This is a genomic window from Bacteroidales bacterium, assembly GCA_023228145.1.
Taxonomy (GTDB): domain Bacteria; phylum Bacteroidota; class Bacteroidia; order Bacteroidales; family CAIWKO01; genus CAIWKO01.
Genome location: JALOBU010000010.1, coordinates 57,672 through 115,342, shown reverse-complemented (window position 1 = coordinate 115,342; position 57,671 = coordinate 57,672). Strand labels below are relative to the sequence as shown.

Here is a 57,671-nt window from a genome sequence, read left to right as displayed (position 1 = left end):
CATAACCCCCAAGGAACATATGGGTGTCGAGATGACACCAGTTCCCGACCACAGAATTATGGCCTACCATGGTAAATGGCTGAACGGTAACAAAGTCGCCTATAGTAACATCTGCAGAAATAAATGCATTAAAACTAATCAAACACCCTTTTCCATAGACTGAATTAGAACTTACATTTGCCGTGGGATGAATCAGGCTGATAAACTCCCCGCCTTTATTCAGGATTATTTCGGAGTATTTCTTTTTTTCCGCAACATCGCCCAGCGCACAAACAAAAACATCATCCTGCTGTATCTGGTAATCCTCAACAGAAGCAATGACCGGGGGATAACCGGCAAATCCATCCAGTGCATCCCGTTTATCATCCAAAAAACCTTTGATTATATATTCGGTATTATATCCTTTGCAAGATATTGCCAGATTATAAATGACCCGTCCATAACCCCGGGCGCCGATAAGTATTAAATTTTTCATTTTTTTGCATAATTATTCCTGAATTACCGCAAAAATAAGCAATTTTTTTACAGCAAGCCTTTTTCAATCAATTCAATATGTCTTTTTGAAATACTTTTTAATAGGGTTAATTTACAACGATTTTTTTATACAGCGTATGGAAAATCCATATCCCTTGGGGCCATCAAAACGGTTGATATTGTCAGTATTAAAACCCAATCGGTAACGCCATGCTTTTTCGTGGGATGCTTCTGAAGATGACCACCAGCGCCCAAACCCCCCATTGCCAAACCATCCTTCAGGGTCCCTGTATCCGCCTGGTAAAGCGTTAAATCCACTGATGTTTGAGCCATCCCCCTGGTTTTTCCATCCTATACGGCTTTTCAGTTTTTTACCGGCAATTTCTTCTCCGCCCAGAAAAGATATCATGACAATCCATTCATCATCGGAAGGTATTTGCCAGCCTTCAGGTGCCAGGTCGCGCCTATCATTAACCGCATGCCAGTTATAAAGTTTCCCGAATTTTTTTTCTGAAGCAGGGTCGTCTTTATAAAAACTCCATGCGGGTACACCTTGTTGGCCAGCAAGCTGCCAGTCATCATCATTGTCAATGAATTTTATTAAATCGCCGTTGCTGAAATGGCTCACACAAAGGTTTTCGGCCATCCACTCCTGTTTGCCAATAATGATTGTTGTATAGGTTCTGTTTTCATTATCCTGAACTGTGCCCTTTTTATGTATAAGATACAAATAAGCACTTCTGAAATTAAACGCAATATGTTTCCAGTTTCGTTTGATTTTGTTGATGATTCTTTTTATCAGTAACAATATCTGTGTCATTTTTATTTATGCGTTTCTAAGAAGGTAAAATGGTTTTTATAAATATTTCGATACTTCTCGCCTGTTATCAATTATTTTTTTTAATATTCGTTCCCATTATCCTTCTGTATGGAAACCATTAATTATTTCACAGATAAACTTTACCTTTTCCGTATCAAGGTCTTGGAAAATGGGTAAACATATCACTTGTTCTGCTATTTTTTCAGCCACGGGCATTATCCCTTGTTGTGCTGACTCAAGCTCTTTATATGGGGGGCAATGGCTTATCAGAGGATAAAAATACCGTCTTCCATAAATATTGTGCTTTATTAATTCCTCAAAAAGAGCATCCCTGCTTTTTCCATATTTTTCTTCGTCAATAAAAACAGGGAAATACGAATAATTATATCGCACATCATCTAAAGGTGTTAACAGGCGCAAGCCATTTATATTGCTCAGGTGTTCGAAATAACATGAGCTCAGGGATTTTCTTTTTTCGATGGAAGCCTCAACATATTTAAGCTGCAGTAATCCCATGGCCGCTTGTACTTCGTTCATTTTGGCATTTATCCCCAACGATATGACTTCATAGTTGCGGAATCCGAAATTTTTCAGGTTGTCGATATGTTGTTTCATTTCGGGGGTATGGCAAACAATAGCGCCTCCCTCTAAAGTAGTAAAAACCTTGGTGGCATGAAAACTCAAAACAGACAGGTCGCCATAGTTCAGAATGCTGCTGCCGTTTTGCCTCACCCCAAAAGCATGGGCGGCATCATATATCAGTTTCAGTCCGTGTTTTTTTGCTATCCTTTCGATTTCAGAATGATTGCAGGGATGCCCATAAACATGCACAGGTAGAATAGCACTGGTTTTTTCAGTTATTGCTTCTTCAATTTTTTTTGTGTCTAAATTTCCATAAACCGGGTCAATATCAGTAAAAACAGGCATAATACCGTTCCAAACCAGGGCGTGTGCCGTTGCCACAAAGCTATACGGCGTGGTGATCACTTCGCCTTTGATATCCAGCGCCTGCAGTGCTGTTATCAATGCCAGTGTGCCGTTGGCAAAAAGGGAAATATATTTTACGCCCAGGTAGGCGCATAACTCATTTTCGAGCTGCTGGTGAAATGGCCCGTTATTGGTCAGCTGGCCGCTCGCCCAGATTTCTTTCAGGTACTCATTGAATTCTTCCAGAGGAGGAAGAAAAGGCCGTGTTACATAAATTTTATCGTTGTTCATTATGCTGATTAATAATTTCGTTAAGTTTCAGAGATAATTTTTTTGCACCAACATCATTCAGATGATCGGCGCTGTGAAAATCTTCTTTTATAAAATCAGGATCATCTAAAAGATTTAGATAAATGCAATTTTTGTAAGTCGCTGACATTTTTTCAGCATTGTTTTCCATTGCTTTGAGTTGCTGTGGATCTAACAGCGCCCTGTAGGTTTTCCATGCCGGTAGCGTCAATAAAATCACCTGTACGCCTCGCTGCTGACAATCCTCAATGATAGATTGTACATAAAAACAATTATCTTTTACGAAGGCCTGATCTTTTACCGTGTGTCTTTCCGCTGCTTCTTTACCTGTTCTTTCCAGGTCGGTATTTTTTGTAACATCAAGGCGGCCATATCCAGCGCTGTCTGAAGATATGTTTGATTTCCCACCGATGTAATAAGATGTCAGCCTTGTTATATTGATTTTAAAACTATTGCTTAAAAGCTCAGAATAATATTTGCAAGAAGCCGTATTCTGAAATCCGTAATAAATTACATAATTCTTGGTACGCCAAGCTTCTAAACTGTGTTCCAGGTCATAAACAAAACTAAAATAGGATATCGGGATGACAACCGTTTTGAGGGCTGTCAACTGTTGCTTATATCTTTCAAAAATTTTATAATCATATTTCAGTGACTGGGAGGGATAGCCTGCATTAAAGGTTTTGTCTGAAAAATACTGAGGGTTTATTCCCCTGAATGCATGTGAACTGCCAAATACCAACGTCTGAATTTGTTCAGGATAAGCATCCAGATAATTTTTTTTCAGCAGGTAATCGTTGGGTGTCATCCTCAACAAGGCCTCCATCATGACAAACAGCAATAACAGCGGCAACACAAACAGGATAAATCTGATGATAAAGTTTTTCATTTTCTAAAACTGAAAATAAATGAATTGTTGTTCTTTTCCGCTAAAATAAAGAATTGCAAAAACCATTACATAATATATTGCCCATCTAAAAAATCTTTTCCATTTCATTCCCAGGTTTTCAATGGCGTACTGCTGTTTCCTTCCGAGCCACTCCAATAAAAAAAACAGCAATGTAAAAACCGGAATTATTAATCCAATCTCCCAACGCAAAAGATTTAACGTCTCAATATAAGACGATTTAATTAACAATCCCGAAAACATATTTTTAATAAAGTCAGCTGCTTCCCGGATAGTATCAGCACGGAAAATAATCCAGGTAAATACAATAAATGTAAATGTAATAAGCCAACTTAAAAAATTATACAAGTTGAGTTTTTTCAGATTTTTTTTAATTTTTTTTCTGTATTTAAAAGAAATTACGTCCCATGCCAGTGCAAGTCCATGTAATACTCCCCATACGATAAATGTATAATTCGCTCCGTGCCATAACCCACATAACAGAAATGTAATAAAAAAAGAAAAAACAATACCTTTCATCCCCCATCTTCTGATTTTTACCGAAAGCGGATTATAGAGATAATCTCTGAGCCAGAAAGACAGAGCAATATGCCATCGCCTCCAGAAATCGGCAACGCTGACAGAAAAATAGGGAAAGTTGAAGTTTCTCAGAACATCAAATCCCAGCAATCTTGATACCCCGATAGCAATATCAGAATATCCTGAGAAATCGGCATAAATCTGTACGGTATATAAAAGGGCGCCAAAAACCAGTGTACTGCCTCCGTAATCGACAGAATTATTAAAAATTAAATTGGCATATTCTGCACAATTATCTGCAATGACGATTTTTTTGAACAGTCCCCATAATATTTGCCTCAGCCCGTCGGTTGCCTTTGAATAATCAAAAGTCCGCTTTTGGCTGAACTGTGGAAGCAGGTGTGTTGCCCGTTCGATGGGACCTGCCAGTATGAGCGGAAAAAAACTGACATAAGCAGAAAAACTGATAAAATTTCGTTCCATCTCCACATTCCTGCGGTACACATCTAAAACATAGCCCAGCGCCTGAAAAGTGAAAAAACTAATACCCACCGGCAAAATAATGTTCAGGGAACCTCCGGTTATGTTAAGACCAAAAAATGTAAATGCAGAAACAAAACTGCCGATAAAAAAGTTCAGGTATTTAAATACCACGAGCAGCCCGATGTTATAAACGACCGCTGTCCATAACAGCAGTCTTCGCACCGGTTTCTCGTTCCGGGCTGAAAGCAGCCGGCCGGCAACATAATTAACCACACAACTCGAAAACAGCAGCGCCAGAAAACGCCAGTCCCACCAACCATAAAATACAAAACTTGCAAGTACTATAAATAAATTCTGAAGCTGTAATTTACGGTTTACAACAAACCAATAGACTATAAAAACTATAGGAAAAAATACGGCAAAGTCTAAGGAATTAAAAAGCATGCATTAACTTTTTCATTTTAATATTTACACATAATTTGTATGATATGATAGTTTAATTATAAAATGGGTTGTTTTTTTCTTTGTTTTCATACCAAACTAATAAGGGGTCCGTTAGTTTTTGTTGGTCCCTAGTTAAATATTTTTCATAATATCCTATATTTTTAATAGATCTTGCCGGTTGTAAAAAAAGCCCTTTTCTTATGTGATTCTGCTCGTTAATACCTAAAAAAGAAATTATTTTTTTTGTCATTAATTCGTTTTCTTTTATAAATCGTTCAAAGCTCAGCATAATTACGTTTTCACTATCAATCTTTTCAATTATTTTTTCCGCACCATGAATCATCTCATTTATATAATTTATGTTTGATTGAATTGCAGCATTAATATTATTGTCGTCGGTAATATGTTTCATAAAAATTTGATTACTTTTAACCAAGTCTGCAATCTGATCTCTGGGGTCCCGATATACAATTATCAGTTTGAAAGGACTGAACACTTCTGGCCAGATATCCTGATGCCGGCCTAGAACTATTGGCTGATCAAAAAGAACAAAAATCTGTTTTTTATTAATCGCATATATTTTCCCAATATTTTGTATCCAATTATTTGAAAACTCGATTTTTTCTGATCTTGTGATGTTGTTTTTTAAAATATCGCATAATAATTTATCAATAAGATAATTTCTTTTTACCAAGTTTTCTATATTTTGTCTATGATTATAATCCGTTTGTAAACTGTTAATTTTATCTACTATATTTTGAGGCATTAAGTGCATAATAAAAGATCCGTTTGCTTTTGCGTGGAGCAATCTTTTTTTTAAGGCATATTTTATTTTACCATCAGCAATAACCCAACCTCTTGGTCCGTACCTTCTGATTATTTCGTGGGTATATTCCTGTGTGGGAATATTCAGCAAACTGTCATCCTCTATGCAATCACCAACCATTTGGGGATAACAAAAATCATTAAATTCGTAAGGAACTATTGCAATATTATCATATTCTTTTAAGAGATCGTGAACAGCGCTTGCACCAGAACCAAATGTTCCTTTTATAAGGATATTTACCTTTTTATTTTTTTCTTTCATTATGCGTTTTTCAAATTCACAAAATTAAATCCTATAAATCTCGATTTGCCTTAAAACAAAAAAAATTTACCTTTCTGCGACCAGTGCATAAAAATGTGTATTATCCCATCTGCTGCATTCTGGCGGATATATGTCAACAATATTTAGATGATTAAATCCGGCTTTTTTTAGCATATCCGATTCCTTTTGCAGTGTTCTATAATGGGAAAAATAATCTTTTTTTAGCTCATTTGAATATCCGCTTATGATTACGTCTTCTTTAACCCCAAATTGGTTTTTGACTATAATTTTCCCATTATGTTTAAGATTATTGATATATTTTTTATAGAGATTAAATGTTTCTTCTTCGTCAAAATATTGTACAACACCAAATAATGTAATCAAATCAAACTTGTCTTTGGTTGTATATTTTGAAATATCTTCATTAACAACAATAACATTACTAGCCTTAATAATATATTTTGAAAACTGTTCAAAATATTCGACAGCTACAATTTTTGCAACCCTGTCATATATCTTATTAATAATAAGTCCCGAACCACTAGCCAAATCAAGTATAGTTGTTTTTTTATCTGCAAAAGACAGAATGAACGCTGAATCAAGTTTGGTAAAATCACTTTGTTTTGTAATTTTCACTGCTTTTTCATCAGGATTATCTTTTGCCATATTATAAAAGAAATCAAGGGAGTTTTTATTTTTCATTATTTTAAAAAATTAATTTAATACAGTTTACTTACCATGTTTTTATGATGGTTATAATTCGTTTATAATCATCGTAAGTATCAATATCATAAGCTCGTACCATCAGGCCTTTCATTGGCAAATAGGGCTCAAGCTGTTCAAAAACATTGCCCCGGGTGAATTGAAGTTTTGATTTTCTTATACATGCAGGGCCTGTCCATTCGTAATCTCCATGCTCTCTGGAGAAAGATAAAACATCTCCTTTATTATTGGTTTTAACAAATACGGCTTCGTCTGATACAATGTCTGAATATCCAATAAACTCATCTTGGGTGTCCATAATTTTTGAAACATCGTCGGGATGAACCAGAAGATCACCGTCCCATTCAATTACGAAATCGTTGGCGTCTTTAGCTCCCAAATAAAAACTCGCCCCTGTTTTAGTATTAAAATAATCATGATTATATACAAATATTACGTCTTTCCGGAATTTTAAAACTTCTTTGATCACGTCATTTGCCTGATATCCGACAACAATTCTAATATCTTCAAAATCTTTAAGTAACTCCAGCTGCCACCTGATTAGAGATCTTCCGTTAAGAGTGATCAACGCTTTTGTTTGTCCAAGACCCAGACGTGAGCCTATACCGGCACAACTTATAACAACTGATTTAACTGACGACATAAGGCCTCCTCATTAAAAATTAAATAATCTGCAACGGTTAAAATACTATTGGCAGGATAATGAATTAATCCAGCAGCAATAGAGATATCGGAAATACGCATGGCTTCCATATCATTATTTCCGTCTCCAATATAAACTACTTTTTCTCCCAATTCTTTATATTTTTTAACCACTTCGTCCTTGTTTAATATGTATTCAATTGAAACTACTTTGTTTTTCTCAACTTTTGCAACAGAATTATAACAGACACAATCAATTTTTGATGAAAGTTTATCTATCCAGCAATCCAGATTGCCAGTTGCTATTACACAATTATCTTTATTTTCATTAATGAATTTCAAAACCTTTTTATGCAATCTAACGCGTGAAAGTAAATCTGAAATTTCAGAAACCGACAATTTGCCCAATACATGTACCCTCCGTATAAAACTTTCAACAAAAGGAATATTACCTTTTATAGTTTCATTGGTGAGATTTAAAATTTCTTTCTCCAAATGAAATTTCTTGGCTATGACAGGTAATGTTTCCTGTGCAGTTATAGTGCCATCCAGGTCAAAAATAAACTTCATTTAACTATATGTTTTTTTTATTACATTTAAGACAAAAAGTCTGGGTTTTTATAACTATTATAAACCACGTTTCTGTTTTTATGACATAAAGGTTCCAACAACAATACAACAATATCTATAAAACAATTTTTAACATGGTTTCAAAACTCTCTATTTATAAGGGCATTTTCCTTTTACCTTTCTTAATAATAATTTCATTATTTCCCTGAAACTGATTTCATTATCTATCGTCCTGTTCTTAACACTCTCATATAACTTAATCATTCTTCCAACATGCCTCATATTAAACCCGTTAAGTGCCCTTCTGTATGCATCTTTGTGAGGTTGTTCAATAATGTGCCCGAAAAAATCACATAAAACTTCTTCATAGTTTACATATTGTCCGGGTTTTAGCCATGGTTGCGATAAAAGTTTTATGTATTCATCATCGTGGGTATCCAGAAAAATTATTTTTTCTATAGCTTCCTGTATTGCCTTATCGCTATCGTCTTTTATAACAATAAATGAAGCGGTATTAAAGTCCGCATCAATACTTTTACTCCCCCAGTAAATCGGTACTGAATTAACCGACATGGGGTCAATAATTTTTTCGGTAACATACCCGTTCACGCTTGAGTTTTCTATGGCAATGGTAAATTTATAATCGGCAATAAATGCCAGTTTGTCCTTCACAGGGGCGCCAATATTATTTAACACACGGCCCCCGGAGTCTATATGTTTGTATTTTAAAAGCTCATGAAAGAATCTGTTTCTTATGGAATTGAAATTTCCCTGATTTGAATACACAAAATTACAGAACTTGCGGTTTAAGGCTTTTTCTTTATCAATCTTTTTATCGGGAAGACTTGCATAAGGCTTTCTTATCACAGCCAAAGGTAATCGCAGATACCTGTCTTCAAAATCAATAAAATGAAATCCAATAGCATAGTCGCAAAAATTAAAATCGGGCACCAGGTTCTCTCCTGTAAAAAATATTTTTATACAATCATACTTTAAATGCTCGTTTCCGTAACATGAATAAATAATATAATCAGGAGAAGAACTTATCTGCAGATTAAATTTTTTAGATAATGCATTATAGAGTTCATTATTGTTTTTTACAAAATTGGGATAGAAATCCACAAAGTCAATTTTTATCGTTTCCATATCAGTGATCGGCCTGTTTTATTAAATGTCTTCCCCTGTACCAGTCGTACATCATGATAACACCCTGCTCAATTTCTATTTTGTGTTTCCAGCCCAAGGCATTGAGTTTTTTTGTATCGGTAAGTTTCCGCACGGTGCCGTCAGGTTTTTCTTTATTAAAAAATAATTCGCCGGTAAAACCTATGGTTTCTTTTACCAGATATGCCAGGTTTTTAATGGAAATTTCCCTGCCGGTACCAATGTTAATGTGGGTATTCCGTATCTCGCCGCTGCTGCCTGCCACATCAGAGAAATTAACCTTTTCCATGATAAATACACAGGCGTCTGCCATTTCTTCACTCCACAAAAATTCGCGCAGAGGTTCACCGCTACCCCATATTTCAACGCTTATAACATTATTATTTTTTTTTATTCCATATTTCTCCAATATAAAAATAATTTCTTCTATTGCTGAATTGCCATCTACATTTTCTATGGGTTCTAAGACAAGATCCTTTCTTATTTCATCAAAATTATCCGCTTCCATGCATTTTGCCAGATATATCTTGCGTAACATAGCGGGCAGAACATGACTTTTTTCAAGGTCAAAATTATCATTGGGCCCGTACAAATTCGTGGGCATTACGCTTAAAAAATTTGTTCCATATTGTATGTTATAGCTTTCGCACATTTTTATTCCGCCAATTTTTGCTATAGCATAAGGTTCGTTGGTATATTCAAGTTCACCGGTAAGTAAATATTCTTCCTTCATGGGCTGAGGACATTGCCCGGGATAAATACATGTACTGCCCAGAAACAGTAATTTTTTTACTCCGTGCAGGTAGGAGTTGTGTATCACATTGTTCTGTATCATTAAATTATCAAAGATGAACTCAGCACGATATGTATTATTTGCCATAATTCCTCCGACTTTGGCTGCGGCCAGAAAAACATATTCCGGATTTTCTTTCTGAAAGTAAGCGTTTACAGCATCAGAATCACGCAGATCAAGCTCCCGTATATCTTTTCCGATGATATTATTATATCCCTTTTGCTTCAGGTTTTGAGCAATAGCCGAGCCCACCAGCCCGTTATGCCCTGCAATATATATTTTGCTGCTTTTTTCCATACTATAATCTTTTTTTTGCTTTTTCAAAATCAGCCCTTACCATAATCCTCACCAGGTCTTTGAACTTAGTCTTTGGTTTCCATCCTAAAAGTTTTTTGGCTTTTGAATAATCGCCTATCAAAAGATCTACTTCTGTTGGCCTGAAATACCTGGGGTTTATACCCACCACCATCTTTCCGTTTGATTTTAAATACCCTTTTTCATCAACACCGCTTCCTGCCCACTCTATTTCTTCGCCCAGCACTTTAAAGGCCTCTTCCACAAATTCACGGACGGTATGCGTTTCGTTGGTTGCCAGCACAAAGTCTTCGGGTTTTTCATGCTGCAATATCCTCCACATACCTTCGATGTATTCCGGGGCATAACCCCAGTCACGCCGGGAGTCAAGATTTCCCAACAGCAGGATTTCATCCTTTCCCGTCATGATATTGGCAACGGCAACACTGATTTTTCTTGATACAAATGTTTTTCCTCTCCTTTCACTTTCATGATTGAAAAGAATACCATTGCATGCAAATAGATTATAAGCTTCCCGATAATTAACCACAATCCAGTATGCATAAAGCTTAGCTACGGCGTAAGGGCTTCGCGGATAAAAAGGTGTTTTTTCGTTCTGCGGTACCGATTGCGCCAGACCATAAAGCTCAGATGTTGATGCCTGATAAAATTTGGTTTTTATCCCAACATCTTTAATGGCGTCTAAAAACCTGAGAGCCCCAATTCCGTCAGCTTCTGCTGTATATTCAGGCATTTCAAAAGAAACCTGGACATGGCTTTGTGCTGCCAGATTATATATCTCGTCGGGTTGTGTTTTTTCAATAATACGGTTAAGATTTGAAGAATCGTTCATATCCCCGTAGTATAAAAATAAACGTTTGTTTAATATTTCGGGATTGTTATACAAATGGTCAATTCTGAAAGTATTGAAAGAACTTGAACGCCTGATAATACCATGCACAATATAATTTTTCTCTAATAACAACTCAGCCAGGTAACTTCCGTCCTGACCTGTAATACCAGATATAAGTGCATTTTTCATAACTTATTATAAAGTTTTATGTCAATAATTGTATTTTAGCTTTTTCTTTCCAAAATAATAAATCCCCTGTTTTTATATTCCAGTTCAAAACCGGTGGTTGTTTTTACTCCCCTTGAAATCAATTTTACATGCTTGTGTGATACAACATAAGATTCGACATTCGGATGAGAAACTAAAAAACTGATAAAATACTCTCCTTTTGAAATATTCGCGGGCATTTTGATTTTCTCAATTATTTCAAATCTTCCGGCTTCATAGGTTTTTAGTTCGCCGTATAAATGCCCGGGAGAAAAAAATGCCAGCAGGTTTTCTCTGAAATCAAAAATTCTGATTTCAAGCGCCATGCGTTTTTTTACACTTAAATTGCCTGTCAAGTTAAAATCAATGCTATCAGAGTTCTCGTCAATATAAACCATATTAGAGTTGCTTCCATTGATTTGCACGTCAAAAATTCTCAGGTCGTTGTGTAAATAACTTATACCATCTTTTATTAAATAATTTTTGCCGGATCCATCGTTTTCAAGATATTTAAAAATTCCCTCTTCTGCTTTACCTGAAAAATTAATGTTTCCATTTTTTAACACTATAACTTTTTGACAAAGGGTCTCAATGGCAGTCATATTATGACTGACAAATAAAACGGTTCTTCCCTGCCCTTTTGAAATATTCTGCATTTTTCCCAATGCTTTTTTCTGAAATTCAGCATCTCCTACTGCCAGCACTTCGTCCACCACAAGAATCTCCGGTTCGAGATGTGCTGCCACAGCAAAAGCCAGACGCACATACATGCCGCTGCTGTATCTCTTTACCGGAGTGTCAATATATTTTGCTACGCCTGCAAAATCAACTATTTCGTCAAGTTTAGCGCGTATTTCAGCTTTGGTCATCCCAAGTATAGCGCCATTAAGGAAGATGTTTTCACGTCCGGATAATTCAGGGTGAAAACCGGTACCGACTTCGAGCAGGCTGGCAATGCGCCCTTTTACCCGGACACTACCTGTGGTTGGAGAGGTAACTTTTGATAAAATTTTTAATAAGGTTGATTTCCCCGCACCATTTTTGCCTATGATACCAAGCACATTGCCTTTCTCAACTTCAAAATTAATGTCTTTTAGTGCCCAGATATATTCAGAGAGAAGTTCTTTGTTATCAGAGTTTTTATTTTTTAAGATATTTGCCTGCCCGATTTTAAGGGTTGGGTCTTCCTTCCCTCTGATTTTTGCCCAAAAACGATTTAAATCATCACGCAAAGTTCCTGTGCCAATCTGCCCGAGACGGTATTGTTTGCTGAGGTTTTCTATTTTTATTACTATGTCGGGCATGATAATTTAACAGTTTAGAAGTTTATTGAGCAAATATAGTTTTTTAATTGTAATTTTTTAATCGTCTTCCCATGAAATATTGTGGCAAGCGGTAAAGCAACCAAAAAAAATGTTTCAATTCGTATATAATTTCTATTTTTAGAGCATCTCTAATAACCTTGATTGGGCGTCTTAAAACAAAAAAGTTCGAGGCAGTTGAAGTTCTGAAAACCTCAGTATGCTGAACGTACATCAGGATTTGAAAAACGAAGGCGAACGAAGAAATTTGAAGTTTTTAGAGGCGCCCGATATTTATTTTTCGCTTTAAGCAGTTAGAAGGAAAGTCCCTATAAACAGGACTTTTGCGGCTTATTAACAATTGTTTATAAAAAATGTTTATATTAAGTTAATAACTATGAATAAAATAACTTGACTTCGGGTTGATAATTTGCTATATTTGTTTCATCAGATGAGGGATAAAAACGTTGGCTTGAAAAAGTAAGTTCTTTTACATACTGTCATGTTGATTGCGGGAATTGAGCAGACGAGTTTCTGGTTTGTATTCCGTATGGGACGTAAACAAGTGAAGCCACCTTAGTTGGTGAGGATGTTCAGCCGGCATCAAAATGGCATGATTGACAAAAGCAACCGGTTCCGCAAGGGACAAACGTAATAACCGTAGTTTGACGTTTTGCGGCAGTTACGACGGCCGAAAAAATGAATGGGGAATAAACCGCAAGGATTATTCCCCATTGTGTTTTTTGTAGCTGTATTTTCAATAAAACAAGTAAAAATTATACCATTACTTGATATAGTTTAACCCATTTTTTTTATTGTAGAATGCCGATAAAGTAACTGTTATAGTATAATTTATTGGACTATTACAGATACCGTATCGGTATTACTCCCCTCTATTGTTATAACAAATAATATCTTGTATAACAACCCAGGCGCAATAACACCCAAAAACAACCGGTATATAAGAAATGGTTCCTGCTACAGATTTTTTGTTTTGACTTGTATTTGAAAAAATCACGGCATCTTTGTTTGGAGGTTCTGTTGAAAATACAGTTTTAAAACCATTGTTAACACCCAGACGCCGGAGGCGTTTCCGAATATCAAATGCAAATGTACAGGTGTTTGTTTCCGAAATATCAGCTACAAACACTTTAGTGGGGTCAAATTTTGCCCCCGCACCCATTGAACTTACTACCCTATGCCCAAGCCTGACAGCATGTAACAACATATAAACTTTAGCTGAAAGGGAATCAATAGCGTCTACAATATAATCATAAGGATGTTCAAGAAGCTCTGTCATGGCATCTTCTTTGAGATGTTTTTCAACCAGAATAAGCTTGATTTCAGGGTTGATATCTTTCAGGCGTGAAGCCAAGGCTACAGTTTTTTTTATCCCTTCGGTGCTTTGCAAAGCCGTCAGATGACGGTTACGATTTGAGGGCTGAATGAGATCCCCGTCAGCCAAAGTCATTTTGCCAATGCCTGCACGACAAAGCATTTCTGCAGCAGCCGAACCAACACCTCCCAGGCCGATTACCAGCACATGTGAATTTTTCAGTTTCCGGAGATTTGTTTTCCCAATAAGGAGTTCGGTACGGTTAAGCCAGTTCTCAGGGACAATCATTTTATTGTGTGCTTAATTGCAACACACCCTTTACAATTCTTGAAATGGCGTCTTCTTTTCCTATTAACTCCATGATAACAAACAAATCCGGGCCCATAGATGCGCCAACTAAAAGCAAACGCAATGCATTCAAAACCTGCCCCAGATTATATTGTTTTTGGGTAATATGCTCCATTATGGTTTTTTTAAGATTTTCGGCATGAAAGATTTCAATAGCCGCAACAACATCACATAGCTCTTTCATGATATCAGCCGAATCCTTTTTCCATCGGTCTTTTACCGATTTGGCATCATAATCTGTTGGAGCAATAAAAAAATAATAAGATTGTTCCCAGAGTTCCTGAGGAAAAACAATTCTTTCTTTAACAAGAGAACAAACCTTTTTAATATAACTCTCCGGTTTTTCAATGTTTTTTTCCAACAACACAAGTTTCAACAACCCGGCAAATTCTTCATCGGATTTCATTTGCATATATTGGTGATTAAACCATTTTGCTTTTTCGGGGCTGAACTTTGAACCCGATTTTCCAACACGTTCTAATGAAAAAACTTCTATCAGTTCTTCAATAGAAAAAATTTCTTTTTCTGTGCCCGGGTTCCATCCGAGTAAAGCAAGCATATTGATAAAAGCTTCCGGTGTATAACCGGATTCACGGTAACCGGAAGAAACTTCACTGGTTACGGGATCTGTCCATTGTAGCGGAAATACCGGAAACCCCATTTTATCGCCGTCCCTTTTACTAAGTTTGCCGTTGCCATCGGGCTTTAAAATTAAAGGCAAATGTGCAAACAGCGGCATATCTTGCTCCCAGCCAAGATATCTGTATAACAAGACATGAAGCGGGGTTGAGGGGAGCCATTCTTCTCCGCGTATCACATGAGAAATTTCCATCAAAAAATCATCAACTACGTTTGCCAGATGATAAGTGGGCAAGCCATCCGATTTAAAAATAACCTTATCATCCAGTAAGGAAGAATCAAAAGCCACTTCTCCTCTAATGAGGTCTCTTATGATAATTTTTTCATTTTCAGGAATTTTTATTCGTACTACAAAAGGAGTATTGCGCTCAAATAATTCTTTTATGTCAGCTTCAGAAATAGTTAATGAATTTTTTAATTGTAAGCGGTTTTTCTGGTCATATTGAAATTTCTTTTTTTCAAGCTCATAACTTTTTCTAAGTGTTTCAAGTTCCTGAGCAGTATCAAATGCATAATAGGCAAAACCTTTTTCAATTAGATTTAATGCATATTGTTTATAAATTTCACGTCTTTCTGATTGACGGTAGGGGCTATGCTGCCCGCCAACTCCAACACCTTCATTATGCTTTATTCCACACCATTGCAAGGATTCAATAATATATTCTTCCGCCCCGGGAACTAAGCGTTGTTGGTCGGTGTCTTCTATCCGAAGTATCATATCTCCGCCGTGTTTTTTGGCAAACAGATAGTTATATAATGCTGTTCGAACACCCCCAATGTGTAAAGGTCCTGTAGGACTGGGAGCAAAGCGTACTCTTACGGCTTTTTTCATCTTTTTTGTTTTTTGCAAAATTATTGCATTTTAAATTAAAAGTGTGCCTATAGTCAAAATGATACTGTTTTTTTATTTTATTTACGAACATCTCATTTTGTGTTTAAGGCGTTTGTCTACATTTTGTAAATTTATATGCCACAAAAACAACTATACGCCGGCATTAAGATAAATAGTTATTAGGGGAGGCCGTTTATTTTATTTTTATCCCTTTAACTTATGCAAACCTACCGGAAACTGATTTGTGTAAAATAAACATGAATTCCTGGATTAATTTTATATCAACAAAAAACACAATGAAAACCACTTAAAACTTAACCGTCATGAACACAACAAAAGAATATGTATTTTGGGTTATTTACGCTGCTTTTATGTTGATGTTTCTTGCAGCGGTAATCTTGTTCGGATAGTTTCCGGCCAAATACAAAAGAAAAACACAACAATATTATTAATTCTGCGTAGCCACCCCTTAGGGGGTGGTTTTTTTATTGTATTTTTGTTAGAACATGTTTATTAAAGAATTTGAAACGGCACTGGAAAAGGCAGATATTGCTTTATTGGCAAAAATCCCAAAAAGTGATTTACATAACCATGCCGAATTGGGAAGCCGTTTAGAATTATTTGAAGAATGGTGCGGAAAAAAAATTTCTACCCCTCCCGAAAAGATGCCTTGTTTTTCTGACTTTGAAAAATATCTTTCTGAAACATTTAATAAGTTTTTGAGCAGAAGAAAATTTTTTAGATACACAAAAAAAGCTTCATTTACACAGGCCGTTAACGATGGAATCTGCGTTCTACAAATGAGCATAGATTCAAGAGCCGTATTAATTTATGGATTTTCGGGGAAAAAAATTACAGAAATTACTAAAAGAAACCATCAGCAAATTGCCCCCGAGATATGTTTCATTCCACAGCTTGGTCTGGACCGCAGGCATCATAAGAAATTATTATTATATGAAGCAGAAATACTGCTTAATACAGGGTATTTTAAATCCATAGACCTTTATGGTGACGAAACTTATGGTGATATTAAAGATTTTATTCCGTTATACCGCAAAGCAAAAAAAATGGGATTAAAATTAACTGCTCATGCCGGAGAATATGGAACAGCCGACTCTGTTAAAAAAGCTGTTGAGTTGCTTGAATTACAACAGGTTCAGCATGGTATTTCCGCAGCAGCATCGCCGGAAGTGATGAAATGGCTTGCCGATAATAATATAATTCTGAATGTTTGCCCAACAAGCAATGTGGTGCTATGCAGAGTCAAATCCATTAAAGAGCATCCCATTCGCAAGCTTTTTGATTATGGCGTCCGTGTTACGATAAATACGGACGACCTTATGATTTTTAATCAGTCTGTCAGCCAGGAATACTTAAATCTTTTTAATGCCAAAGTGTTTAATGCCAGAGAACTTGATATTATCAGGCAAACCGGGCTTAAAGCATTTAACGATTAATATGTGAGAGTTTTTTCAACAAGTTTGGTGCAATTAATGAAAGAATATATCTTTGTTCGTTTAAAGATATTTATATGAAATTTGGCGTTGTAATTTTCCCCGGTTCAAATTGTGACCACGACCTTCTATATGTTCTGAAAAAAATATTGAAACAGGACGTTGTTGCTCTATGGCATAAAGATACTAACCTTCAAAACTGTGATTTCATTTTTCTTCCCGGTGGTTTTTCATATGGCGATTATCTTCGTTCCGGAGCCATTGCGAGATTTTCACCTATTATGGAAAAGGTTATCGAATATGCCAACAAAGGTGGTTACCTGATGGGAATTTGTAATGGGTTTCAGATTCTCTGTGAAGCACGATTGTTACCCGGCACTCTTCTGCATAACGACAACCAGAAATTCATTTGTAAGAACGTCTATATTAAACCTATGTCAAAAAAAGCCGCTCCGGTGAAACACCTTGACCCGAAAGAAATACTGAAAATCCCTGTGGCGCATGCTGAAGGGCGATATTATGCAGATAAAAACACCATTAAAGAACTTTACGATAACGACCAGATACTTTTTAAATATTGTAATGAAACTGGTATTATCGGAGAAGAATCAAACCCTAACGGAGCGGTTGATAGTATTGCAGGCATTTGTAACCTTCGCCGGAATGTATTTGGCATGATGCCACATCCTGAACGTGCCAGCGATCCCGAACTTTCAAATATTGACGGAAAAAAGATAATGGATTCTATCCTTAAAACTTTGTCAAAAAGATAATCTGTTTTGAAACGCGTATTGTTCATTGTTGCACATCGGCCAAACCGTTCACCGGGACAACGTTTTCGCTTTGAACAATATCTCGGATACTTGTCTCAAAAAGGCTTTACCTGCGAAATCTCTTTTTTACTCAGTGAAAAAGACGATAAATTTTTTTATCGTAATGGAAATTATCTTAGAAAATTTTTCATTCTTATAAAAAGCATTCTGATACGATTTAAAGACCTGAGGCGTATTAAAGATTTTGATATCGTTTTTATTTATCGCGAGGCGGTTATGTATGGCAGCACTTTTTTTGAAAGGCAATTTAAAAGGAAGGGTGCCCAAATAATACTTGACTTTGACGATTCCATTTGGCTGATGGATGTTTCGGAAGCAAATAAAGACCTGAAATGGCTAAAAAGGCCTTCTAAAACATCTGAGTTAATTCAAATATCCAACATGGTGTTTGTTGGGAATAATTACCTTGCAGATTATACCCGGCAATTTAATCATAATGTGCGGATTATACCAACCACATTAGATACGAACAACATTCCGCTGAAGGAATATATACCATCAGAAAAAATATGTATAGGCTGGACAGGTTCCAGAACTACTATAAAACATTTTGAGCTGGCTGTTCCCATACTGAAAAAAATAAAAGAAAAATACAATAACAAAATTAAGTTCAAACTCATATCCGATGCCCCCGGAAATATTGACAACTTGCTTTTAGAATTTTGCAAATGGAATAAAGACACTGAAATCGGAGATTTACAAGAATTTGATATTGGCATAATGCCCTTGCCTGATGACGAATGGTCGCGTGGAAAATGTGGATTTAAAGGCCTTCAGTATATGGCGTTGGGTATTCCGGCGGTCCTGTCGCCAGTAGGTGTTAATACCGAAATTGTTCAGGACGGGGTAAATGGATTTCTTGCGGCAAATGATGAGGAATGGATTGAAAAATTATCCCTACTGATAGAATCTCCCGATTTGAGAAAAAAAATCGGACTTAACGGCCGAAAAACAATAGTAGAAAAGTATTCGTTTAATGCATGGAAAGAAAAATACATCAGTTATTTTGAAGAACTGGTAAACTGAAAATATTATTAATAACCCGTTTTCCTCTTCCCGATAAGAAAGTTAGAAATTCAAGAGGATTGGTGTGGAGTATTATGGATATGTTTTATTGTTACCTGTATTGCAATGTTCCAAAAATTTAATCAGATTTGACTAACTCTTCGATATGTTTATCTATCAATATACGGCCACAATATTCGCAAACAATAATTTTTTTTAAAATTTTGATGTCAAGCTGCCGCTGAGGGGGAATTTTATTAAAGCAACCACCGCAGGCATCACGTTCAACCACAACAACAGCCAATCCGTTTCGGGCATTTTTTTTGATGCGCTGGTAGGCTGTAAATAAACGTTCGTCTATTAGTTTTTGACACTGCTCAAGTTTTGTAAGTAATTTTTTTTCCTCTTTTTCCGTTTCTGAAACAATTTCTTCCAATTCTATTTTTTTCTGTTTAAGGTCTTCCTTGCGTTCCTTAAGTGTTTGTTTGGTTTTTTCAATTACATCTTTTTTGAGGTCAAGGGCAATGTTATATTCCTTAATTCTTTTTTCGCAAAGTTGTATTTCAAGAGACTGGAATTCAATTTCTTTAGTAATAGAATCATATTCCCTGTTATTGCGAACATTCATATGTTGCGACTCGTATTTTTTAATTTGTTCTAAATGTTGCTTAATCGCAAGCTTTTTTTCTTTTATTTCGGAGTCAATCTCCTTAAGTTCTGTGTTTAAATTTTCCAGACGGGTCTCTAAGCCTGCAATTTCGTCTTCAAGGTCTTGAACTTCCAGGGGCAATTCCCCCCTGACACTTCTGATTTTGTTTATCTCTGTATCAACAACCTGCAGACTATATAAAGTGTACAATTTTTTCTCAATCGACTGGTCGTCTTTGTCCATCAAAAAAGCCTTTTTTGCAACTTTCTGAACTGCAGGTGGTGTTTCAATGATAGCATCAGCTTTTGTTTTTACCTTTGGTATTTCCTTGTTAGGTTTAATTGATTTTTTAATATCAATATCTTTTTTTTGTTTGAGTTTATCTGGAGTTTTTATTTCTTTTTTTGAAACAGTTTTTGTTTTTTCAATGTTTTTAAAGTTTTGTGCAGTGATTTTTTTTATTTCTTTCTTGGCGGACATAATTGTTTTTTTTACAAAGTTTTTTTCTTTATTAGCTTTTAATGGTTTCTTGACAAGGTTTTTTGATTTCGGAGGATTAACAACTTTTTTATTTTCTTTTTTTGCGGTCAAAGTTTTTGATTTTACTGTTTTAACTTGTTTTGTTTTAAGGGGCTGAGCAGTTTTGGGTTTGTTTGTTTTTTGAGATGGCTTTGCAGGACTCTTTTTTATTACAGTCCTCAAAACTGTTTTTTTTGTTTTTGGCTGAACCTGCTTTGATTTTGATATTGTTTTTGCCATACTGTTTTATATTATTAAATGTAAGATACGGGATTTGAGATGTTTTCTGAAAATAAAAATGCAAAAGTAGGAAATTTTTTAATAATCAGTGAAGTAATCAATTCAAGTGCAAATATTTCGGTTTCATAATGCCCTGAATCTGCAAGAAGTATTTCGTCTGTCTGAAAATCATGGTATTTAAGGTCTGCGGTAATAAAAATATCTGCTTTTTGTTCAATAGCTTTATTAATAAGAAAACTTCCGCTACCTCCGCAAAATGCAATTGTTTTAATTTTTGAAATTTTCGTCTTGTTGTGTTTTAAACAATTTGTTTTAAAAAAATCTTTAAGAAATAAGAGAAATTCTTCTGTGTTGTGCTCTTTTTCAAGTTCTCCAATGATGCCTGAACCAATAGAATAATAGAAATTGTCAAGAGGGTAAATATCATACGCAACTTCTTCATAGGGATGAGCTTTCAACATAGCTTGAATAAGTTGATGCTGGATAATTCCGGGAAAGATTGTTTCGATGCGGATTTCGTTTTCAAAGTGGAGCATATTGGTTTCCCCGACAAAAGGGTTTGCTCCTTCGCCAGCCCTAAAACTCCCAGTTCCGGCAACATTAAAACTGCATGAATCGTAATTGCCAATGTGTCCTGCTCCGGCTTCAAAAAGAGTTTTGCGTAGTTTTTCAGCATAATCAATGGGACAAAAAACAACCAGCTTTTTCAGAGTGTTTTGTGAAGGAGAAAGAATTTTAATGTTTTTTATTCCCATTTTTTGAGCTACAAATGAATTTAATCCATTGATATTATTATCCAGGCATGTGTGTGCAGCATATATGCTTATGTCCGATTTTATAGCTTTTTCAATGATTCTTTCAATAGGAGTAGCCCCTGAAATTTTTTTAAGCCCGTGAAAAATTAATGGATGGTGTGAAATTATCAGGTTGCATTTTTTTTTGTGAGCTTCCTCAATTGTTTTCTCAGTAACATCAAGTGTAAGAAGTGCACATCGAAGTTCTTTTTCCGGATTGCCCGTTTGTAAGCCGCTGTTATCGTAACTTTCCTGAAATTCAAGCGGTATAACCCGCTCAAAATAATCTAAAACTTCTCTGATTTTCATAAATACAATATTATTCTACCGTAACAGATTTTGCAAGGTTTCTGGGCTGGTCAATATTACATCCACGCATCACGGCAATGTGGTATGAAAGTAACTGTAAGGGTATAGTAGCCAGTAACGGAACTAAAATTTCATCAGTTTCCGGGACTTCAATAATATAGTCAGCTATTTTTTGAACCGTTTTGTCGCCTTCGGTAACAATTGCAATAATTATTCCTTTTCTGGCCTTGACTTCTTCAATATTAGAGATTATTTTTTCATAAACACTCTGTTGTGTTGCAATTACAACAACAGGCATTTTTTCATCAATTAAAGCGATAGGGCCATGTTTCATTTCGGCGGCAGGGTATCCTTCAGCATGAATATAGGATATTTCTTTAAGTTTTAATGCCCCTTCCAAGGCAACTGGGAAATTATACCCTCTGCCCAAATAAAGAAAATTTCTGGCATCTTTAAATATTTTAGACAAGCTGACGATATCCTCATTAACTTTTAGTGTTTTTTCAATTTTTTCAGGTATCTGTTCCAGTTGGTTAATAATCTGATAAAAACGCGATTTTGAGATACTCCCCTTTCTGTCAGCTATCATTAGCGCCATTAATGTGAGTATAGTTACTTGTGCAGTAAATGCTTTTGTAGAGGCGACACCAATTTCCGGCCCGGCATGTGTATAAGAGCCTGCATGAGTAGCCCTCGGGATGGAAGAACCAACGACATTGCAAATGCCAATAATAGTTGCTCCTTTGGATTTTGCAAGTTCAATTGCAGCAAGGGTGTCTGCAGTTTCGCCTGATTGTGAAATAGCAATAACTACGTCATTTTCATAGATAACAGGGTTTCTGTATCTAAATTCTGATGCGTATTCAACCTCAACGGGTACTCGTGCTAAATCTTCAAAAAGATACTCGCCAACAAGCCCTGCATGCCATGAAGTTCCACAAGCAACAATAATAATCCGGTTGGCTTTTGTAATTTTTTCAATATAATCAATAATTCCTCCCAAAGAAACCACACCGCTTTTTACATTTAATCTTCCCCGGAAACAGTCTTTTACGGAACGAGGTTGTTCGTAAATTTCCTTAAGCATGAAATGTTCAAAGCCTCCTTTTTCGATGGCGCTGAGGTTCATCTCAAGCTGTTGAATATATGGTGTTTTATCAATATTTTTTATTGTTTTGATTTTTAAATCCTGATTACGACATATGATGGCAATTTCTTCGTCATTGAGAAAAACTACTTTTTTTGTATATTCAACAATGGGCGTTGCATCAGATGCAATAAAAGTTTCATCTTTTCCTATTCCGATTACCAGCGGACTTCCTTTTTTTGCTGCAATAAGCATGTCGGGTTCTTCCTGAGATATTATAACCAGAGCATAAGCTCCTATTACCTGATTTAATGCCATTTGAACTGCTTCAACCAGAGTGGCTTTTTCATTGGTACGAATATCATCAATTAAATGAACCAGAACTTCCGTGTCGGTATTGCTGTGGAAAATGTAACCACGGCTTAATAATTCTTCACGTAATGAAGCATAATTTTCTATAATACCATTGTGAATGATTGCTATTTTGCCGGAGTTAGAAAAATGAGGATGAGCATTAACATTATTGGGCTCACCATGAGTAGCCCAGCGAGTATGTGCTATTCCGATAGTTCCTTCCAGGTTTTTTTCTTTTACAATAGTTTCAAGGTCAGAAACCTTACCTTTGTTTTTATAAAGCTGAATTTCTTTATTCAGTATGGCAATACCGGCGCTGTCATATCCTCTGTATTCAAGCCGGAACAATCCCTTTATTAATATTGGATATGCTTGCCGTGGACCAACATAGGCGACAATTCCGCACATGTTTAATCAATTTTTGTATACGTTATTTCCAAACGAAAATTATTTTCAGCACTGTTGTTTCCCAAAATTACAGCCCTGTTGGCATATATTGATGCTCCTGAAACAACCAGAAACAAGCCGTTATCGTTTATATATCCTCTTTGTAAAACATCTTGTATATATTTCCCAATATTAAAACGATATTCCTTGTTTGTGCTGTTATATATGCCTCCAAAATATGCAGAACCGTAGTTATAATCGGGCAAAAAACTCAGAGAACCATCGGTATTAATAAGTACCAGAGTAAGGTTTGCAGGCGGCGGATATGTGTCTATATTTGTTTCATCGACTTTCATTACAAGCTCTGCTTTGTTGACAGCAATCCTGCCCAAACTATTTAAACTTGTAATATCTGGGAACTTAAACTTTATCTTAGTTCCTGCCATGGCCTGAAGATAAAGAAAGTCATTTCCAAGGGTAGTATCTCCGTTTATCTGGTTTTTAAATAAAACATCTGCAGAAGAATAATAATGGTCAAAATAATTATAACGTGCACAATAGTCATCAATAACCATACTGTAATTGAACAAACCGTTATCGCTGTGGTAATAAAGTGTGATTTTTGAAAGTGATGAGAGCAAATTGAAATAAATGATGGCGCCACTGGATGAGACAGAATTTGTGCTTATATAAAGGCCTTTAAAGAATTTTAGGAAACTGCTGTTGTCTGCTAAATCTGATGAGCTGGAAGCTGCAATAATTTTATCTCCCAGTGTTTTTTTAAGTTTAATTCGAAGATGAGGGGCGTATGAAGCAGAATCAACAGTTACACTGTCAACAAAGTTGGGTTTAAAAGTAATATTTGCCAGATTGTTTTTGAATACGCCAAGTTTTTGGTTTGAATAATAAGTGTTGTCAAGGTAAAAATCATCGGCTATTTCATAAACATTTAAAGTCAAATAGGAAGAAGTGTCTCCATAATAACTTTTATACAAGAGCGATAAAACAATGGAATCACATACCGGATTTAGGCCAAAGTCAACATTAGAGGTTGTCAGCCTGAATTGAGTATAACACCCTGCAGTTGTAAGTCCAAAAACAGGGTCCATATAACTTCCAACAAGGTTGTAAACAGTTTCATCGCTACGAACAGAATCTTCTAAAACCGTATGTGCTAATATAGGAATACTACTTATAAAAGAAACGCCAAGAATATCTCCTTCGGGTTGAACATTGATGCCTATTTCCTCATTTTTATTACAGGAAGTGAAAATACCAATACATAATGAAATTACCGAAAAAGATAAAAAAGAATATAAAATGAATTTTTTCAACGACTTAATGGTTTAAAATTATTTGACAGCATCCTCATTTATTAATTCATCAACAAGCTCATCATATAAGTCGCTGTAAGCGTCAATAAATTTATCTTTGGGTTGATAACCCAGGAAGGGTTTACGGGTTTTTTTTGCAAAAGTCATTAATTCGGGATTAATCTTCTCTGAGCCGATAACTATAGCATCGCTAAAATCAATTGCCCCTTTCATTAATCCAACATAATTACAAGTTTTATAATGCTTTAACTCTTTTTCAGTAACATTTTCGTGTTTGAGTTTTTTAATAAAATTTTTATCAAAAAGCTGTTTAAAATCATCATCGTAAATTGAACATACAATTTTTGTATCGCTGAATAATGGATTGTTTTTATAGGTTGTTTTTATAAAAAAAGGAATCAGACTTGAAAACCAGCCGTGAACATGAATAATATTCGGGGCCCAACCGAGTTTTTTAATAGTTTCTATGACGCCGCGTGCATAAAAAATGGCTCTCTCATCGTTGTCCTGAAAAAACACACCATTTTTGTCGGTAAAAACAGATTTCCGCTTAAAATAATCTTCATTGTCAATGAAATAAATCTGAAGCCGGGCGGATTGAATTGAAGCAACCTTAATAATTAGGGGATGATCTGTATCGTCAATAATAAGATTCATACCCGAAAGACGTATTACTTCATGGAGTTGATTACGCCTTTCATTGATAGAACCATAACGGGGCATGAAAGTGCGGATTTCACAACATTTTTCCTGAATTCCCTGGGGCAAAGAACGGCATATTTGGCCCATATGACTGTCGTTCATGTATGGAACAATTTCTTGGGCAACAAACAAAACTTTGTATTTCGACATAACAAGCATTTTAAGTTTCAATATGCAAAATTACGAATAATTTAGCAAATAATTGATTATATTATTACATTTTTATAAATCTCTTACGTAAACGGATTAATTGATACTTTCGTATATTTGTAAAAAACACCATGAAAGTTTTTGAGCTGACAAAAGATGTTATTAATTACATTTTAGAACAGAAATCAATTAATAAAACAATCGGATTTGTCCCCACAATGGGGGCCTTACATAAAGGACATGGGTCGTTGATTGAAAGAGCTGTAAAAGAAAACGATATCTGTGTGTGCAGCATTTTTGTTAATCCGGTTCAGTTTAATAATATTGAAGATTATACAAATTATCCCTTGCGTAAGAACGAGGATATAATTTTACTAAAACACAATGGTTGTCATATTGTTTTTTGTCCCACAAAAGCAGAAATGTACCCCAAACCCCCTAGTGAAAATTATAGTTTTGGAACTCTCGAAAAGTTTATGGAAGGGGCATCCCGGAAAGGACATTTTAATGGTGTTGCCATTGTAGTAAAAAGGCTGTTTGATATTGTTATGCCTGATAAAGCATATTTTGGTGAAAAAGATTTTCAGCAATTAAGAATTATTGAAGAGCTTGTTAAACAACAAAATTTCCCCATAGAAATTGTTCGCTGCCCAACCATGAGAGAAGCTGACGGATTGGCAATGAGTTCAAGGAATCTAAGATTAGATAAATATCAACGTAAAATGTCGTCCGGAATCGCAAAAATTTTGCAATCGGTTATAAAGTTATCACATGAACAAAGTATCGGGCAGGTTAAAAAATATGTTTCCGGGGAAATATCAAAAATGAAAGGATTTAAACTTGATTATTTTGAAATTGCAGAAGAAGAAACATTAATCCCGGCTAAACAATGGGTAAATAATTCTGATTTGAGAGCTTTTATCGCTGTTTATGCCGGAGAAATACGTTTGATTGATAACATGAAAATTATTTTGTAATTTTGCGGCGCTATGATGATAGAGGTTCTTAAATCCAAAATTCACAGAGTCAAAATAACTCATTCTGAATTACATTATATCGGGAGCATTACTATTGACGAAGACCTTATGGATGCGGCAAATATTATTGAAAACGAAAGGGTGCATATATACAATATCAATAATGGTGAACGTTTCGACACTTATGTAATAAAAGGAAAAAGAGGAAGCGGTACTGTGGGTATTAATGGAGCTGCCGCTAGAAAAGTTACCCTCGGGGATTTGATAATTATTGTATCTTATGCATGCATGGATTTTTTACAGGCAAAAAACTTTTCTCCAACCATTATTTTCCCCGATTCTCAAACCAATAAGCTAAAATAAACACTTTGAAAAAGAAACTTTTAGATGGTGTTAAACTTATAGTTTTTCTTGCTATCGGCATATTTTTTATTTGGTTTTTTGTTAAAGACCTCACCGAAAAAGAAAAGGAACAAATTTTTGAATCATTTTCACATGCCAAATATCTTTGGCTGTTTGTTGGTTTAATATTTGCCCTTATTAGTCATATTTTGCGTTCGTTGCGATGGGAAATGCTTTTAAATACCGTTGGATATAAACCAAAATTTAAAAACACTTTTTTAAGCCTGATGATAGGATATTTTGCAAATCTGGCCCTGCCAAGACTTGGAGAAATAACCCGCTGCGGCATTTTAAATAAATATGAAAAAATACCCTTTGAAAAATCATTTGGCACCGTTGTGGCAGAACGTGCCCTTGATTTGTTGTCATTTGTGGTTTTGTTTTTTTTGAACCTGCTTATTCAGTATGATGCTATTTCGGGTTATGTTAATGAAAAAATATATCAACCGCTATCACAAAAATTTGAATTTGTAGGTAAGGGATACTTTTTTTACGGATCAATATTACTAACGATTGTATTTATAGTGTTTTTGTTTGTTTTTCATAAAAAACTGCTTAAATACCGAATTTACCAAAAAATTATCAAACTTTTTAAAGGGTTTTGGGCGGGATTAATATCTATCGGAAAAGTGAAAAGGCCGGCTTTATTTGTGATTTATACGATTTCTATTTGGGCAATGTATTTTCTGATGACTTATGTTTGTTTTTTCAGCCTGGCAGAAACAAGCGAAACTGGCGCCGCTGCCGCATTTTCAGTTTTAATAATGGGGACAATTGGAATTATGTTAGTTCAGGGAGGTATTGGTATTTATCCGGTAATTGTTGCCGAAACACTTTCTGTTCCAAAGTATGGAGTTAATAATCTTACAGGATTTACGCTGGGATGGCTAATCTGGATTGCCCAAACAGCAGCAATTATTCTTTCGGGCATTATTTCTTTAATTCTTTTACCGGTTTTAAACAACAAAAAAAGTGACACAACTGGAAATCATCAAAAATAAAATTTACCCCTCCTTTGAAGTTTTTGAAAAAAGACTGGAATTTTTCCGTTTTAAAAAATATCAGATGGTTTTTACGAATGGCTGTTTTGATATTTTACATCTTGGCCATATTGATTATTTGTCTAAAGCTTGTGATTTAGGCGATATTTTAATTGTTGGACTTAACAGTGATAATTCTGTAAAAAAAATTAAAGGAAACAATCGTCCGATTAATGATGTACAATCCCGTTCATTATTACTGGCGTCAATGTCTTTTGTTTCTGCTGTGGTGATTTTTGAAGAAGAAACTCCGGAAAATCTTATTAAATTAATAAAACCAGATGTATTAGTAAAAGGAAAAGATTATTCCTTTGATACAATTGTGGGCGCAAATCATACGATTCAAAATGGAGGTCAAGTAGTTACAATTGAACTTATTGAAGGGTATTCAACAAGCAATATTATTAACAACATTGTGAAATTTTATTCAAAAAAAGACAAATTTTGAATTATTTTATTAATTTTGCTTTATAAATTATTATTATACAAACTATGAAAAAGTTTTTTGTACAGTTTTTATTATTATTTGTTTCTTTTTGTTTCTTCACATATATTTCTTGTACCAAATCAAGTGTTGAAAACAAATTACAAGGCAAATGGAAATACGTTAATGTGGAAAATTTTTATGACACAACATATGTAGAAGATTGGGAGTTTAAATCAGGGGGAGAGCTGATAATTCATTATCGCGATTTACAATGGATGGGAAATCCGGATACTGTTGTAGAATATAAAGGGTTTTATAGTATGGATTCATATGAGAAGTTTACAGTTTCCGGAATTGAAAACCCTCACCTGCCTTATTACAATTGTCAATGGGAAATCGTAAAAATGAATAACAATATTCTTATGATTGTTAATAATGTTGAGGGAGGACTTTATTTCCGGGAATTTTCAATGCTTTGATTTAGCGGATGGCTAAAATCCAAACCGTATTTTTTTGTCAGAATTGTGGAACTCAGTCTTCAAAATGGCTTGGAAAATGTCCCTCATGCAACGAATGGAATACCTTTGTTGAGGAAGTAATATCAAAAAAAAACATTTCGGCTAAAGATACCCATTCTTTCAGGAATGTTTCACAACCCAAAATACTTGATGAGATAGAGGTTGACAATCACCAACGTATTGATTCTTCAAACGATGAGTTAAACAGAATTCTTGGCGGAGGAATTGTCCCTGGCTCATTGGTATTAATCGGAGGTGAGCCCGGAATAGGCAAATCCACACTTATGCTTCAGGTTGCTTTAAATATTAAAACCCAAAAGGTTCTTTATATCACTGGTGAAGAAAGTGAGCAACAAATAAAAATGAGGAGTGAAAGAATAAATGCAAAAAGCAACAGCTGTTTTATTCTTAATGAAACTAATACTCAGAGTATCTTTCAGCATATTGAAAATATAAAACCCAACCTTGTGGTTGTAGATTCTATACAAACATTACAAACCGATATTATTGATTCTTCAGCAGGGAGTATTTCACAAATCAGAGAATGTGCCTCGGAATTTCAGAAATATTCGAAAAATACTGCGACACCGGTTTTTTTGGTTGGGCATATTACCAAGGACGGAAGCATTGCCGGCCCCAAATTGCTTGAACATATGGTAGATACCGTATTGCAGTTTGAGGGAGACAGAAATTACGTGTATCGCATTTTACGTTCGGTAAAAAACCGTTTTGGTTCTACATCCGAAATAGGTATTTTTGAAATGCAAAGCTCTGGCTTACGTGAGGTTACAAACCCCTCGGAAGTTCTACTTTCACAGCATGATGAACCCCTGAGCGGAATTGCCGTTGCTTCAACTATCGAAGGGCTAAGACCTTTGCTTATTGAAGTACAATCTATTGTAAGCTCATCAACTTTTGGAAATCCACAGCGTTCTTCCACCGGTTTTGATGCGAGAAGGCTGAATATGCTTCTGGCGGTTTTGGAAAAAAGATGCGGGTTCCGGTTAGGGGCAAAAGATGTTTTTCTAAACATTGCCGGGGGTATCAGGGTTGATGACCCTGCCATTGACCTTGCTGTAATTGCCTCTGTCTTATCTTCTTATGAAGATATTGCTGTCAGCCTTAAAACCTGTTTCTCCGCTGAGGTTGGCCTTTCAGGCGAGATACGTTCTGTAAACAGAATTGAACAAAGAATCTCGGAAGCAGAAAAACTTGGTTTCGAGGAAATTGTAATTTCTAAATACAATACTTCTTCTTTGAATCTGAAAAATTATAAGATACATATTATACCTCTTCGTAAGATTGAAGAACTGATGAAATATCTTTTTGGTTAAGATTATATTTTGTTATTATAAAAGTATCTAAAAAACAACCCCATATTCTCTACTAAAGCAACTTTGCTAAATTTTAAAATTATTATGGACATACAACATGCAAGATGAATGTTGCATAAAAGTGTAAAAAACAGGAAATCATTCGTAATAATACACTCTTTTAACTCTTCCCGATACGGAAGTTAAAATCTCATAAGGAATGGTGTGGAGTATTTTTGCCAAGTTTTTAATAGAAATTGCATCATTAAAGACAAATGCAGTGTCTCCTTCTTTAGCATCAATATCGGTAATATCAACTGTACACATATCCATACAAATGCTTCCAATTAACATGGCTTTTTTACCAAGAATATAAACATATCCGCCCATATCGCTCAATCTCCTGCTAAGGCCATCGGCATAGCCAACGGGTAAAATAGCAATAGTAGTTTTTTTATCAGCTATCCATACCCTTCCATAATTAACCGTTTCGCCTTTGTTGATGGTTTTTATCTGTGAAATGATAGTTTTAAGTGTGCTTACGTTTTGAAGATTTTGTTGTTCTTCTTCATAGAAAGAAATTCCGTAAAGACCAATCCCGAGGCGTATCATATCAAGATGAGCTTCTTTAAACCGAGAAATTCCTGCAGAATTAAGTACATGAATTAAAAAGGGCTCAGGAAGTTCTTTTTTTAGTCTTTCACATACTTCTTTCAGCAGTTTAATCTGAGATAATGTAAAGTCATCGTGTTCGGGGTTTTCGCTAACAGCCAGATGCGTAAATACAGACTTAACAGTAATTCGGTCGTTTTCTTTTAAGATGCTAAGTAGTGTATTGATTTCACCGGGAGCAAAACCAAGGCGGTGCATTCCGGTGTCAATTTTTATGTGTATAGACTGTTTAGTCCTTTCTTTGCCTGCATTGTTAAGCGAATCAATAAGCAATTTAAGAGTCCGAAAACTATAAATTTCGGGTTCCAGGTCATATTTATTTATTAAATCAAAGCTTTCTTCTTCGGGGTTCATTACCATGATGGGTCTTGTAATTCCTGCTTTGCGAAGCTCTATACCTTCGTCGGCATAAGCAACAGCCAGATAATCAATATTATGATACTGTAACACATTTGCGATTTCAAAACCTCCGCTGCCATAAGAAAGAGCTTTGACCATTGTCATTATCTTTGTCCCCTTTTTTAGCTTGCTTTTAAAATAATCAAGATTTTGAATCAGGGCATTCAGATTTATCTCCAACACCGTTTCGTGTGTTTTTTGTTGTAAAAGCCGGCTAATTTGTTCAAATTCAAAAACACGTGCTCCCTTAATAAGAATTGTTTCGTTATTAAAAGCTTTAAGCTGAACATTATTTAAAAAATCATCTGTTGATTTATAAAAAGATTTTTTCTGTGAGAATAAAACATCGTGGTCTGAAATAGAAGGTCCGATGCCAATAATGCGAGTTACTCCTTTCAAATTTAACAACTTTGAAACATTGCCATATAGTTCATTATCGTCAAGTGCACTTTGTAAAATATCAGAAAGGATTACTGTTTTGTTTTTGTGTTGATTTTGCTGGTTCATAAAATCAAGAGCAATACTCAGCGAATTAAGGTCGGAGCTATAACTGTCGTTAATGATTGAACAATTGTTTATCCCGGCTTTTAACTCTAGGCGCATTGCAACAGGGGTCAGAAGTCTCATTCTTGAAGCAATAATATCATTCGAATATCCTAACCAAAGCATCAGCGCCCAGCAATGAATGGCATTTTCAATGGATGCATTGTCCGTAAAAGGTATTGTAATAGAAACTTCCAGGGAGTTAAAAAGACCTGTTATTGTTGTGTTTCTGGAATTTTTTAATTGTTTTTTTATAACAAGGTCAGCAGTATTTTTGCAGCCCCACTTAAAAAACTTGTTTTGTTTTAATATTTCTGATTGAATGATGCGGTCCTGAATTTCATAACTGTCGGCACAATAAATTAAAACATCAGTTTTGGTAAATAGATTAAGCTTTTCGCCTGTTTTTTGCACGTTATTAATAAAGTTCTTTTCATGGGCGCTGCCAATGTTTGTGAAAATACCAATGGTTGGCTGGATGATGTTCTGAAGTTTTTTCATCTCTTCCGGTTCAGAAATTCCAGCTTCAATAATAGCTAGCTCATGCTCGGGTTGCATTTGCCAAACAGAAAGTGGTACGCCAATCTGAGAATTAAAACTTTTCGGGCTTCGTACAATATTTTTATCGGCAGATAATAATTGAAAAATCCATTCTTTAACGATGGTTTTTCCGTTACTTCCCGTTATACCAATCACCGGAATATCAAATTGTTTTCGATGATGTATTGCAATTGCCTGTAAGGCATCAAGTGTATTTTTTACATCCAGAAAGTTTGAGCCTTCATATTTTTCTATATTTTCAGGCATTTCAGACACAACAAAGTTTCTAACTCCCTTGTTATGAAGTTCGGAAATATACTTGTGGCCGTTGTTTTTTTTCGTTACAATTGCGAAAAACAGAGAAGTATTTGCAACTGTTATTTTGCGACTGTCAATAAGCAAATGGTTGATAACATCATTTTTTCCCGAAACCGAAATCAGACGCCCTTTGGTTATTGTTGAAATTTCTTTTATGGAATACCCTGGCATGATTACTTGTAAAATCTTTAGTTGTCTTTTCCCTGCTCTTCTTCATTTTGTTTGTAGGCACCTATTTTCAGGAGATTTTCATTTATTTTTTCGAAATGTAGGCGGTGTTTATATATATCACAGGCAAGGTAAATGGCGTTTCTGAGCGATTCGGGGCTGGCAATGTTTTTTCCGGCTATTTCATAAGCCGTACCGTGTGCCGGTGAAGTTCGAATTATGGGAAGCCCGGCCGTGAAGTTTACACCTTCTTCAAAACCAATAATTTTAAAAGCTATCATACCCTGGTCGTGGTACATGGATAATACTCCATCAAACTGGCGGTATTTAAATGTTCCGAAAAAACTATCCGAAGGATAGGGCCCGAAACAAAGGATATTTTCTGCCTGAGCTTTTTTAATGGCTGGAATAATAATCTGTTCTTCTTCTTTCCCAATAACGCCATCGTCACCCGAATGCGGATTAAGCCCGAGCAATGCAATTTTGGGTTTATTGATCCCAAAATCCTTTATTAAAGAATTATTCATCACTATCAGTTTCCGCAGAATAAGATTTTCATCTAAAACTGAAGAGATTTCATTGATGGCTACATGACCGGTTACAAAGCCAACCCTAAGATTTCGAGCCACCATCATCATAAGGTAATCGCTACAGTTGAATTTTTCAGCCAGATATTCGGTGTGCCCCTTAAAATTAAATCCGGGAGATTGTATGTTTTTTTTATTAATTGGCGCCGTCACCAAAACATTAATGTGATTATGTTTAATGTCGTCAACAGCCATGTTAAGAGCTGTTAATGCCAGTTGCCCGGCAATAGGCGAAGAGGTCCCTGTTTCAATTTTAACTTCTTGCTCTGTAACATTAACAATATTTTGACGTTTGGAGCCGGCAAATTCCGCCTTTTTTACAAGGTTAAAATTAAAATCGGTAAAATTTAATGTCTTTCGGTAATATGAAGCTATTTTGGAAGACCCATAAATAACCGGAGTACATATCTCTAACAGGTAAGGCTCCATAAGTGTTTTTATAAGTATTTCATAGTTTATGCCGTTAAAATCTCCATGGGTAATGCCAACAACTACTTTTCTTTCCTTCTCGTTTTCTTTAGGATTTGCCATTGCGGTTTATTTTTTACAAAGATACTTATAAAATGCATTTGGGGTAATTAGAAAAGCTTTAGAAAATACTGTTAATTATATCAGAATTTTGTTAAAATTATTTAAGATAAAAAATATTATCCGGAATCCTGTTGATGATGCGTTGGGAAAACCCGTATTCAAACAGATATTTGACTGCTTCTTCTCCTTTACCATAAAGGCTTTTTGTATAATGGTTCACATACAATTCAATGTGTTTTTTTATTATCTCGTCTTCTATTTCAACAGAATGTTCTTTTATAAATTCTTTTGAAGAATCCGGGTTTTGAAAAGCAAATTCCACACTGTTTTTTAGTATTCTGTTCAGCTTCGATTTAAGTTCTTCGGGCATATCTCTTCGGATAACAATACCACCAAGTGGAATTGGAAAGCCTGTTTTCTGTTCCCAGCAACAACCAAGGTCACAAATTTTTATCAGCCCCTTATCCTGATATGTAAATCTTGTTTCGTGAATGATAACACCGGCATTAACGATGTCTTTCAATATCATTTTTTCAATTTTACTGAAAATAATCTCATGGTGGTTTTTGGCGTTAGGATAAACATAATTTAGTAAAAGAGCTGCTGTTGTATATTTACCAGGGATAGCTATGGACAAATTATCAATTTCGGGTTCTGAGAACTTATTTTTTGCTATTAGTAATGGCCCGCAATTAGTACTCAGAGAACTTCCTGCATCGAGCAGCTGATATTTGTCGGCAATATGAAGAAAGGTATGAAAACTAACTTTGGTCATATCCAAATCTTCATCCATGGCCCGAAGATTAAGCTGTTCAATATCTTCGGCATCACAGATAAAATCAATACCTTCCGTATCAATTTTTTTATTAATAAGCGCATCAAAAATAAAGGTGTCGTTAGGGCAAGGCGAAAATCCGAGTTTTATTATGTAGGACATTTGTAAGTTAGATTTAAGAGATTAGAGATTAAGTTTGGTTCGCTGCTGCGGGGCAGAAGTTTATTTTTGCAAAAGTATTGTTTAGATTTCAATTGCGGAGGGAGAGCGAAAAAAATTTATCAGAAAGCTTTGATTATTTCAGGCAACTTTTTGTTAAGCAGGGCAATGGCAAAGGGAATGTTCCAGTTGTTAAGGTTTCGCGGTTCGATGTAGTTTGAAATAGTCCTTAATTGAAAACAAGAAATATTTTGGGCCAGACAGGCATAAAAAAAGGCTGCGCCTTCCATGCTCTCTATATCGGGAGAGAAATTTTTCAGCATTTTTTCAATGCGGGATGATTCGCTGCTTAATGTATTTACTGTTATTGCACTGACCTTTTTTATTTTTTCAATTTCGGGATTTTTTATTGCTGTTTGATTCTTGATAAATCCGTCCTCACTAAAAAACGGCTCGGAGTATTCTCCGGAAAAATTCAAACGGTTTAATGAAATAAATTTATCGCCATAATCTGCACCTAATTCTGCAAAACAATCCTGATAAACATTTACCATTTCCCCAATGGCAAGCGATTCGTTAAAACTTCCCGCAATGCCTGCATTTATTGCCAAATCAAAATCCGATAAATTTATTTGTCCCAAACGGTAAGCCGTTGAAACCATTCCTACTCCTGTAATGAGTAATGTAAGCTGATGCCCGGCTAATTCAGTTTGGTATGTGCGGAAATCGTTTTTCAGCAACACTTTCAGCGTGTTTGCCAGCGGTTTTATTTCTTCCTGTGTTGCCGAAACAATGAGGATTTTCATCGAAGTATTTTCAGTAAGATTGAACAAGTATCAAAAAAAACACATCCCTCTGTTTTATCTCTGTGTTCTCTGTGGTTAAAAAACATTTTGTTTAACCACAGAGTTACACAGAGTTTTTCACAGAGTTCACAGAAACTATTTTGACAACCTCTCTCAATTTTATTATTTCTAAAATCTATTTTTTAATATTCGGTAACTGCAAACCATAACCTTTCTTTTTGTCTTCAGCTTTTAACAGAAAGGCAAATATTAGTGCCAGCACGCCAAATCCCATAAAAATCAACATTGGGATCGTGTAATTGAATGTGGTTACCGCCTGTCCATCCACAATATTTTGACCCGTAACACAATATTTATCCAGAACCCATCCGATAAGATAAGGAACACCCATTAATCCCCAATTTTGAACCCAGAAAATCAAGGAATATGCGGTCCCCAATTGCCTTTCCGGGATAATTTTTGGTACGGAAGGCCACATGGCAGAAGGAACTAAAGAAAAACCAATACCCAGAGTAATAACTAGTAAGATAGCTATAAACCAGTGATTCAGGAAAGGTACAGCAAACAAGGCATGAACAAGAATTAATATTAAGGCTCCTATTATCATTATTGTCGCACCTTTACCTTTTTTATCATAAATACCACCAAAAAGAGGCGTTAAAAGGATGTTCCCAAATGGGAGCAACCCGGGAATAACACCGGCAACAGCTTCATCAACACCAAATTTATTAACCATAAGGTTGGTTGCATATTTCAAAAACGGGAAAACAGCAGAATAGAAAAGTACACAAAGTAGGGCAATATACCACCATCCTTTATTATTTAAAATTCTGAAAATATCTTTTATTTTAAATTCTTCCTCTGCCGGTGCATCATTGTCAAGGTTAGCTGCTTTTATTGAAGCATCAAGTTTTTTATCGCGAAATGTATAAACAAAGAAAGATAGAAGCCCAATACATAAAGCAATTAAACAAATAAGTACCGGCATAGAAACTGTTCCTGCTGCTTTCGCAATAGGTGCAGAAGTGGAAAGTGCCAATGCAGTTCCCAATCTTGCTACTGCCAGTTGGATTCCCATAGCAAGGGCAATTTCGTGACCTTTAAACCACTTGACAATAATTTTTGTAACAGTGATTCCGGCAACCTCAACGCCTACACCAAAAATAGCATAGCCAATTGCCGCCACCATCACTTGGGCTTTCCAGCCGAACAATATTGTGCCATCCAGCGAATGAGTTGATATTGCCCAATATTTAATTGCCGTACCCCCCACCATTATCATGGCAGCCATGAGCCCGGTAAAGCGCACACCCATTTTGTCAAGGATAATGCCCCCGATAATTAAAAAGAAAAGAAACACATTAAACCATCCGTAGGCACTGGTAAAAAAACCGTATTCATTGGCATTCCAATTCAGTTGCTTTTCAAGCAGTGTTTGTAACGGAGCCATTACATCGGCCAGGAAATATCCAGCAAACATGGTAAATGATACTATGAATAATGCAGCCCAGCGGGCAGCTTTAGAGTCGCGTAATACACGGTGAATTTTTTCTGTCATAAGTTTTTGATTTTGGGTTACAAATATAGTGTTTTGTTTGAAGGACATTTATTAAAAAAATCAAATTTAAATAGTGTTAGTAAAGGTCTTTAGTCCTGATAATCCTCGTAAAAGAAAAAAATAGTAATTTCGGTATCCTAAAAAAAAGAAATTGAACCCTGATTATTTTATTACAATTCTTGGCCCTACGGCTTGCGGAAAAACCAAATTGGCTGTTGCACTGGCTGCAAATATCGGTGGGGAAATCATCAGTGCTGATTCGCGGCAGGTTTTCCGCGGTATGACTATAGGAACGGGGAAAGATTTGGATGATTATAAAATGAACGGGAAAATAATTCCCTATCACCTTATTGATATTGCCGAAGCTGGAGAAGAATACAACCTTCATCGTTTTGTAAATGATTTTAAAAGGGTATTTCAAGAGATTTCATACAGAAAAAATATTCCGATATTGTGCGGAGGTACAGGGCTTTATATCGAGGCCGTGTTAAAAAACTATGTCGTACCTGATGTGCCTGTTAACGAAACTTTTCGCAAATCCCTTGAAAACAAAACCGATGAAGAATTAATAAAGATTTTAGAATCATATAAAACGCTTCACAACGAAACCGATACCGAAAACCGCCGCCGACTGGTACGAGCCATAGAAATTGCGCATTTTTCTGAAGAAAAGTCGAAAGAAAAAAACTCTTATTTGCCTGAAAAACAATATGTTTTTGGTGTACAAATACCGCGGGAAGAGGTGAGGAAAAGAATTACCGAGCGTTTAACCAGACGGTTGAATGATGGCATGGTTGAAGAGGTGCAAAAACTAATTAGTTCGGGTATCAGCCCAAGCCGACTGATTCGTTATGGACTTGAATACAAATATATTACAAAATATTTATTGAAACAATATTCCTATGAGGAAATGGAGCGTTTGCTGAATATTGCCATACACCAGTTTGCCAAGCGGCAGATGACGTGGTTCCGGGGCATGGAGAGAAGGGGAACAAAAATAATCTGGATCGACGGAATGCTGCCTGTTGAAAAACAGCTTGTATTCATTCTTAATGCGTTAAATCAAAGCTAAGGCTTTTTTTTAATGTAATTCTGCTTCTACCAGCTCCCAAATCCGTAATAAGGGCGAATCCCGCCAAAGCCGTTGTATTGGTTCATTCCCTGATGAAAATCCGGGCCAAATTCGTTCTGGTTATAATAAGAGCCGGGATAATAATATGGATTGCGGTCGGAGAAATTGACCTGGGCGCCAATAGTAAGATTTTCGGTGATTTTATAATCCACGCCCAGCATGACTCCGTAATTGTTGAATTTTTTCTTCTGTGATAAAATGTCGCTTGTTTCAGGTTTGTTCAGATCGAACATTTTATAAACGGCGCCCGAAATTAACAGCTTATCAGAAACCAGATAATTTCCACGGGCAAAGATCGAAAGGTATGCGGGATTTTTCCCAAAGTAATATTCATTTATTCCTGAATTATTAAAACCCTGAATATAACTTGCTCCCACATCGAGGCGGAATTTTGGAGACACGCGATAACTCAGAAATGGGGACAAATATGTATAAGCCCCCGCTCCGTATTTTGAGCCACTTATACCCACGCCCATTTCCATCGAAACACCCAGTCGTTTATACTTCAATAATGATGCGTTGTTTTTGTGGTTATCCATACCGGATTCAGATGTTGAATCAGAATAAAAACCTATTTGAGCAAAACTGTCTGTTGATGCAAAAAGTAAAACAAAAGAAAAAAGAAGGAAGTATTTAATGAATTTCATACCAGTCTTTTGTTTTTGGTAATAACAGTTTTTAAACAACATTATTGCAGCAAAGGTAATAAAAAAACAGTTTGGATTTGCAGTATAAATTCATGAATTTATACTGCAAACAATCATGCAAACCCCCGCTGCCGTTTTGCTTCGTAAACCATAATCGCTACGGAATTTGAAACATTCAGCGAGTCAATGGTTCCCAGCATGGGGATTTTAATGATCTGGTCAGCGGTATGCAGCCATTTTTCTGTAAGACCGGAAGCCTCAGTTCCGAAAACCAAAGCAACAGGGTTTGTCATATCGGCTTCATGATAAAAATCGTTCGTTTGCAGCGCGGCAGCATAAACCGTAATCTTATTTTTTTTCAGCCAGACTATAGCTTCATTGGAAGTGCAGACAACAACTCTTTGTGTAAATATACAACCTATGCCCGAACGTATGACATTGGGATTGTATATATCCGTTTCCGGATCGCAAATGATGAGTAAATCAACGCCGGCAGCATCACAGGTGCGAAGCACTGCCCCCAGATTACCTGGTTTTTCAACATTTTCAAGAATAACAATCAGAGAATTTGGCGGAAGTGTTATGTCGTCTAATTGTAAATAACGGGTTTTGGCAAGCAAAATAATTCCTCCGCTGTCGTCGCGGTAAGCCACTTTTGCAAAAACATCTTTAGTGATAAAAAACAAATTTTCCGCCGTGCAAGCTGCTGTGCATTGTTCAACAAGCGCTTGGTCTGTAGCGATTTTGTGACAAATAAAAACAGAATCCGGGACGACACCCGCATTCAGGGCCTGACGGATTTCTTTTTCGCCTTCCACCACCATCAATCTCTGAGCTTTGCGCTCGGATTGCTTACGCATCAGCAATGCAATATTTTTAATTCGTTTGTTGCTTACGCTGGTGATGGTTTCGTGTTTGGATTTCATAGTTGAATTTTTTCAAAAACAAAAATATTAAAAAATGGATTTAATAGATTTATTTTTAAAAGGGCTGAAACCCTGTTTGATTGAAATTATTTTTAATAGCCCCGTCATTAATGGTGGGGCTATTAAAATTTTTTATTTGTTTTATTATTGTTGAAGCTTGCGGGCAGCTCTTTTTTTACGGGCTTTTTTCAGAAAATAAAACAATAAGAACAAGGAAATTCCTAAAATTATCCACAAGGGCCATAGATAGATAATACCGATAAAGAAAACTAACAACCCTTGCCAACCCCACGATAAGGCTTCTTTAAGCTTGTAGCCAAATGAGTTTTTCTGTGCAGGTATAATCTTTCCCTGTTCGTAAAATGTAGCATTGATGGTGCTTAACTCCACTTTATTGTTTAGGTATTTCAGCCGGCCTTCCAGCGATTCAATTTCTTCCTGTAAAGTGCGGATATATTGCTGAACCTCAAGAATATCATTGATGGTATAAGCCTTTTTGAGTATGGCTTCATATTGCTGCATGGCATCTTTTTTGGATTTCAACCTTGCATTAATATCAACGAATTCTTCAGTAACATCTTGTGCTTCAATTTTTTTATAATCAATAAACACCGCTTCTTTTAATAATTCATCAACCAACGCATCAAAAACAGAAGACGTTACCCTGATTATCATGATATTGCTGGTGCGGTATTCGTCGCTTGTTTGGTTTTCTGAAGAAACATAACCCCCGTGTTTTTTGATAATTTCCAGAATTTTTGCACGCGCTGTAATGTATTTTTCCACCTGAAAGCTGATATCGGCGGTTTTAATGATTTTCTGCGGGATTTTTTCCTGAGTTTCCTGCGGTGTAATTTTATCATTAACTCCATTGAATTTTTGGCCTTCACTTTTTGTGTTATAATCCTTTGTTTCTGTTACCTCTTCTTCAGCTGAAGTGGCAGGGGACTTTTCATAATATCCTGTTTCCGGGCTATCATAATTTTTTTGTTCTGATTTGCTTCCGCAACTGCTAAGCTGCAGGCAAACAATAAGCAAGGCAAAAAGACTTGCTATAAAAAATTTTTTTGTTTTCATGGCTTGTGAGGATTTAAGTTATTATTTGAAAAAATCGGGTATTAGATATTTTTTTATTGAAATTCCACAATAAAAGTATAAAATAATTCCGAATAAGTTCAATGAGCAGAAACTTTATGCCTGGATTTTTGCATCCGTGCCATTGTATCTGTTTTCTTTCAAAAATTAACAACAAAACACTCTTATAATAAAAATCAACAAAGACATATAAATACGGGGATTTTCTATTTTTGTAAAAACAATCAAATATTTTGAGAAAATTTTATTCTTACCTGATTTTTGTTTTTTTAATTATTTGCCGCCATTCAATTCTGCCGGCTCAAACCGATTCTGTTGTTGTGGTATTTGGCGACACCCGCACCAAAGTTTCGGGAAATATACGTATTAACCACCTTGTGAATCAAAGCATTTCAAAAAAGATCATGCAGTTAAAACCTGTTGCAGTATTTCATACAGGCGACATTGTTTTCAACGGGTTAAAAAAATCAGCTTGGGTTACATTTAAAAAGTTTTTTTCTATTATTATAGACAGTAGCCGGTTTTATCCTTGCTATGGGAACCATGAACTGCATTCAAAAACCGTATCGCATGATTTTTCTCTGCCAAACAATGGCAAATGGTATTCGGTAAACATTATGAATATGCATTTTGTAATTATTGATAATTTTTCAGATTATACCAAGGATTCCGAACAATACCTTTGGCTTGAAAACGACCTGAATAACTACGAAAAAAACAAATTTTGTGCAGTAATAATGCATCTGCCCGTCTATAGTTCAGGACCGCATAATACTCAAATAAAAAAGCTGCGCAAAAACCTTGTGCCGTTATTTGAAAAATACGGTGTTGACCTCGTTTTTAACGCCCATAACCATTGTTACGAAAAGGCATTTTCAAACGGTATTTATTATATTACCACTGCCGGTGGCGGCGCCCCAATGTATCCTAAAACAAAAAAAATTCCCGAGTCACAGCTTTTTACAAACACATATCATTTTTGTACTCTAAAAATTAAAGATAACAGACTTGTTGTACAGGCCATAGATACAAATATGCTGGTAATTGACTCTTTTGAAATTAAACAATAACGATAGATTATTTAATCAGTATTTCATCAATAACTGTTGCCGGACGATAACTTATTTTGCCGGCTTTGTCAAGGAATTTTATGATGTTGTAAGTGTATTTCATTACTTCATTTAACCCTGAAAAATTAATTAATTCACAATCGTCAACGGCTTTGTGGTAATCCGCGTGCAAACCGGTGTGTATAAATATGGCAGGAATTTGTTTCTGATTAAAAGATGTGTGGTCGGAGCCTCCAATACCTGTTTTTATTTTAGTAACTTTCATTTCTGGATTGCTGATTCTGTCAATAGCATCGTCCCATACGTTTGAAGTACCCGTGCCGTATATTTTCAGGTTATTTTTATCATCGAGCCGCCCTATCATATCAAGGTCTATCATGTAGTTTAGTTTTTCCTGTGGATAGCTTTCTTTTTCAAGAAATTTTGCGGAGCCAATCAGTCCTTTTTCTTCTGCAGAAAAAGCCAAAAAAATATAATTATTATTTTTCATATCCGAATGCACCAGCATTTCTGCTATTTCTAACACACCTGCCACCCCACTGGCATTATCATCCGCCCCATTGTGCACTTCGTAATTTCCAGCATCACGTGTACCGGAAAAACCCATCCCCAGATGGTCATAATGTGCGCCAATAACAACAGTGTATTCGGCATGATTATCCAAATAAGCACCCACATTCCAAGCCTTACGGTTGCCGCTGCGTTTTATATTTACGCCAACATTTGCCTTTCCGGGATTTTTTACATCAATAAGGGAAGCATCCATCAGAAAAACCACAGGAATATTACACCGCTCAATAAAAAATGAGGGATTTTTTACCGGTATGCCATAACTTTTGTCGGAAGAAAAGAAAATCACAGCTTTTGCACCTCTTTCAGCAGCAAGGTTTACTCTCGAGACTTTCTGTGTGCTCTCCCACAAATCATTATTTTTTAAATATTTATCGGGGATTGCAAGGTCCATAATAAAAATTTTATTTTTCAAATCACCGAGGCCTGCGTAATCGTTTACTTTTTCACGTTCATTATAAATGCCGGTACCCACAAATACCATTTCGCCAGATACAGTATCATTTGAGGAAAAGCCAAGCGGATAATAATCTAGATAGAGCTTCAGGGCTTTGCCGTTAAGTTCAAAAAAAGTTCCCAGGTCAACAAAATCGGAGTCAAAATATTCGAATGCTTCAAAATAAGATGTGTCAAAAAGAGATTGTAATCCGATTTCTTTGAAACGGCTTTCTATGTATTTCCTGGCCATCCATTCGCCGGGAGTCCCCGTTTCCCTTCCTATCATTGAATCAGAAGCCAGTATACAAATATCCGCTTGTATCTTTTTAATCACTAAGCTATCGTCAACAGCAGAATTCTGGGGAAAAGTTTGAAATCCCGCAACGAAAACAAGCAAAATGAACCAAAGTGTTTTTTTCATGCTGTAGTGATTATTTATAGGAAAAACGAACAGAAAGGCAGCTTCTTATACAAAACAAAAATTTTTATAGCCCGAGAATTTCCTTTCCCTGTTCAAAAACAATATCTTTGGGGATATTAGCCGACTTCAACGCATCCAGTTCTTTCTGAAGTTGCGGGTTTATCAAAGCATTTTCTTTCAGGTATTTGCTAGCTCCTTCATAATCGCCATTCCCCTGGAAAACAAGAATGGTTGCTGCCCATTGGTTCATGGCAGTTTTCATTTTTTCAAAATCCACAGTATATGTGGCGGCATCGTTACGGGTAAAAGCTCCGGACTTTTCGAAAAAGTTAAAACACATCATATTTGCCTTCCCGTGAGCACTGGCGGCGCCAAAACGTACTGAGCGGAATATTCCCGCCATAAAAGTAACAAAACAATCCTCTACGCTTATTTCTTTTATCTCGCCTTTTTCTATCAGGCTGGTGACAATGAAAAGGCCGAGTATATCTGCTTTTGCTTCCTCAAAGGCGGAATAAACATCTTTCAGCGCTTCGCGCACAGTTCCCTTACCGTTGATGGTATTTTTTATACCCAGTCCATGTGCCACTTCGTGAAACATCACATTATTGAAAAACGCGTCGAATTTCACATGTTTCATTTGTGCCGGGTCAGTAAGCTTTTGTGATATCGGCACCATGATGTTGTCGAATTTTGCTTTCATGGTATTTTTCAGCTGCAGCCTGCGCGAGCCTTTTTCAAGTTGTACTTGTTCGTCGTTCGGTAGGTTGATGGCTATGGTTTTACTGCCCGCATTGCAGTCGCCGGCGTAATAAACAGCATCATAAACCCCTAGGTCGGACGATGTTCCCGGTACTTCTTTTTTATATTTCTCTTCTACCGGAAGTTGTTTTTGTATGTCGGGCAGTAATGCAACATATTTGTCCAGTTTTTTACTCCATTCCATATCCTTGATAAGCACAAAAGCCTCAAAAGCTGCCTTGTATTCGTAAAGTGCATCTTCATAATTTTCAATCGGGCCCACCACAAAATCAATGCGGTTGTTTTTCATTTCCATCCATGCCATGTCGCTGGGTTGATAAATGCTTGTAATCAAGGCTTCGGCACGCAGTTCTAAATATTTTTTCAGACCTTCGTCTTCGGCAAGTGTTGCTGCCTTTTTTAGGAGTTCAGAAGCTTTTTGAAGCTGCTCTTTATATTCTTCATGATACCACACAACTTTCAGGCTTTTGTCGTCGTTGCGGCGGATAAGGGTGTACAAGCCTGTTTTGTCCTTATTGTCAAGTTTTTCAAATTCTTCTTTGGTCATATCCTGCGGATAATAATTTGCGCCCAGAGGTTTTTCACTATACTTTTGTATAAATGGATTGTTGTCGTCCAGGCGATCCCAAGGCCCGTAATTGATAAGTGCAAACTGCTTTGCGTATTCGCTTTTAATGCTGTCAAGAAACTCATTTTTTTCACCCAAAGTTTGCAACCAGTAAAGCTCATCCATTATTTTTGCAATATCTATAAGTGCAACCACAAGTTGTTTTTCTTTTTCTGTAAGATTGCCCAAATTGGCAGTTAGCTTCACTTTGGCGTATTCATTTACTTTTAATTGCATAATAGAATCTTCTTTTGTCATGGTTTTTTCAATTTTTTTAATGTTGCATCCCTGAAAAACAAATCCTGCGAGAGCAACAACACATAATAAAATAACAGCTTTTTTCATATTCTATGGATTTAGAGTTAACATCTGTTTTTGAGATTACTAAATTAGGAATAATAATTAATATGGATTTTTGAAAACTGTTTTTTATTGCTTTTGAATTTAAATATTTTAGAGATTGATTAAACAAGATGTAAAACTTATGTACCTTTGCCAATAAATTAATATTAAAATAAATTTTTCATTAAAAAACTGTATTTCAACGCTATATGAAACGTAAATTATTAATAAGAGATGTAACACTGAGGGACGGACAACAGTCGCTTTTTGCCACACGCATGACTCAGACACAGGTTGATAAAGCGCTCCATTTATACAAGGATGCAAATTTTTATGCTATGGAGGTTTGGGGTGGTGCCGTCCCCGATTCAATCATGCGTTATTTGGGTGAAAATCCTTGGGAAAGGCTTGAAAAAATAAAAAACATCATAAGCAATTCATCCAAGCTTACGGCACTTTCAAGAGGGAGAAATCTTTTTGGATATAATCCTTATCCGGAAGAAGTTATTGAGGGGTTTTGCCGACTTTCCGTTCAATCGGGCATTGGAATCATGAGAATTTTTGACGCCCTGAATGATGTGGATAACATCAAATCAAGCATTAAATACGTAAAAGAAAATGGCGGTATTGCTGATGCCACAGTATGTTACACTGTTGACCCTTATTTCAGCTCGAAAGATAAACTGAAAGCTTTGTTACGTGCCAAAAAATTGCCAGGCAATATTTTCACCGATGACTATTTTCTTAAAAAAGCTCTTGAACTACAGGCACTGGGAGCCGACATGATTACCATTAAAGATATGGCCGGGCTGATTCCTCCTTTACGTTCGGGGCGCATTGTCCGCTTACTCAAAGAAAAACTGAAAATTCCTTTAAATTTTCACACGCATTGCACACCGGGTTATGGGCTCGCATCTTCTCTGATGGCTATTATCAACGGAGTTGATGTTCTCGATACTTCTATTATGAATTTTGCAGGAGGTTCTGCGGCGCCGGCATACGAATTAATACAATTATTTTGCAACAAGCTTGGTATAGAAACCGGCGTAAATCAGCAAAAAGTTGTTGAAATAAATAAAATACTTAAAGAGATAAGAACAGAACTTGCCGATTTCGACAATTATAAAAAGCTCCCGCGTGAGTTCGATATTACAAAAGATGCCCTGCCGCGTGTTATTGATGACCTTTTCACAATGGCAATAGAATATGCTCAGAATAACAAAGGACAGGATTTATTGCATTGCTGTCACAAAATTGAAGAGTATTTCGGCTTCCCTGAACCTGATGAAAACATTAAAAATGCCGAAATTCCCGGCGGCATGTATTCCAATATGCTGGTACAACTCAAGCAATTGAAACTTGAAAATTTGTTGCCTCGTGTACTCGAAATCATACCCACCGTCAGACTTGCTGCCGGGTGCCCACCGCTGGTAACACCCACCAGTCAGATAGTAGGCGTGCAGGCGGTAAACTGCGTAATTGATGAAAACAAAGGACAGCCTTTTTACACAACGAAATCTATACAGTTTGTTAATCTTGTTAAAGGTCAATATGGAAAAACGCCTATGCCTGTTAAGCCTGAATTCCGTTATAAAATTGCGGGAGTCAAAAAGGAAACCCCTTATGATACCCGTAATTATAAAAAGCAAGACAATCCTGTTTTCCCTGATTACGGGGATGTAAAACTTGCCGAAAACGAACGAGACGAACTACTACTGGAGCTTTTCCCTTCGGTAGCTTCTGAGTTTCTCAAAAACAGGATTATTAATAAATATCTTGAAGAAATACACCGCATTGAAGAAGAAAAGCGGCAGAAATTCCTGAAAGAAAAACAGGCTTATGAAAGCCTCAGCAAAGAAGAAAAACAAAAGCGCCTGTTAGAAGGCCTGTCAAAACTATAATTATTTCTGTTCTTCGATAATTTCAACAGCATTGATAACATCACCCTGGCGGATGGCGTCAATAACTTCCATTCCTTCAACAACTTTTCCGAAACAAGTGTGTTTTCTGTCTAAGTGAGCTGTGTTCTGGCGGCTGTGGCAGATAAAAAACTGTGAGCCGCCGGTATCCCTTCCTGCATGCGCCATAGACAAAACGCCCCGGTCGTGATATTGATTGCCACCGTCCAGTTCGCATTTAATAGTATAACCCGGCCCGCCAACTCCGGTTCCGTGAGGGCAACCTCCCTGTATCACAAAATCCGGAATAACACGATGGAATGTGAGCCCGTTATAAAAACCTTTTTTTGCCAGGTCAACAAAATTTTTCACTGTGCCCGGGGCATCTTTTTCATAAAAGCTGACGGTCATATCGCCCTTAACTGTTTTAATAATTGCTTTTAACATAATATTTGTTTTTTCTGCGGGTATCTGCGCCATCTGCGGGAATTTTTTTTCCATTCTTTTCCCCGCGGATTTCGCGGATTAGCGCTGATTTTTTAAATTTCAAATCCTATCATTTTCCCTTTTTGCATGATGAGCACATCGTCAAAATATACATCCGGCTCTTTCACAAGTCCGTCCAAATGACTGCTCACCGTGATATTTCCTCCCATGCTCACATTGTTTCCGAAAGCTACATGAATGGTGCCAAAAACTTTTTCATCTTCCAGGATCATCCCGGTTAGTTGTGCTTTATAATTGGTTCCTATGCCAAATTCTGCCACCGCACGGGCATCTCTGCCAACCTTATCCAGCATGACAATCAGCCGTTCTGCTTCTTCGCCCCCGGTAATTTTTTCGGCATAGCCATTCACAACCTCAATAGTTATGGATGTGTTCAACATTCCTACACCCGCCATAGAACCATCTATCACAACTATCCCGTTTGTTTTGCCTTCCCACGGAGCAAGGTATACTTCTCCGGAAGGCAGGTTTCCGCTTTCTCCTCTATTACGCATGACACCTTTGCTGGGAAGCACATTGCGCCCGCCGACAGGCATGATAATATCTGTTCCCTTTTCTGTAACCACTCTGACGTTCTTCACTCCCGCCATTTTTTCTGCAATATATTCCGTCAGGTTAACAATTTTTTCAATATCAGCATTCAGGCAACGAATCATGCAATCAACGGTAATTCCGGGCATCGTACCTACCCTGACTCCCAGTTTTGATGCTTCACGGCGGGCATCGGTATGTGTCAGCGATTTTGCCGTTGGGCACACAACCACATCAACTATTTTCATCAGATCGGCTATTTGTTTTGGAGGTTCCTGCCCGTTGATCTCGCGCGATTTGATCTCTACCAGGAATGATTCCCTGCAAAGTTCTTTCCCAGCTTCGTGTAAAGCCTCTGCAATTTCTTTTTTGGTTTCGTCTGTAACGATGAGCAGGGTTTCTTCTGCTTTAAGCCCCATGCAATCTCTGAGTGCAATGAGGGCTGCTTTTTTTAATGCTTCATTCATGATTACCTTTTTTTTGCGAATATGTGTCATCTGCGGGAGAATGTCTTTTTTATTTCCCGCGGATTACACTGATTTTAGAATCTTTGTTCTACAACATCCCAGTTGACATATTTCCAGAATTCGGCCACATAATCCGGTCTGCGGTTCTGAAAATCGAGATAATAAGCGTGTTCCCAAACGTCACAGGTTAAAAGAGGAACAAGCCCGTTACGCAATGGATTTCCTGCATTACTTTCCTGAATAATATCCAAACCGCCATCAGAGGTTTTTACCAACCATGCCCAGCCTGAGCCAAAAAGGGTAACGCAAGCTGAAGAAAATTTTTCTTTAAATCCTTCAAAACTGCCGAATTTATTATTTATCGCATCGGCCAATGTTCCTTCGGGCTTTGGTTTTGGGTTTGGAGATATGCTGTTCCAGTAAAATGTATGGTTCCACACCTGCGCGCCATTATTGAAAATTCCGCCGTTGGCTTTTTTTATAATTTCTTCCAGTGTGGCATTTTCAAATTCAGTGCCGGGAATTAATTTGTTGAGGTTGGTTACATAGGCCTGGTGGTGTTTGCCATAATGGAATTCGATGGTTTTTTGTGAAATAAACGGCTCAAGGGCATTCATTTCATAAGGTAGTTTAGGTAATTCAAACATAATTTTATGATTTAAGTTGTTGATTTTTTCCAACGAATGTGACTCTCAACAAAGATAATTAAATTAAGTTTCTCGTCACGCATCTTGCACCATTAAAGTTAATCAGAAAATTCATTTATTTCACTTCAATTAGATGTTGATAATTTTAAACATTTTTTCTTTGGTACTTTTGTCTTGATACAAAAGTACCCAAAAAATCAAGAAAATATATTCCGAATCTTCACACAAACCACTCGCTGACACCGACATATTTTCTTACCAACGCTCTGTTGCTGCTCTGCAGCAATTAAAAAAAACCACTAATTTACCCGTTCATATCTCTTTGCTTTGTAATTACAATTCATTTTGCCATCAAAATCAATATTAAGAAAAGGGCAATATACGAAAGGCGAGTAAATAGATTCCGGAAATTTTGTTCTTTAAAAAGTTTTCCATTATGTATCTTTGAAAAAAAACCAATGATTCGAATTGTTTCATTTTCTTTCTCCAATCACGATTTATTCAAACAATCTTTTGCTATTCGTCAGGCAGTTTTTGTCAAAGAACAAGGGGTGCCGGAAGAACTGGAACACGATGAACACGAAAAAACCGTCTCACATTACCTTGCATTATACAACAATATTCCCGTGGGCACTGCCCGCTGGCGTAAAACGGAACAAGGTATCAAACTAGAACGCTTTGCTGTTTTGCCTGAATACCGGAACAAAGGAATAGGCGATGCTTTGGTAAAAAAAGTCCTTGAAGATGTAGTACCTTTCAACAAGTTGGTATATCTGCATTCGCAGCTTCCTGCCTGCAATTTATACAAACGTGCCGGTTTTGAAATTGCCGGCGACGTCTTTTATGAAGCTGGAATGGCGCATTGTAAGATGGTGCTGAAATCTTAATTTTTAAAATAGTTTCTTATTTAAAAATTCGGCCTCTTCGCTTTTCAAAGCGTCAATCCTTAATGCAACGCACAGAGAATCCGTCCGCCCGGACGTCGTTGTTCATGAAGGCATTGTAGATGTCGAAGGCCAGGTCGCTTGAATTGGTGCCGCTTACCGTACTAGACCAATAGTAGCCGCTGGAAGCCACATAGATGAGAAAACCATCGATGTAGTCGCGGTAGCCCGCCACGGGCAATTTAAGTGGTGAGACAAAAGCACCGGTTGCATCGTTGCTGCTCCAGCTTAAGCGTTCGGCTTCTCATTCTGCATCTGTTGGCAAGCGGTAACCGCTTGGGCAGGGGTTGTTGATGCCACTTAGGCCCTGCCAGAGGTTATCGTTTTGCGGGCTCCGCCAGTCATTAGGGCTACTGCTAGTGGTTATAAAATCGTCATGCCCGGGCGAATCGGTTGTTGCCAATGTAATTGTAATAACGGAGTTGCGTTTTTCGTGCCCGTCTGTTCCACGTCCCCACTGGTAAAGATCACCGTAAGCTGCGGAATCGGTGCTACTTGCTGCTACCTGCGAAGCACCAAGGTTACGGTCCATCCATATCTCGCCGGTAGTGGGGTTTAGAACATCATTAAGGCCTAGTGTCGTGGTCCACGTTGGCGCACCACCTGTAAAGGTTAAAACATGTCCTTCATTTTCTGCTGCCACAGTAACCCATGCTGTACCATTCCAGTATTGCATTTGGCCAACCTGGGTGCAGGTGGGTACAGAGGGGTCAGTTTCAGTATAGCTGTCAAGTTTATTATTCCAATTGGCAGTATCGGCTCCGCTAATACCACTTGCTACAGATGCCACAAATATTGGGTCGGTTTCGTCAGCATTTGTAAAATGGTCGAGGTCACTAATCTGATTTTCCGTAATTACAATTCCTGTTGATTTATCCCAAGTGCCAAATATTGGGTCAGTTTCAGATGATAAATAACCCGGACTTACTTTTACCCATTTTGTTCCGTTGAACTACAATAAATCGCCTGTTGTTGCACCTGTGAAATCAAAATTTGCTGATACAGCAGGGTCAGTTTCGGTGGTAAGATATGTGCCTAAATCGCTGATTTGGCTCTCAGTTATCGAAATACCCGTTGATTTGTCCCATGTGCCGAATATTGGGTCGGGTTCTGTTATTCCATCAGAAACTGTTTCAGCAGTTTTTGCGTGTAAAGCATAAGGAACGCTTAATAATTGACTTGTGCCTGTAATGGTATAAGTTGTTAATGGTGGTACTACTGCTTTTTTTATTTCAATAAAATAAGGTCCATTTGCCCAATTGATGGTATCAAAACCTGCGCCTCCGCATATTTCAATACTTACCAATCCATTTGCGTTGGTAGTAGGCGTTTGTGTTTTGTGGTAAAATTTTTTGTGTCTAAATAATCTGATTTTATAACATATTACAATCAGATTGTTCTGATTTTTCAAATTGCTTTATCCACCCATTGACCGTCTTTTAAAATTCGGATATTTTGAAAACCAATTCTTTTTAAAACCATTTCAGTTTCTTCAAAATAAGAATTTATATCTGTGGGTTTGTGCGCGTCGGAACTTATTGTTACAGGAATTTTTAAATCAAAACACTGTTTCAGCGCTTCAATTCCCGGATACAGCGAATCACATTTGCCCGTATAAATTCCTCTTGTATTTACTTCAACCATGCAGCCGCTCTGAGCAATTATTTCAATTGTTTGAGACAGCAGTTTTTTATACCACGCATCGTTTTCGCCGAAAAACCTGCCGCGGTTGTTCATTTTAATTTTATCGAAATGTGCAATGATATCGGGCTTTTGCGTAATTATCATTTCGTTCAGCTGGGTGTAATATGCTGCAACGGCTTGTTGAATATCGTTTTTAAAGATTTTTTTCAACCCATTATCATAATTACTTGCCGGCCCGTCAATAAACCATATTTCCTTGCTTTCGGGACTTTTAACCAGGTGAACGGCACCTAAGGTATAATCAAGATTATAGTTTTTTGAATACAAATCAAAACTTTGTGAAACTCCCGGGATATAATCAATTTCTAAAGAAAGGTAAATTTCTATTTGCTCTTTGTATTTTTGTTTTAGCCGGTTAATCTCCCCGCAATATGGTCCCAGATTGGCTTCTGCCAGATTCCACGTTGTTTGAAAAGGCAAGGGTGCATGGGCGCTGAAACCTAAAGATGTTAATTCTCTGTGAATGGCTTCAAGCACATATTTTCCCGGCTCAGCGCTGCCATCGCAAAAATACGTGTGGGTGTGGTAATTTGTTGTTATCATTGAGTACAAAAATACAATTCTTTTAAAACAGTTTGTTTAAGGGCTTTTAAGCTTTTGGTATGCTTTACCATTACTAATTTAAATTCCGTTTTGAAATCATTTAGATTAAATAATAATAATTGATAAATATAATTTAGGAAACTATTGATATGCTTTTTATAAAATCAAAAAACAGACACACTGGTTAAAAGTTCCTTACGTTTCTTAAATTTGTATTTTAAAACTAATTAAATGAAAACGTCTTTCCTGTTTACTTTTGGCTTCTTGTATTCATTATTCAACGTGGCACAGGTGATTGACTCCAATAAAATGGCTTACCAGTTTTTCGACACATCATGTTTTGTTAACGGAATTCATACAATCACCGTTTATTCAAAACCGGGGTGTGGCCGTTGCGAAACAGTTATGAATGTACTTGATAAAGATACTATCCCCTATCAGAAAATCATTTTAAACGATTCTTTATCACATATTTTAGATGCAAAGATTTTTAAAGCACTGCCCAAACCCGGAATAAGTTATGGGGTAAAATATCCCGTACTCGAAATTGACGACAAACTTTTTTTCTACATTGCCAATCACTGGGAGTTTGCCAATGCACTTAAAGATTTTATATTGAGAAAAAAATAAATAGGATTTTCAGTCCTTTTTACTCCTGTTTTCTCTTATCAATAATCCTATCGCAGTAAAATGCATCAGGGCGCCGGCGGCAAAAACCCACCAGTTAAATTTTACAGGAATGTATTTTGTGGCATAAGCCATCACTTGTTCGGTATTACCTATGCCCATAATTTTCAATAACGAAAATTCCTTCAACATAAAACCCGCATAATCCATTGTATACGCAACAATCACAATAAGTGAGCCCACAACAAGAAGCAGCCATATCCATACATTTATTTTAACTTTTTTATTTCTCCCTGAAAAAAATAAAATGAGAGCAGCCAGCAATATCATCATCAGCGAATTTATCACCGGCGCCAGCACAGGGCCTACCCATGTTACCGGAATAAAAAACAATACATCCCATGCTAATAAAGTTTGTGGCCAGCCAAGAAGTACAAACAGAAATACATAGTAAAAAATGTCCCAAACCGCAAACGAAAAAATAAAATAGGCAAACCGCTCAATGGCCGTTTTTCCGGAAATAAAACCAATTCCTAAGAGCATGAGCATGGTGGCAGCTTCACGAAAAAATTCGGTGAACATTATTTCGTTGCTGATGACTTTCATCGGAAAAGCAAAACCTTCGGGATAATACAAGGTGCGGATATATACCACCACGGCGCTTTCGAGATAACCCATAGCAATGGCAAAAACTGCAACCCACAATGTGGTTTTTAAGGTTTTGTTCATCGTTTATTGTTTTTTACCAGATAAACAAAAGCTGCCAGCCCGGAATATGAAAGTAGGTAAAACAGCCAGAAATTAATCCAGACAATGCTTTCAATTCCGTTGTAGGGCTCGCCTATCAATAAAACCAAAAAGGCAAAAAACGAGGCAATCAGCGACACCAGCGGCATAAAACGCCCGAAAAGCTCTTCGGGCTTATGTTCGGCAATCTGTTTTTTCTGAATGTAGAAAAGCGGCAGAAAAAAAGAAACCATATACAGTATGCTGAAAAAAGCAATGCCGGAAAGTTCTGCGATACTTATCAGAAAAAATTCATCATTGTGCTTACCGGTAAAAAGGTCGTCATTAAACATAAGAAGTAAAATAAAATAAGCAATGCTGGTAACTACTGAAGAAACCAAAAATGTGTATAACAATACTTTGAACAAATTTATTTTCATGGCTATTATTTTAAAGGGTTACTTTGAACTTCTTTTGCTTATCTGGCTCGCAATGATGCGTGTATTTGGTAGATTTTCCTTCAGCGAATTGTATGTATCGAGCGTGATGTTGGAGACTTTTAACTCTTTCAGTTGTTTCATTTTATAAAGCACTTCATAATCAGAAACTGAATTGGTGGAAATATCAAGTGTTTCAAGTTTTTTGAGATACAATATGGGTGATATATCATATATAAGGTTTTGCGACAGGTTAAGTTTTTTCAGGTTTTTCATTTGGGTTAATCGTTCGATATTTACCAGCTGATTCTTTGACAGGTCAAGCTCCTCAATTGCAGGCAGAGTCATTGCTGAAATATCCGGAATCATATTAGAGGATATATTTAGTGTTTTAAGTTTGGATAATTTTGAGATATCATCAAAATTCACAAAGGAAGTGTTGCTCAGGTTTAATGTTTCCAGCTCGGTAAGCATCTTAAGTGTTTCTGTTGAGTTCAGACTGTTGTGTGACAAGTCCAGGTACTTGAGTTGGGGATAATAAGCCAATGCTTCCAGGTTGCGTATGGCGTTTGATGCTGCCGTAAGTTTTACGAGTGAAGCAAAAATGGGCTGTGCATTTTTTTCTTCTGCCCAGCCGAAAAACAAAGAAAATGCCGGATTTTTTACGTCGGTGAGCAGGTAAAGATTTTTCAGATTGTTGCCCGAAATATCAATGGTTTTAAGGTTTTTAAACTCTTTGAATTTTTCAATCAGCGAAATATCGTCCAGTTTGAAATTATTTTTAGAGAGATTTATTTCTTCCAGTCCGGCCAGTACCGGCAGATTTTTTATAGTTTCAGAATTTTTCATACTGCTGATGTTGAGGTTTTTCAGATTAATCAAACTCTTCAGGCTTTCTGCATTTATTATCTCGTTTGAAGAAATATCAAGTGAAGTAAGCTTGTCGAGGGAAGCAAGCGGCGAAATGTCAATAATCCCGCTATTTTCTGAAATGTTTAACTCCGTGAGTGTTTTAAAATCTTTGAGTTTCGTAAAGTCATTAATATAATTATTAGATAAAATCAGCTGCTTAAGATTAGGAATATACGATAGGCTGTCGAGATTATAAATTCCGTTTTGCGAAACATCCAGAAAAACAAGTTTGTCCATAACAGAAAGGGGGGTAAGGTCTTTGATTTGATTTTCCGCAACATTGATATATTCAAGGGTTTTAAGATTTTTAAGGGCCTTTAGGTTTGTTATCTTTTGTTTGCGCAGCAAAAGTTTGGCAATTTTTCCTTCATCACTAAGCCGGTAAATTTCTTTTTCGGTGCGGCTTGCTGCCAGGTTCCACGAACGCCAGTCCACGTTGCTGAGGTTGTTCAGAAAATCGTACAGCCGTTTGTGAAGCTTGGCCGTGTAATTTCCCCGGTAAAACAATTTGTCGTAATAATAACTGCTGTAATAATTGTAATCATTCTGCAGGTCAAATGCTTCTTTGGTAAAATCAAATTCATCCGGCGGCATGGTAAGCAGGTCGGGTAAACTGGCAGGGGATTTCAATTCCACCAGATAATTTTTATCAACACTTTTTGAATATTTAATGTTAAAGCGGGTAATTACCTGGTCCCAGTTGAAACATGCGAAAAGCACCAGCACCAGATAAACCACCAAGCTGTTGGCTTTAAAAAGGTAAAGATTGCTTTTTTTACGCCAAAGTTTGTAAAAAGTAGTGATAAGCCCGAGTATTGTTAAAAGCAACCATACATAAACACCCAAACGTTTGTATGTCAAACTGTATTCGCTGATATAAAGCAGGTTACGATAACCTGTTGACACTAAAACAAAAACATTTTGTAATATCCATACATAAGCCAGCCATTTGATATATTTGTTTTTGTCTGAAAAATTCAGGCACCCCCTGAAATAGAAAAGAATTATTATAATTGCAAGCACTATGGAAACTATAAGAGTCCCTGTTCCCTGATGCAGCGATTCAGCCAGAGTCATTCCTTCCGGCAATTGTCTGGTAATCCACAGATAAACTACATCCAGCACATTTACTACCAGTAACAAAACATTAAGCAAGGCCAGCAGGATCACTCCCGAGCGACGCTCCAGCGTTTCGTTTAATTTTTTTCCGAAAAATATATTGCCTTTTTCTTCGTAGTTTGATTGTTGCAGGTTTTCTGGAATGTTGACATCCCAGCGGTAAATTGCCGGAAAATTTCTGTGATAGAAAAACCCGTATAAAATCAAAAATCCCAGAAATGTAAATCGCACCCATGGCCAAGAAATAAAATCGAGATTAATTTTTCGGGTTAAGTCTTTAAAAAGCGGGTTGGATTGTTGGTACAGGAAGAAAAACAACACAATTACCGCAAAAATTCCTACACCAATGGAAAGTTTAATCCAGAATTTGCTTCCCATGGGTTTGTTTTTAGTGGAGCGGCGTTCAATAAAATCCACAATCATAAAGCCAATGGATGAAACATAGGAATACAAAGCGTAAATACCCGCCAGCAATACCGACGAGTTTTTGCTGATGCTTAGCGCTGATATTAAACTTAATGAAACCATATTGGCGAAAAATGCCAGCCAGGTGCCGTACAACATCACACAAACCCCCGAAACAATACTTCCGGCCGCAGCTACATACCAATAGGTGTTTTTAATTAATGTTTTGTTTCTAATCAGTAACAAAATAATTAATGCAAAAGAAAACAGCATGAAGTTTATACCCGGCGATTGCCTGTAAAACAATGCGCTGTAAAGCGCCACTGAAATAATCAGCAAAAAATCATTTTTTTTCATGTTTTTGGTTTTAGATGTTTGTCTGTTATTTATTTAAACATATCTAATTTAATCAGTTATCCGCAGATTTTTATTTGTCTTTGATGTTTTTATGAATAATATTTTCCAGAAAAGTCAGGTGTTTCACAAAGGCTTCTTTGCCCGTTTTTGTTATTTTATAAGTAGTTCGGGGCTTTTTACCAATAAACTGTTTCATAACTACAATGTACTCACTTTTTTCAAGAGCGCTGATATGGCTGGCTAGATTACCATCAGTAACATTGAGTAGTTTTTTAAGCGCATTAAAATCAATGCTTTCATTTACGCTCAGCACCGACATCACCCCAAGCCGGATACGGCTTTCAAAAACCTTGTTCAGATTATTTATATCAAATTCTTCGCTCATTACTCGTATTTAACATACATTACTATTCCGTAAATAATGTGAAGCACTCCAAAACCCAAGGCCCAGAAAAGTAATCCGTAACCAATATAAAAACAGGCAAGCAAGCCGAGAATTATTTCGCTGTAGCCCAAATAACGAATTAATTTGAAAGTAAATACCGATGCGCTCACCAGAGAAATTCCGTAAAATATCAGCATGACGGGAGCAATAAGTATAATAATATGGTAGTA

At 36.6% G+C, this 57,671-nt stretch carries 55 protein-coding genes (2 of these 55 cut by a window edge); 14 read left to right on the top strand and 41 right to left on the bottom strand.

The annotated features are described in order from the left end of the window. The 15 genes from M0R16_06985 to gltX form a co-directional block, all read right to left on the bottom strand. Positions 1-475 carry the 5' portion of an acetyltransferase gene (locus M0R16_06985; GenBank protein MCK9612631.1) on the bottom strand. Its footprint begins 164 nt before the window's first position, so the window shows 475 of its 639 coding nt (coding positions 1-475); its start codon is at positions 473-475; the stop codon falls past the left edge of the window. A 111-nt stretch (positions 476-586) separates the two neighbouring features. Further along, a complete protein-coding gene (locus M0R16_06980) occupies positions 587-1,294 on the bottom strand; it encodes a fibrobacter succinogenes major paralogous domain-containing protein (GenBank protein ID MCK9612630.1) in 708 nt (235 codons plus the stop codon). Between the two features lie 96 nt (positions 1,295-1,390). Further along, positions 1,391-2,512, bottom strand: coding sequence for a DegT/DnrJ/EryC1/StrS family aminotransferase (locus tag M0R16_06975; GenBank protein ID MCK9612629.1), 1,122 nt, complete (start codon positions 2,510-2,512; stop codon positions 1,391-1,393). Next, positions 2,499-3,419: a hypothetical protein gene (locus M0R16_06970; GenBank protein ID MCK9612628.1), complete on the bottom strand. Its 921-nt coding sequence runs from the start codon at positions 3,417-3,419 to the stop codon at positions 2,499-2,501. The genes M0R16_06975 and M0R16_06970 overlap by 14 nt, the downstream gene beginning before the upstream one ends. A 3-nt stretch (positions 3,420-3,422) precedes the next feature. Then, positions 3,423-4,883 (bottom strand): MBOAT family protein, encoded by a 1,461-nt coding sequence (locus tag M0R16_06965; protein ID MCK9612627.1) that lies wholly within the window; start codon positions 4,881-4,883, stop codon positions 3,423-3,425. 52 nt (positions 4,884-4,935) lie between these two features. Beyond that, positions 4,936-5,970, bottom strand: a complete 1,035-nt coding sequence (locus M0R16_06960; protein ID MCK9612626.1) for a sulfotransferase — start codon at positions 5,968-5,970, stop codon at positions 4,936-4,938. A gap of 66 nt (positions 5,971-6,036) precedes the next feature. Next, positions 6,037-6,672, bottom strand: a complete 636-nt coding sequence (locus tag M0R16_06955; protein ID MCK9612625.1) for a class I SAM-dependent methyltransferase — start codon at positions 6,670-6,672, stop codon at positions 6,037-6,039. 31 nt (positions 6,673-6,703) lie between these two features. Next, complete coding sequence (locus tag M0R16_06950; protein MCK9612624.1) at positions 6,704-7,336, bottom strand: NTP transferase domain-containing protein; 633 nt, start codon at positions 7,334-7,336, stop codon at positions 6,704-6,706. Further along, the gene (locus tag M0R16_06945; GenBank protein ID MCK9612623.1) at positions 7,309-7,905 is read right to left on the bottom strand and encodes an HAD-IB family phosphatase; all 597 of its coding nucleotides are present in this window, start codon (positions 7,903-7,905) and stop codon (positions 7,309-7,311) included. The genes M0R16_06950 and M0R16_06945 overlap by 28 nt, the downstream gene beginning before the upstream one ends. Positions 7,906-8,055: 150 nt before the next feature. After that, the gene (locus tag M0R16_06940) at positions 8,056-9,051 is read right to left on the bottom strand and encodes a glycosyltransferase family 10 (protein ID MCK9612622.1); all 996 of its coding nucleotides are present in this window, start codon (positions 9,049-9,051) and stop codon (positions 8,056-8,058) included. 1 nt (position 9,052) lies between these two features. After that, the gene (locus tag M0R16_06935) at positions 9,053-10,159 is read right to left on the bottom strand and encodes a GDP-L-fucose synthase (protein MCK9612621.1); all 1,107 of its coding nucleotides are present in this window, start codon (positions 10,157-10,159) and stop codon (positions 9,053-9,055) included. A gap of 1 nt (position 10,160) precedes the next feature. After that, positions 10,161-11,198: a GDP-mannose 4,6-dehydratase gene (gene gmd, locus M0R16_06930; protein MCK9612620.1), complete on the bottom strand. Its 1,038-nt coding sequence runs from the start codon at positions 11,196-11,198 to the stop codon at positions 10,161-10,163. A 35-nt stretch (positions 11,199-11,233) separates the two neighbouring features. Beyond that, positions 11,234-12,520, bottom strand: coding sequence for an ABC transporter ATP-binding protein (locus tag M0R16_06925; protein ID MCK9612619.1), 1,287 nt, complete (start codon positions 12,518-12,520; stop codon positions 11,234-11,236). Positions 12,521-13,400: 880 nt separating this feature from the next. After that, on the bottom strand, positions 13,401-14,141 hold the full coding sequence (locus tag M0R16_06920) for a tRNA threonylcarbamoyladenosine dehydratase (GenBank protein MCK9612618.1): 741 nt from the start codon (positions 14,139-14,141) through the stop codon (positions 13,401-13,403). A 1-nt stretch (position 14,142) separates the two neighbouring features. Further along, positions 14,143-15,672, bottom strand: coding sequence for a glutamate--tRNA ligase (gene gltX, locus M0R16_06915; protein MCK9612617.1), 1,530 nt, complete (start codon positions 15,670-15,672; stop codon positions 14,143-14,145). Positions 15,673-16,178: 506 nt separating this feature from the next. Between gltX and M0R16_06910 the strand changes: the two genes are divergently transcribed. The 3 genes from M0R16_06910 (at position 16,179) to M0R16_06900 (ending at position 18,985) form a co-directional block, all read left to right on the top strand. Then, on the top strand, positions 16,179-17,129 hold the full coding sequence (locus tag M0R16_06910; protein ID MCK9612616.1) for a hypothetical protein: 951 nt from the start codon (positions 16,179-16,181) through the stop codon (positions 17,127-17,129). A 74-nt stretch (positions 17,130-17,203) separates the two neighbouring features. Continuing rightward, on the top strand, positions 17,204-17,899 hold the full coding sequence (purQ, locus tag M0R16_06905) for a phosphoribosylformylglycinamidine synthase subunit PurQ (protein MCK9612615.1): 696 nt from the start codon (positions 17,204-17,206) through the stop codon (positions 17,897-17,899). Between the two features lie 6 nt (positions 17,900-17,905). Next, positions 17,906-18,985 (top strand): glycosyltransferase family 4 protein, encoded by a 1,080-nt coding sequence (locus M0R16_06900; protein ID MCK9612614.1) that lies wholly within the window; start codon positions 17,906-17,908, stop codon positions 18,983-18,985. A 118-nt stretch (positions 18,986-19,103) separates the two neighbouring features. Here M0R16_06900 and M0R16_06895 read toward each other — a convergent pair whose 3' ends face one another. The 5 genes from M0R16_06895 to M0R16_06875 all read right to left on the bottom strand — a co-directional run bounded on the left by M0R16_06895 (position 19,104) and on the right by M0R16_06875 (position 25,489). Continuing rightward, positions 19,104-19,856, bottom strand: a complete 753-nt coding sequence (locus M0R16_06895) for a C4-type zinc ribbon domain-containing protein (GenBank protein ID MCK9612613.1) — start codon at positions 19,854-19,856, stop codon at positions 19,104-19,106. A gap of 530 nt (positions 19,857-20,386) precedes the next feature. Further along, complete coding sequence (locus M0R16_06890; GenBank protein MCK9612612.1) at positions 20,387-21,475, bottom strand: Nif3-like dinuclear metal center hexameric protein; 1,089 nt, start codon at positions 21,473-21,475, stop codon at positions 20,387-20,389. A gap of 10 nt (positions 21,476-21,485) precedes the next feature. After that, on the bottom strand, positions 21,486-23,324 hold the full coding sequence (gene glmS / locus M0R16_06885) for a glutamine--fructose-6-phosphate transaminase (isomerizing) (GenBank protein MCK9612611.1): 1,839 nt from the start codon (positions 23,322-23,324) through the stop codon (positions 21,486-21,488). A 2-nt stretch (positions 23,325-23,326) separates the two neighbouring features. Next, complete coding sequence (locus tag M0R16_06880; protein ID MCK9612610.1) at positions 23,327-24,637, bottom strand: DUF4270 domain-containing protein; 1,311 nt, start codon at positions 24,635-24,637, stop codon at positions 23,327-23,329. An 18-nt stretch (positions 24,638-24,655) separates the two neighbouring features. After that, positions 24,656-25,489 carry a glycogen/starch synthase gene (locus M0R16_06875; protein ID MCK9612609.1) on the bottom strand — a complete coding sequence of 278 codons (834 nt, stop codon included), beginning with the start codon at positions 25,487-25,489 and terminating at the stop codon, positions 24,656-24,658. A 131-nt stretch (positions 25,490-25,620) separates the two neighbouring features. Between M0R16_06875 and panC the strand changes: the two genes are divergently transcribed. The 6 genes from panC (at position 25,621) to radA (ending at position 30,187) form a co-directional block, all read left to right on the top strand. Then, positions 25,621-26,466, top strand: coding sequence for a pantoate--beta-alanine ligase (gene panC / locus M0R16_06870; GenBank protein ID MCK9612608.1), 846 nt, complete (start codon positions 25,621-25,623; stop codon positions 26,464-26,466). Between the two features lie 12 nt (positions 26,467-26,478). Then, complete coding sequence (locus M0R16_06865) at positions 26,479-26,829, top strand: aspartate 1-decarboxylase (protein ID MCK9612607.1); 351 nt, start codon at positions 26,479-26,481, stop codon at positions 26,827-26,829. A gap of 5 nt (positions 26,830-26,834) precedes the next feature. Next, the gene (locus tag M0R16_06860; GenBank protein MCK9612606.1) at positions 26,835-27,869 is read left to right on the top strand and encodes a flippase-like domain-containing protein; all 1,035 of its coding nucleotides are present in this window, start codon (positions 26,835-26,837) and stop codon (positions 27,867-27,869) included. 64 nt (positions 27,870-27,933) lie between these two features. Beyond that, positions 27,934-28,356: a D-glycero-beta-D-manno-heptose 1-phosphate adenylyltransferase gene (rfaE2, locus tag M0R16_06855; protein MCK9612605.1), complete on the top strand. Its 423-nt coding sequence runs from the start codon at positions 27,934-27,936 to the stop codon at positions 28,354-28,356. Between the two features lie 44 nt (positions 28,357-28,400). Beyond that, positions 28,401-28,814 (top strand): hypothetical protein, encoded by a 414-nt coding sequence (locus M0R16_06850; protein ID MCK9612604.1) that lies wholly within the window; start codon positions 28,401-28,403, stop codon positions 28,812-28,814. 8 nt (positions 28,815-28,822) lie between these two features. After that, on the top strand, positions 28,823-30,187 hold the full coding sequence (gene radA, locus M0R16_06845; GenBank protein ID MCK9612603.1) for a DNA repair protein RadA: 1,365 nt from the start codon (positions 28,823-28,825) through the stop codon (positions 30,185-30,187). 138 nt (positions 30,188-30,325) lie between these two features. Here radA and M0R16_06840 read toward each other — a convergent pair whose 3' ends face one another. The 5 genes from M0R16_06840 to M0R16_06820 form a co-directional block, all read right to left on the bottom strand. Further along, positions 30,326-32,809 (bottom strand): bifunctional UDP-N-acetylmuramoyl-tripeptide:D-alanyl-D-alanine ligase/alanine racemase, encoded by a 2,484-nt coding sequence (locus tag M0R16_06840; GenBank protein MCK9612602.1) that lies wholly within the window; start codon positions 32,807-32,809, stop codon positions 30,326-30,328. Between the two features lie 17 nt (positions 32,810-32,826). Then, on the bottom strand, positions 32,827-33,924 hold the full coding sequence (pdxA, locus tag M0R16_06835; protein MCK9612601.1) for a 4-hydroxythreonine-4-phosphate dehydrogenase PdxA: 1,098 nt from the start codon (positions 33,922-33,924) through the stop codon (positions 32,827-32,829). Positions 33,925-34,021: 97 nt separating this feature from the next. Further along, on the bottom strand, positions 34,022-34,861 hold the full coding sequence (locus M0R16_06830; GenBank protein MCK9612600.1) for a 1,4-dihydroxy-6-naphthoate synthase: 840 nt from the start codon (positions 34,859-34,861) through the stop codon (positions 34,022-34,024). A 119-nt stretch (positions 34,862-34,980) separates the two neighbouring features. Further along, entirely contained in the window at positions 34,981-35,664 is a 684-nt protein-coding gene (gene mqnB / locus M0R16_06825; protein ID MCK9612599.1) for a futalosine hydrolase, read from the bottom strand. A 175-nt stretch (positions 35,665-35,839) separates the two neighbouring features. Beyond that, positions 35,840-37,222 (bottom strand): MFS transporter, encoded by a 1,383-nt coding sequence (locus M0R16_06820; protein ID MCK9612598.1) that lies wholly within the window; start codon positions 37,220-37,222, stop codon positions 35,840-35,842. Positions 37,223-37,373: 151 nt separating this feature from the next. Here M0R16_06820 and miaA point away from each other — a divergent pair, with 151 nt between their 5' ends. Beyond that, a complete protein-coding gene (gene miaA / locus M0R16_06815; GenBank protein MCK9612597.1) occupies positions 37,374-38,294 on the top strand; it encodes a tRNA (adenosine(37)-N6)-dimethylallyltransferase MiaA in 921 nt (306 codons plus the stop codon). A 26-nt stretch (positions 38,295-38,320) separates the two neighbouring features. Here miaA and M0R16_06810 read toward each other — a convergent pair whose 3' ends face one another. The 3 genes from M0R16_06810 to M0R16_06800 all read right to left on the bottom strand — a co-directional run bounded on the left by M0R16_06810 (position 38,321) and on the right by M0R16_06800 (position 41,004). Beyond that, positions 38,321-39,001: a porin gene (locus tag M0R16_06810; GenBank protein MCK9612596.1), complete on the bottom strand. Its 681-nt coding sequence runs from the start codon at positions 38,999-39,001 to the stop codon at positions 38,321-38,323. A 113-nt stretch (positions 39,002-39,114) separates the two neighbouring features. Continuing rightward, a complete protein-coding gene (locus tag M0R16_06805) occupies positions 39,115-39,927 on the bottom strand; it encodes an RNA methyltransferase (protein ID MCK9612595.1) in 813 nt (270 codons plus the stop codon). A gap of 144 nt (positions 39,928-40,071) precedes the next feature. Next, on the bottom strand, positions 40,072-41,004 hold the full coding sequence (locus M0R16_06800; GenBank protein ID MCK9612594.1) for a DUF4349 domain-containing protein: 933 nt from the start codon (positions 41,002-41,004) through the stop codon (positions 40,072-40,074). Between the two features lie 251 nt (positions 41,005-41,255). Here M0R16_06800 and M0R16_06795 point away from each other — a divergent pair, with 251 nt between their 5' ends. Next, complete coding sequence (locus M0R16_06795) at positions 41,256-42,092, top strand: metallophosphoesterase (GenBank protein MCK9612593.1); 837 nt, start codon at positions 41,256-41,258, stop codon at positions 42,090-42,092. 7 nt (positions 42,093-42,099) lie between these two features. Here the strand turns inward: M0R16_06795 and M0R16_06790 are convergent, their stop codons facing one another. After that, positions 42,100-43,521 carry a M20/M25/M40 family metallo-hydrolase gene (locus M0R16_06790; protein ID MCK9612592.1) on the bottom strand — a complete coding sequence of 474 codons (1,422 nt, stop codon included), beginning with the start codon at positions 43,519-43,521 and terminating at the stop codon, positions 42,100-42,102. Positions 43,522-43,585: 64 nt separating this feature from the next. After that, on the bottom strand, positions 43,586-45,235 hold the full coding sequence (locus tag M0R16_06785) for a Zn-dependent hydrolase (protein MCK9612591.1): 1,650 nt from the start codon (positions 45,233-45,235) through the stop codon (positions 43,586-43,588). Between the two features lie 206 nt (positions 45,236-45,441). On the opposite strand from M0R16_06785, the gene M0R16_06780 reads away from it, so the two are divergent. Further along, positions 45,442-47,133 carry a carboxylase gene (locus M0R16_06780; GenBank protein ID MCK9612590.1) on the top strand — a complete coding sequence of 564 codons (1,692 nt, stop codon included), beginning with the start codon at positions 45,442-45,444 and terminating at the stop codon, positions 47,131-47,133. Here the strand turns inward: M0R16_06780 and M0R16_06775 are convergent, their stop codons facing one another. The 3 genes from M0R16_06775 to M0R16_06765 all read right to left on the bottom strand — a co-directional run bounded on the left by M0R16_06775 (position 47,134) and on the right by M0R16_06765 (position 49,285). Further along, positions 47,134-47,577 carry a peptidylprolyl isomerase gene (locus tag M0R16_06775; protein ID MCK9612589.1) on the bottom strand — a complete coding sequence of 148 codons (444 nt, stop codon included), beginning with the start codon at positions 47,575-47,577 and terminating at the stop codon, positions 47,134-47,136. It abuts the gene before it with no gap. 92 nt (positions 47,578-47,669) lie between these two features. Then, complete coding sequence (locus M0R16_06770) at positions 47,670-48,635, bottom strand: aminopeptidase (protein ID MCK9612588.1); 966 nt, start codon at positions 48,633-48,635, stop codon at positions 47,670-47,672. Between the two features lie 74 nt (positions 48,636-48,709). Next, positions 48,710-49,285 carry a superoxide dismutase gene (locus M0R16_06765; protein MCK9612587.1) on the bottom strand — a complete coding sequence of 192 codons (576 nt, stop codon included), beginning with the start codon at positions 49,283-49,285 and terminating at the stop codon, positions 48,710-48,712. 455 nt (positions 49,286-49,740) lie between these two features. Here M0R16_06765 and M0R16_06760 point away from each other — a divergent pair, with 455 nt between their 5' ends. Next, positions 49,741-50,169 (top strand): GNAT family N-acetyltransferase, encoded by a 429-nt coding sequence (locus M0R16_06760; GenBank protein ID MCK9612586.1) that lies wholly within the window; start codon positions 49,741-49,743, stop codon positions 50,167-50,169. Between the two features lie 301 nt (positions 50,170-50,470). Here the strand turns inward: M0R16_06760 and M0R16_06755 are convergent, their stop codons facing one another. The 3 genes from M0R16_06755 to M0R16_06745 form a co-directional block, all read right to left on the bottom strand. Next, the gene (locus tag M0R16_06755; protein MCK9612585.1) at positions 50,471-51,016 is read right to left on the bottom strand and encodes a hypothetical protein; all 546 of its coding nucleotides are present in this window, start codon (positions 51,014-51,016) and stop codon (positions 50,471-50,473) included. 162 nt (positions 51,017-51,178) lie between these two features. Next, complete coding sequence (locus tag M0R16_06750; protein ID MCK9612584.1) at positions 51,179-51,637, bottom strand: hypothetical protein; 459 nt, start codon at positions 51,635-51,637, stop codon at positions 51,179-51,181. Continuing rightward, entirely contained in the window at positions 51,634-52,473 is an 840-nt protein-coding gene (locus M0R16_06745; GenBank protein MCK9612583.1) for a histidinol-phosphatase, read from the bottom strand. The genes M0R16_06750 and M0R16_06745 overlap by 4 nt, the downstream gene beginning before the upstream one ends. A gap of 231 nt (positions 52,474-52,704) precedes the next feature. Here M0R16_06745 and M0R16_06740 point away from each other — a divergent pair, with 231 nt between their 5' ends. Continuing rightward, complete coding sequence (locus tag M0R16_06740) at positions 52,705-53,103, top strand: glutaredoxin family protein (protein MCK9612582.1); 399 nt, start codon at positions 52,705-52,707, stop codon at positions 53,101-53,103. A gap of 9 nt (positions 53,104-53,112) precedes the next feature. Here the strand turns inward: M0R16_06740 and M0R16_06735 are convergent, their stop codons facing one another. The 5 genes from M0R16_06735 to M0R16_06715 form a co-directional block, all read right to left on the bottom strand. Next, positions 53,113-53,829 (bottom strand): hypothetical protein, encoded by a 717-nt coding sequence (locus M0R16_06735; protein ID MCK9612581.1) that lies wholly within the window; start codon positions 53,827-53,829, stop codon positions 53,113-53,115. Then, on the bottom strand, positions 53,826-54,266 hold the full coding sequence (locus M0R16_06730; GenBank protein MCK9612580.1) for a hypothetical protein: 441 nt from the start codon (positions 54,264-54,266) through the stop codon (positions 53,826-53,828). The genes M0R16_06735 and M0R16_06730 overlap by 4 nt, the downstream gene beginning before the upstream one ends. Positions 54,267-54,284: 18 nt before the next feature. Further along, positions 54,285-57,056: a DUF4173 domain-containing protein gene (locus tag M0R16_06725; GenBank protein MCK9612579.1), complete on the bottom strand. Its 2,772-nt coding sequence runs from the start codon at positions 57,054-57,056 to the stop codon at positions 54,285-54,287. Positions 57,057-57,126: 70 nt separating this feature from the next. Beyond that, the gene (locus tag M0R16_06720) at positions 57,127-57,441 is read right to left on the bottom strand and encodes a transcriptional regulator (protein MCK9612578.1); all 315 of its coding nucleotides are present in this window, start codon (positions 57,439-57,441) and stop codon (positions 57,127-57,129) included. Further along, positions 57,441-57,671 carry the end of a hypothetical protein gene (locus M0R16_06715; GenBank protein ID MCK9612577.1) on the bottom strand. Its footprint extends 402 nt past the window's final position, so only the last 231 of its 633 coding nucleotides appear in the window; its start codon lies off the right edge, out of view — the gene reads right to left on this strand; its stop codon occupies positions 57,441-57,443. Before M0R16_06715 ends, M0R16_06720 begins: the two co-directional genes overlap by 1 nt.

Coding starts and splice junctions, on each gene's coding strand:
- M0R16_06740 (MCK9612582.1), top strand. CDS start 52,705: ATGAAAACGTCTTTCCTGTTTACTTTTGGCTTCTTGTATTCATTATTC.
- M0R16_06920 (MCK9612618.1), bottom strand. CDS start 14,141: ATGATTGTCCCTGAGAACTGGCTTAACCGTACCGAACTCCTTATTGGG.
- M0R16_06805 (MCK9612595.1), bottom strand. CDS start 39,927: ATGAAATCCAAACACGAAACCATCACCAGCGTAAGCAACAAACGAATT.
- M0R16_06840 (MCK9612602.1), bottom strand. CDS start 32,809: ATGCCAGGGTATTCCATAAAAGAAATTTCAACAATAACCAAAGGGCGT.
- M0R16_06770 (MCK9612588.1), bottom strand. CDS start 48,635: ATGAATGAAGCATTAAAAAAAGCAGCCCTCATTGCACTCAGAGATTGC.
- M0R16_06875 (MCK9612609.1), bottom strand. CDS start 25,489: ATGTCGAAATACAAAGTTTTGTTTGTTGCCCAAGAAATTGTTCCATAC.
- M0R16_06775 (MCK9612589.1), bottom strand. CDS start 47,577: ATGTTAAAAGCAATTATTAAAACAGTTAAGGGCGATATGACCGTCAGC.
- mqnB (MCK9612599.1), bottom strand. CDS start 35,664: ATGAAAATCCTCATTGTTTCGGCAACACAGGAAGAAATAAAACCGCTG.
- M0R16_06800 (MCK9612594.1), bottom strand. CDS start 41,004: ATGAAAACAAAAAAATTTTTTATAGCAAGTCTTTTTGCCTTGCTTATT.
- M0R16_06720 (MCK9612578.1), bottom strand. CDS start 57,441: ATGAGCGAAGAATTTGATATAAATAATCTGAACAAGGTTTTTGAAAGC.
- M0R16_06895 (MCK9612613.1), bottom strand. CDS start 19,856: ATGGACAAAGACGACCAGTCGATTGAGAAAAAATTGTACACTTTATAT.
- M0R16_06730 (MCK9612580.1), bottom strand. CDS start 54,266: ATGAAAATAAATTTGTTCAAAGTATTGTTATACACATTTTTGGTTTCT.
- purQ (MCK9612615.1), top strand. CDS start 17,204: ATGAAATTTGGCGTTGTAATTTTCCCCGGTTCAAATTGTGACCACGAC.
- M0R16_06735 (MCK9612581.1), bottom strand. CDS start 53,829: ATGAACAAAACCTTAAAAACCACATTGTGGGTTGCAGTTTTTGCCATT.
- M0R16_06955 (MCK9612625.1), bottom strand. CDS start 6,672: ATGAAAAATAAAAACTCCCTTGATTTCTTTTATAATATGGCAAAAGAT.
- radA (MCK9612603.1), top strand. CDS start 28,823: ATGGCTAAAATCCAAACCGTATTTTTTTGTCAGAATTGTGGAACTCAG.
- M0R16_06865 (MCK9612607.1), top strand. CDS start 26,479: ATGATGATAGAGGTTCTTAAATCCAAAATTCACAGAGTCAAAATAACT.
- M0R16_06785 (MCK9612591.1), bottom strand. CDS start 45,235: ATGAAAAAAGCTGTTATTTTATTATGTGTTGTTGCTCTCGCAGGATTT.
- M0R16_06780 (MCK9612590.1), top strand. CDS start 45,442: ATGAAACGTAAATTATTAATAAGAGATGTAACACTGAGGGACGGACAA.
- M0R16_06980 (MCK9612630.1), bottom strand. CDS start 1,294: ATGACACAGATATTGTTACTGATAAAAAGAATCATCAACAAAATCAAA.
- M0R16_06945 (MCK9612623.1), bottom strand. CDS start 7,905: ATGAAGTTTATTTTTGACCTGGATGGCACTATAACTGCACAGGAAACA.
- M0R16_06890 (MCK9612612.1), bottom strand. CDS start 21,475: ATGAAAATCAGAGAAGTTTTAGATTATTTTGAGCGGGTTATACCGCTT.
- M0R16_06970 (MCK9612628.1), bottom strand. CDS start 3,419: ATGAAAAACTTTATCATCAGATTTATCCTGTTTGTGTTGCCGCTGTTA.
- M0R16_06910 (MCK9612616.1), top strand. CDS start 16,179: ATGTTTATTAAAGAATTTGAAACGGCACTGGAAAAGGCAGATATTGCT.
- rfaE2 (MCK9612605.1), top strand. CDS start 27,934: ATGGTTTTTACGAATGGCTGTTTTGATATTTTACATCTTGGCCATATT.
- M0R16_06725 (MCK9612579.1), bottom strand. CDS start 57,056: ATGAAAAAAAATGATTTTTTGCTGATTATTTCAGTGGCGCTTTACAGC.
- M0R16_06950 (MCK9612624.1), bottom strand. CDS start 7,336: ATGTCGTCAGTTAAATCAGTTGTTATAAGTTGTGCCGGTATAGGCTCA.
- M0R16_06940 (MCK9612622.1), bottom strand. CDS start 9,051: ATGGAAACGATAAAAATTGACTTTGTGGATTTCTATCCCAATTTTGTA.
- M0R16_06820 (MCK9612598.1), bottom strand. CDS start 37,222: ATGACAGAAAAAATTCACCGTGTATTACGCGACTCTAAAGCTGCCCGC.
- M0R16_06965 (MCK9612627.1), bottom strand. CDS start 4,883: ATGCTTTTTAATTCCTTAGACTTTGCCGTATTTTTTCCTATAGTTTTT.
- M0R16_06975 (MCK9612629.1), bottom strand. CDS start 2,512: ATGAACAACGATAAAATTTATGTAACACGGCCTTTTCTTCCTCCTCTG.
- panC (MCK9612608.1), top strand. CDS start 25,621: ATGAAAGTTTTTGAGCTGACAAAAGATGTTATTAATTACATTTTAGAA.
- glmS (MCK9612611.1), bottom strand. CDS start 23,324: ATGTGCGGAATTGTCGCCTATGTTGGTCCACGGCAAGCATATCCAATA.
- gltX (MCK9612617.1), bottom strand. CDS start 15,672: ATGAAAAAAGCCGTAAGAGTACGCTTTGCTCCCAGTCCTACAGGACCT.
- M0R16_06830 (MCK9612600.1), bottom strand. CDS start 34,861: ATGTCCTACATAATAAAACTCGGATTTTCGCCTTGCCCTAACGACACC.
- M0R16_06960 (MCK9612626.1), bottom strand. CDS start 5,970: ATGAAAGAAAAAAATAAAAAGGTAAATATCCTTATAAAAGGAACATTT.
- pdxA (MCK9612601.1), bottom strand. CDS start 33,924: ATGGCAAATCCTAAAGAAAACGAGAAGGAAAGAAAAGTAGTTGTTGGC.
- M0R16_06810 (MCK9612596.1), bottom strand. CDS start 39,001: ATGAAATTCATTAAATACTTCCTTCTTTTTTCTTTTGTTTTACTTTTT.
- M0R16_06745 (MCK9612583.1), bottom strand. CDS start 52,473: ATGATAACAACAAATTACCACACCCACACGTATTTTTGCGATGGCAGC.
- M0R16_06935 (MCK9612621.1), bottom strand. CDS start 10,159: ATGGAAAAAAGCAGCAAAATATATATTGCAGGGCATAACGGGCTGGTG.
- M0R16_06760 (MCK9612586.1), top strand. CDS start 49,741: ATGATTCGAATTGTTTCATTTTCTTTCTCCAATCACGATTTATTCAAA.
- gmd (MCK9612620.1), bottom strand. CDS start 11,198: ATGAAAAATGCACTTATATCTGGTATTACAGGTCAGGACGGAAGTTAC.
- M0R16_06850 (MCK9612604.1), top strand. CDS start 28,401: ATGAAAAAGTTTTTTGTACAGTTTTTATTATTATTTGTTTCTTTTTGT.
- M0R16_06790 (MCK9612592.1), bottom strand. CDS start 43,521: ATGAAAAAAACACTTTGGTTCATTTTGCTTGTTTTCGTTGCGGGATTT.
- M0R16_06925 (MCK9612619.1), bottom strand. CDS start 12,520: ATGCCCGACATAGTAATAAAAATAGAAAACCTCAGCAAACAATACCGT.